At 43.3% G+C, this 57,671-nt stretch carries 58 protein-coding genes and 1 tRNA gene (1 of these 59 running past the window's edge); 33 read left to right on the top strand and 26 right to left on the bottom strand.

Annotation, left to right across the window (positions count from 1 at the left end):
* Window positions 1-627: the end of a M16 family metallopeptidase gene (locus tag AC04MM_RS04915; RefSeq protein WP_475379211.1), read on the top strand. The gene continues 1,986 nt to the left of window position 1, outside the view; only the last 627 of its 2,613 coding nucleotides appear in the window; its start codon lies off the left edge, out of view; it ends in the stop codon at window positions 625-627.
* On the opposite strand, the gene AC04MM_RS04910 is transcribed toward AC04MM_RS04915, so the two are convergent.
* Entirely contained in the window at window positions 624-1,670 is a 1,047-nt protein-coding gene (locus AC04MM_RS04910; protein ID WP_475379210.1) for a CpaF family protein, read from the bottom strand. The two genes, AC04MM_RS04915 and AC04MM_RS04910, sit on opposite strands and share 4 nt — an antisense overlap.
* A gap of 142 nt (window positions 1,671-1,812) precedes the next feature.
* On the opposite strand from AC04MM_RS04910, the gene AC04MM_RS04905 reads away from it, so the two are divergent.
* The 4 genes from AC04MM_RS04905 to AC04MM_RS04890 are packed head-to-tail and all read left to right on the top strand — an operon-like array spanning window position 1,813 to window position 4,132.
* Entirely contained in the window at window positions 1,813-2,427 is a 615-nt protein-coding gene (locus AC04MM_RS04905; protein WP_475379209.1) for a hypothetical protein, read from the top strand.
* A 15-nt stretch (window positions 2,428-2,442) separates the two neighbouring features.
* Window positions 2,443-2,748, top strand: a complete 306-nt coding sequence (locus AC04MM_RS04900) for a Sec-independent protein translocase subunit TatA/TatB (protein ID WP_475379208.1) — start codon at window positions 2,443-2,445, stop codon at window positions 2,746-2,748.
* A complete protein-coding gene (gene tatC / locus AC04MM_RS04895) occupies window positions 2,708-3,496 on the top strand; it encodes a twin-arginine translocase subunit TatC (RefSeq protein WP_475379207.1) in 789 nt (262 codons plus the stop codon). The genes AC04MM_RS04900 and tatC overlap by 41 nt, the downstream gene beginning before the upstream one ends.
* A 36-nt stretch (window positions 3,497-3,532) precedes the next feature.
* The gene (locus tag AC04MM_RS04890) at window positions 3,533-4,132 is read left to right on the top strand and encodes an RDD family protein (protein WP_475379206.1); all 600 of its coding nucleotides are present in this window, start codon (window positions 3,533-3,535) and stop codon (window positions 4,130-4,132) included.
* Here the strand turns inward: AC04MM_RS04890 and AC04MM_RS04885 are convergent.
* Window positions 4,129-7,395 carry an ATP-binding protein gene (locus AC04MM_RS04885; protein ID WP_475379205.1) on the bottom strand — a complete coding sequence of 1,089 codons (3,267 nt, stop codon included), beginning with the start codon at window positions 7,393-7,395 and terminating at the stop codon, window positions 4,129-4,131. The two genes, AC04MM_RS04890 and AC04MM_RS04885, sit on opposite strands and share 4 nt — an antisense overlap.
* A gap of 155 nt (window positions 7,396-7,550) precedes the next feature.
* Here AC04MM_RS04885 and AC04MM_RS04880 point away from each other — a divergent pair, with 155 nt between their 5' ends.
* The gene (locus AC04MM_RS04880; RefSeq protein WP_475379204.1) at window positions 7,551-8,321 is read left to right on the top strand and encodes a hypothetical protein; all 771 of its coding nucleotides are present in this window, start codon (window positions 7,551-7,553) and stop codon (window positions 8,319-8,321) included.
* Window positions 8,322-8,429: 108 nt separating this feature from the next.
* Here AC04MM_RS04880 and AC04MM_RS04875 read toward each other — a convergent pair whose 3' ends face one another.
* The 4 genes from AC04MM_RS04875 to AC04MM_RS04860 form a co-directional block, all read right to left on the bottom strand.
* Window positions 8,430-8,960 (bottom strand): acyl-CoA carboxylase biotin carboxyl carrier protein subunit, encoded by a 531-nt coding sequence (locus AC04MM_RS04875; protein WP_475379203.1) that lies wholly within the window; start codon window positions 8,958-8,960, stop codon window positions 8,430-8,432.
* A 12-nt stretch (window positions 8,961-8,972) separates the two neighbouring features.
* Complete coding sequence (accC, locus tag AC04MM_RS04870; RefSeq protein ID WP_475379202.1) at window positions 8,973-10,505, bottom strand: acetyl-CoA carboxylase biotin carboxylase subunit; 1,533 nt, start codon at window positions 10,503-10,505, stop codon at window positions 8,973-8,975.
* Between the two features lie 8 nt (window positions 10,506-10,513).
* Window positions 10,514-12,073 (bottom strand): acyl-CoA carboxylase subunit beta, encoded by a 1,560-nt coding sequence (locus AC04MM_RS04865; RefSeq protein ID WP_475379201.1) that lies wholly within the window; start codon window positions 12,071-12,073, stop codon window positions 10,514-10,516.
* A 78-nt stretch (window positions 12,074-12,151) separates the two neighbouring features.
* Window positions 12,152-15,163, bottom strand: a complete 3,012-nt coding sequence (locus AC04MM_RS04860; protein WP_475379200.1) for an outer membrane lipoprotein-sorting protein — start codon at window positions 15,161-15,163, stop codon at window positions 12,152-12,154.
* Between the two features lie 85 nt (window positions 15,164-15,248).
* Between AC04MM_RS04860 and AC04MM_RS04855 the strand changes: the two genes are divergently transcribed.
* Complete coding sequence (locus tag AC04MM_RS04855; RefSeq protein ID WP_475379199.1) at window positions 15,249-16,727, top strand: hypothetical protein; 1,479 nt, start codon at window positions 15,249-15,251, stop codon at window positions 16,725-16,727.
* Here AC04MM_RS04855 and AC04MM_RS04850 read toward each other — a convergent pair.
* Window positions 16,724-18,007, bottom strand: a complete 1,284-nt coding sequence (locus tag AC04MM_RS04850) for a hypothetical protein (protein WP_475379198.1) — start codon at window positions 18,005-18,007, stop codon at window positions 16,724-16,726. The genes AC04MM_RS04855 and AC04MM_RS04850 overlap by 4 nt on opposite strands.
* Entirely contained in the window at window positions 18,007-19,182 is a 1,176-nt protein-coding gene (locus AC04MM_RS04845) for a S8 family peptidase (protein ID WP_475379197.1), read from the bottom strand. Before AC04MM_RS04845 ends, AC04MM_RS04850 begins: the two co-directional genes overlap by 1 nt.
* 278 nt (window positions 19,183-19,460) lie before the next feature.
* On the opposite strand from AC04MM_RS04845, the gene asnS reads away from it, so the two are divergent.
* A complete protein-coding gene (asnS, locus tag AC04MM_RS04840; protein WP_475379196.1) occupies window positions 19,461-20,849 on the top strand; it encodes an asparagine--tRNA ligase in 1,389 nt (462 codons plus the stop codon).
* On the opposite strand, the gene AC04MM_RS04835 is transcribed toward asnS, so the two are convergent.
* The 4 genes from AC04MM_RS04835 to AC04MM_RS04820 are packed head-to-tail and all read right to left on the bottom strand — an operon-like array spanning window position 20,846 to window position 24,782.
* Window positions 20,846-21,673, bottom strand: a complete 828-nt coding sequence (locus AC04MM_RS04835; protein ID WP_475379195.1) for a purine-nucleoside phosphorylase — start codon at window positions 21,671-21,673, stop codon at window positions 20,846-20,848. The genes asnS and AC04MM_RS04835 overlap by 4 nt on opposite strands.
* Entirely contained in the window at window positions 21,670-22,983 is a 1,314-nt protein-coding gene (locus AC04MM_RS04830) for a thymidine phosphorylase (protein ID WP_475379194.1), read from the bottom strand. The genes AC04MM_RS04835 and AC04MM_RS04830 overlap by 4 nt, the downstream gene beginning before the upstream one ends.
* Window positions 22,983-23,675 (bottom strand): deoxyribose-phosphate aldolase, encoded by a 693-nt coding sequence (gene deoC, locus AC04MM_RS04825; RefSeq protein ID WP_475379193.1) that lies wholly within the window; start codon window positions 23,673-23,675, stop codon window positions 22,983-22,985. Before deoC ends, AC04MM_RS04830 begins: the two co-directional genes overlap by 1 nt.
* A 27-nt stretch (window positions 23,676-23,702) precedes the next feature.
* Window positions 23,703-24,782 carry a type IV pilus twitching motility protein PilT gene (locus AC04MM_RS04820; RefSeq protein WP_475379192.1) on the bottom strand — a complete coding sequence of 360 codons (1,080 nt, stop codon included), beginning with the start codon at window positions 24,780-24,782 and terminating at the stop codon, window positions 23,703-23,705.
* A gap of 85 nt (window positions 24,783-24,867) precedes the next feature.
* On the opposite strand from AC04MM_RS04820, the gene AC04MM_RS04815 reads away from it, so the two are divergent.
* The 3 genes from AC04MM_RS04815 to AC04MM_RS04805 are packed head-to-tail and all read left to right on the top strand — an operon-like array spanning window position 24,868 to window position 27,476.
* Window positions 24,868-26,388: an Rne/Rng family ribonuclease gene (locus AC04MM_RS04815; RefSeq protein ID WP_475379191.1), complete on the top strand. Its 1,521-nt coding sequence runs from the start codon at window positions 24,868-24,870 to the stop codon at window positions 26,386-26,388.
* Between the two features lie 40 nt (window positions 26,389-26,428).
* On the top strand, window positions 26,429-26,950 hold the full coding sequence (locus tag AC04MM_RS04810) for a phospholipase A2 (RefSeq protein ID WP_475379190.1): 522 nt from the start codon (window positions 26,429-26,431) through the stop codon (window positions 26,948-26,950).
* Between the two features lie 10 nt (window positions 26,951-26,960).
* Complete coding sequence (locus AC04MM_RS04805; RefSeq protein WP_475379189.1) at window positions 26,961-27,476, top strand: hypothetical protein; 516 nt, start codon at window positions 26,961-26,963, stop codon at window positions 27,474-27,476.
* Here AC04MM_RS04805 and AC04MM_RS04800 read toward each other — a convergent pair.
* A complete protein-coding gene (locus AC04MM_RS04800) occupies window positions 27,473-28,531 on the bottom strand; it encodes an ATP-binding protein (RefSeq protein WP_475379188.1) in 1,059 nt (352 codons plus the stop codon). The two genes, AC04MM_RS04805 and AC04MM_RS04800, sit on opposite strands and share 4 nt — an antisense overlap.
* A 285-nt stretch (window positions 28,532-28,816) precedes the next feature.
* Here AC04MM_RS04800 and rplU point away from each other — a divergent pair, with 285 nt between their 5' ends.
* From rplU to rimO, 8 genes are all read left to right on the top strand, one after another.
* Window positions 28,817-29,416 (top strand): 50S ribosomal protein L21, encoded by a 600-nt coding sequence (gene rplU, locus AC04MM_RS04795; protein WP_475379187.1) that lies wholly within the window; start codon window positions 28,817-28,819, stop codon window positions 29,414-29,416.
* Window positions 29,417-29,440: 24 nt separating this feature from the next.
* The gene (gene rpmA / locus AC04MM_RS04790) at window positions 29,441-29,701 is read left to right on the top strand and encodes a 50S ribosomal protein L27 (protein WP_475379186.1); all 261 of its coding nucleotides are present in this window, start codon (window positions 29,441-29,443) and stop codon (window positions 29,699-29,701) included.
* 105 nt (window positions 29,702-29,806) lie between these two features.
* Entirely contained in the window at window positions 29,807-30,850 is a 1,044-nt protein-coding gene (gene obgE / locus AC04MM_RS04785) for a GTPase ObgE (RefSeq protein WP_475379185.1), read from the top strand.
* Window positions 30,851-30,860: 10 nt separating this feature from the next.
* On the top strand, window positions 30,861-31,880 hold the full coding sequence (nadD, locus tag AC04MM_RS04780) for a nicotinate (nicotinamide) nucleotide adenylyltransferase (protein ID WP_475379184.1): 1,020 nt from the start codon (window positions 30,861-30,863) through the stop codon (window positions 31,878-31,880).
* Between the two features lie 2 nt (window positions 31,881-31,882).
* Entirely contained in the window at window positions 31,883-32,353 is a 471-nt protein-coding gene (locus tag AC04MM_RS04775) for a 23S rRNA (pseudouridine(1915)-N(3))-methyltransferase RlmH (RefSeq protein ID WP_475379183.1), read from the top strand.
* A 38-nt stretch (window positions 32,354-32,391) separates the two neighbouring features.
* Window positions 32,392-33,063 carry a ComF family protein gene (locus tag AC04MM_RS04770; protein ID WP_475379182.1) on the top strand — a complete coding sequence of 224 codons (672 nt, stop codon included), beginning with the start codon at window positions 32,392-32,394 and terminating at the stop codon, window positions 33,061-33,063.
* Entirely contained in the window at window positions 33,056-33,802 is a 747-nt protein-coding gene (locus AC04MM_RS04765) for a LolA family protein (RefSeq protein ID WP_475379181.1), read from the top strand. The genes AC04MM_RS04770 and AC04MM_RS04765 overlap by 8 nt, the downstream gene beginning before the upstream one ends.
* Complete coding sequence (gene rimO / locus AC04MM_RS04760; protein WP_475379180.1) at window positions 33,799-35,172, top strand: 30S ribosomal protein S12 methylthiotransferase RimO; 1,374 nt, start codon at window positions 33,799-33,801, stop codon at window positions 35,170-35,172. The genes AC04MM_RS04765 and rimO overlap by 4 nt, the downstream gene beginning before the upstream one ends.
* A 5-nt stretch (window positions 35,173-35,177) precedes the next feature.
* On the opposite strand, the gene AC04MM_RS04755 is transcribed toward rimO, so the two are convergent.
* Window positions 35,178-36,317, bottom strand: coding sequence for a tetratricopeptide repeat protein (locus tag AC04MM_RS04755; protein WP_475379179.1), 1,140 nt, complete (start codon window positions 36,315-36,317; stop codon window positions 35,178-35,180).
* 40 nt (window positions 36,318-36,357) lie between these two features.
* Between AC04MM_RS04755 and AC04MM_RS04750 the strand changes: the two genes are divergently transcribed.
* The 3 genes from AC04MM_RS04750 to AC04MM_RS04740 all read left to right on the top strand — a co-directional run bounded on the left by AC04MM_RS04750 (window position 36,358) and on the right by AC04MM_RS04740 (window position 39,488).
* On the top strand, window positions 36,358-37,347 hold the full coding sequence (locus AC04MM_RS04750) for a hypothetical protein (protein ID WP_475379178.1): 990 nt from the start codon (window positions 36,358-36,360) through the stop codon (window positions 37,345-37,347).
* Between the two features lie 151 nt (window positions 37,348-37,498).
* Window positions 37,499-37,894 carry a DUF2203 domain-containing protein gene (locus AC04MM_RS04745; RefSeq protein WP_475379177.1) on the top strand — a complete coding sequence of 132 codons (396 nt, stop codon included), beginning with the start codon at window positions 37,499-37,501 and terminating at the stop codon, window positions 37,892-37,894.
* On the top strand, window positions 37,869-39,488 hold the full coding sequence (locus tag AC04MM_RS04740) for an NAD+ synthase (protein ID WP_475379176.1): 1,620 nt from the start codon (window positions 37,869-37,871) through the stop codon (window positions 39,486-39,488). The genes AC04MM_RS04745 and AC04MM_RS04740 overlap by 26 nt, the downstream gene beginning before the upstream one ends.
* Window positions 39,489-39,571: 83 nt before the next feature.
* On the opposite strand, the gene AC04MM_RS04735 is transcribed toward AC04MM_RS04740, so the two are convergent.
* On the bottom strand, window positions 39,572-40,183 hold the full coding sequence (locus AC04MM_RS04735) for a 3'-5' exonuclease (protein WP_475379175.1): 612 nt from the start codon (window positions 40,181-40,183) through the stop codon (window positions 39,572-39,574).
* Between the two features lie 45 nt (window positions 40,184-40,228).
* Between AC04MM_RS04735 and AC04MM_RS04730 the strand changes: the two genes are divergently transcribed.
* The gene (locus AC04MM_RS04730) at window positions 40,229-40,570 is read left to right on the top strand and encodes a 2Fe-2S iron-sulfur cluster-binding protein (protein WP_475379174.1); all 342 of its coding nucleotides are present in this window, start codon (window positions 40,229-40,231) and stop codon (window positions 40,568-40,570) included.
* Here AC04MM_RS04730 and AC04MM_RS04725 read toward each other — a convergent pair.
* The 9 genes from AC04MM_RS04725 to mdh form a co-directional block, all read right to left on the bottom strand.
* A complete protein-coding gene (locus AC04MM_RS04725; protein WP_475379173.1) occupies window positions 40,557-41,705 on the bottom strand; it encodes a hypothetical protein in 1,149 nt (382 codons plus the stop codon). The two genes, AC04MM_RS04730 and AC04MM_RS04725, sit on opposite strands and share 14 nt — an antisense overlap.
* Window positions 41,706-41,730: 25 nt before the next feature.
* The gene (locus AC04MM_RS04720; protein WP_475379172.1) at window positions 41,731-43,065 is read right to left on the bottom strand and encodes an ArnT family glycosyltransferase; all 1,335 of its coding nucleotides are present in this window, start codon (window positions 43,063-43,065) and stop codon (window positions 41,731-41,733) included.
* A 4-nt stretch (window positions 43,066-43,069) separates the two neighbouring features.
* The gene (locus AC04MM_RS04715) at window positions 43,070-44,044 is read right to left on the bottom strand and encodes a helix-turn-helix domain-containing protein (RefSeq protein ID WP_475379171.1); all 975 of its coding nucleotides are present in this window, start codon (window positions 44,042-44,044) and stop codon (window positions 43,070-43,072) included.
* The gene (locus AC04MM_RS04710) at window positions 44,041-44,799 is read right to left on the bottom strand and encodes a tetratricopeptide repeat protein (RefSeq protein ID WP_475379170.1); all 759 of its coding nucleotides are present in this window, start codon (window positions 44,797-44,799) and stop codon (window positions 44,041-44,043) included. Before AC04MM_RS04710 ends, AC04MM_RS04715 begins: the two co-directional genes overlap by 4 nt.
* A 49-nt stretch (window positions 44,800-44,848) precedes the next feature.
* The gene (locus AC04MM_RS04705; RefSeq protein WP_475379169.1) at window positions 44,849-45,988 is read right to left on the bottom strand and encodes a class I SAM-dependent RNA methyltransferase; all 1,140 of its coding nucleotides are present in this window, start codon (window positions 45,986-45,988) and stop codon (window positions 44,849-44,851) included.
* A 71-nt stretch (window positions 45,989-46,059) separates the two neighbouring features.
* Window positions 46,060-46,485, bottom strand: a complete 426-nt coding sequence (ndk, locus tag AC04MM_RS04700) for a nucleoside-diphosphate kinase (protein WP_475379168.1) — start codon at window positions 46,483-46,485, stop codon at window positions 46,060-46,062.
* Between the two features lie 125 nt (window positions 46,486-46,610).
* Window positions 46,611-47,480, bottom strand: coding sequence for a succinate--CoA ligase subunit alpha (sucD, locus tag AC04MM_RS04695; protein WP_475379167.1), 870 nt, complete (start codon window positions 47,478-47,480; stop codon window positions 46,611-46,613).
* Between the two features lie 7 nt (window positions 47,481-47,487).
* Window positions 47,488-48,648, bottom strand: a complete 1,161-nt coding sequence (gene sucC / locus AC04MM_RS04690) for an ADP-forming succinate--CoA ligase subunit beta (protein WP_475379166.1) — start codon at window positions 48,646-48,648, stop codon at window positions 47,488-47,490.
* On the bottom strand, window positions 48,648-49,601 hold the full coding sequence (gene mdh / locus AC04MM_RS04685) for a malate dehydrogenase (RefSeq protein WP_475379165.1): 954 nt from the start codon (window positions 49,599-49,601) through the stop codon (window positions 48,648-48,650). Before mdh ends, sucC begins: the two co-directional genes overlap by 1 nt.
* A gap of 156 nt (window positions 49,602-49,757) precedes the next feature.
* On the opposite strand from mdh, the gene AC04MM_RS04680 reads away from it, so the two are divergent.
* From AC04MM_RS04680 to AC04MM_RS04665, 4 genes are read left to right on the top strand one after another with little or no spacing between them, the layout of a single operon-like run.
* A complete protein-coding gene (locus AC04MM_RS04680; RefSeq protein ID WP_475379164.1) occupies window positions 49,758-50,165 on the top strand; it encodes a ketosteroid isomerase-related protein in 408 nt (135 codons plus the stop codon).
* Window positions 50,165-50,770: a GNAT family N-acetyltransferase gene (locus tag AC04MM_RS04675; protein ID WP_475379163.1), complete on the top strand. Its 606-nt coding sequence runs from the start codon at window positions 50,165-50,167 to the stop codon at window positions 50,768-50,770. Before AC04MM_RS04680 ends, AC04MM_RS04675 begins: the two co-directional genes overlap by 1 nt.
* Entirely contained in the window at window positions 50,758-51,663 is a 906-nt protein-coding gene (locus AC04MM_RS04670) for a carbon-nitrogen hydrolase family protein (RefSeq protein ID WP_475379162.1), read from the top strand. The genes AC04MM_RS04675 and AC04MM_RS04670 overlap by 13 nt, the downstream gene beginning before the upstream one ends.
* A 17-nt stretch (window positions 51,664-51,680) precedes the next feature.
* Complete coding sequence (locus AC04MM_RS04665; RefSeq protein ID WP_475379161.1) at window positions 51,681-52,292, top strand: hypothetical protein; 612 nt, start codon at window positions 51,681-51,683, stop codon at window positions 52,290-52,292.
* A gap of 205 nt (window positions 52,293-52,497) precedes the next feature.
* Here AC04MM_RS04665 and AC04MM_RS04660 read toward each other — a convergent pair whose 3' ends face one another.
* A complete protein-coding gene (locus AC04MM_RS04660) occupies window positions 52,498-52,668 on the bottom strand; it encodes a hypothetical protein (protein WP_475379160.1) in 171 nt (56 codons plus the stop codon).
* A 307-nt stretch (window positions 52,669-52,975) separates the two neighbouring features.
* On the opposite strand from AC04MM_RS04660, the gene AC04MM_RS04655 reads away from it, so the two are divergent.
* From AC04MM_RS04655 to AC04MM_RS04635, 5 genes are read left to right on the top strand one after another with little or no spacing between them, the layout of a single operon-like run.
* Window positions 52,976-53,491: a hypothetical protein gene (locus AC04MM_RS04655; RefSeq protein ID WP_475379159.1), complete on the top strand. Its 516-nt coding sequence runs from the start codon at window positions 52,976-52,978 to the stop codon at window positions 53,489-53,491.
* Window positions 53,479-53,916 (top strand): hypothetical protein, encoded by a 438-nt coding sequence (locus AC04MM_RS04650; protein ID WP_475379158.1) that lies wholly within the window; start codon window positions 53,479-53,481, stop codon window positions 53,914-53,916. The genes AC04MM_RS04655 and AC04MM_RS04650 overlap by 13 nt, the downstream gene beginning before the upstream one ends.
* A 51-nt stretch (window positions 53,917-53,967) precedes the next feature.
* On the top strand, window positions 53,968-54,183 hold the full coding sequence (locus AC04MM_RS04645; protein ID WP_475379157.1) for a hypothetical protein: 216 nt from the start codon (window positions 53,968-53,970) through the stop codon (window positions 54,181-54,183).
* Entirely contained in the window at window positions 54,167-55,213 is a 1,047-nt protein-coding gene (locus AC04MM_RS04640) for a PLP-dependent cysteine synthase family protein (RefSeq protein WP_475379156.1), read from the top strand. Before AC04MM_RS04645 ends, AC04MM_RS04640 begins: the two co-directional genes overlap by 17 nt.
* An 11-nt stretch (window positions 55,214-55,224) precedes the next feature.
* Window positions 55,225-56,394 carry a cystathionine gamma-synthase gene (locus AC04MM_RS04635; protein ID WP_475379155.1) on the top strand — a complete coding sequence of 390 codons (1,170 nt, stop codon included), beginning with the start codon at window positions 55,225-55,227 and terminating at the stop codon, window positions 56,392-56,394.
* Window positions 56,395-56,399: 5 nt separating this feature from the next.
* On the opposite strand, the gene AC04MM_RS04630 is transcribed toward AC04MM_RS04635, so the two are convergent.
* Window positions 56,400-57,167, bottom strand: coding sequence for an outer membrane beta-barrel protein (locus AC04MM_RS04630; RefSeq protein WP_475379154.1), 768 nt, complete (start codon window positions 57,165-57,167; stop codon window positions 56,400-56,402).
* Between the two features lie 356 nt (window positions 57,168-57,523).
* Here AC04MM_RS04630 and AC04MM_RS04625 point away from each other — a divergent pair.
* A tRNA-Phe gene (locus tag AC04MM_RS04625) sits at window positions 57,524-57,599 on the top strand.
* The last annotated feature ends 72 nt before the right edge of the window (window positions 57,600-57,671 follow it).

Raw genomic sequence — 57,671 nt, 5'->3', positions numbered from 1 at the left:
ATCGAGCGCCTGGAAAAATATTTCGCCCGGACGCCGCGTTTATTGAATAAAGTCGATTACAAGACAATTGAAAAAAATCAGACTTATTTTACCGAAAAAAACAAAGAACAATCGCATGTGATTGTTGGCTGGCAGGGTATTGATATTACCGACCACGACCGGTATGTGCTGCATGTGATTCAGGCCATAATGGCCGGTCAGGGTGGGCGTCTGTTCGTTGAACTGCGTGATAAAAATTCGTTGGCGTATTCTGTATCACCGATCCGTATGGAAAGTCTGGAGTGCGGTTACTTCGGCGGCTATATCGCCTGCTCTCCGGATAAAGTGAATAAAGCCATTCAGATGTTTCATCAGGAATTTGAAAAGATACGCAGCACCAGTGTGCCTCAGGCTGAACTTGAACGCGCGCAACGATATTTAATCGGGCAGAATGATATCGGTTTACAGAGAAAATCAGCGCTATGCAATACCATCGCATTTGATGATTTCTACGGAAATGATTTTAACGAGTCATTGCATATTGATAAAGTCTACAACAGCATTACTTCAGAAGATGTTAAACGTGTAGCGGACAGGCTTTTTAGTAAGCCTCACATAACCAGTATCGTCGGAAAAAAGACGGCCTAGCTTGATTTTTTTAGCTGGGTATTAGGATCAAAAAATTGCGGTGATATTTTTTTTGCCGAGTAATTCATCCGTTGAATTACATCCGGAACGTAGCCGGTAACATCAAGTTTTCCGGCTTTGTTGCGGGTAAAAACAGGCGAACGGGTAATGATATCGACTTCCATACCGGTCAGCTCAATAATTTCTGAAATCTGGCGTTTACCGTCAGGCAATCGTTTTAATTGCACCACAATGTCGACCGCTTCAGAGATTTGGTTGCGCACCATCTTTAGCGGCATGTCCGGATTGGCCACATTAATTAAAGTTTCTAAACGGGCCAGGCAATCATTGGCCGAATTTGCGTGAATTGAAGTCATCGAACCCTCATGTCCGGTGTTCATCGCCTGGAGCATATCAAAGGCTTCAACGCCGCGGCACTCACCAACTACAATACGATCAGGGCGCATGCGCAGGGCATTGAATACACAGTCGCGGGCGGTCACATGACCTTTTTCGCCCTTGATGGTTTTGAGGTAGACCCAGTTAACGTGGTTAGGACGCAGTTCTTGCGTATCTTCAATAGAAACAACTCTTTGTTCTTCGGGGATCAGGCCCGCCAGAGTGTTTAAAAAAGATGTTTTACCCGTGCCAGTTCCGCCCGAAACCACAATGTTTAACCGCGCTTCTACAGCCAGTTTTAAAAAACGTGCGGTCTTGTCTGATAAAAAATCTGAAGCGATCATCTGATCGAGAGAGAAATTCTTTTCTAAAAATTTTCGGATGGTAAGAGTCGGACCCTTTGGGCTTAAAGGTGGAAGCGTGATGTTGTAACGATGCCCTTCGGGTAGAATGCCATCAAAAGAATAAGTTTTGTTATAGTCTTGCTTGTCGTTTAATAGAATTGCAAAAATTAAATCCTGGAATTCGCGGGCATCAACAAACCGTGCGGCGGTTCTGACCAGGCAACCCTGATGTTCTACGAAAATATGGTCCCACGAATTGACCATGACTTCACTCATGTCATCTGAAAGCAATAATGATTTTAACGGGCCATAATTCAGCATGAATTCTTATCGGATTATTTTGAAACAGGATTTAGCATAAATTAACCGGACTTTGGCCGGGAATTGAAGCTGGGCGCCATTTTCACGTTAAGGCCGACTGGATGAAGGCCGATAAGTATATTAAGATGAGACGGTATAGCCTATGAGTGGATTTTTATTTATTTCTCCGGAACAGCATTTTTCCGAAGCTTTAAAAGAAGCGTTGGAGCAAAGAAAAGTAAAATCGTTTCCTCACCTGGAAACCTATCTTGTGCATTTGCTTAAACACTATCTCGACTCACGCAATTTGTTTGCACCTCACAGTACCCACGGTGATCAGACTGAAAATCCGCCGGAAACTCTGGCTGAAATGTACCTGATCGCGATGAATTCTGAAAACGTGCGCCGTAAAGAAATTATGAAGACACTGGCTGACCGTTCATTATACTTAGCTGGATTTTTTGGCGACTCGCTTCAAAAAAAGCTGGTTGATATCGACTACTATTCAGAAATGGGGTCGGCGGCCTATTTTAACCTTGCGGCCTGGACTAAAGAAGATCACTTAAGCGAGGTTTATAAAACCTTTTCTCAGCGTTTTCTCGAGTTCGTAGAGGTTCTGAGCTATATGAGTGAAAAGTCGTCGGTGCAGGCTGACCAGAACGTTTTAAGGCTATATGACATGTACATTAAAACCGGATCAGAAGTGGCGCGCGAAAAACTGAATCAAATGGGTATTGTGACCCTGCCAAAAGAACAATTGAAAGTTAATAAAGCCTAAGATAAAACTTAATACATGAGTTTTAGTCATTTGGTTATTCTTGCAATAATTCTGATTATCGTAATTCCGCCAGAGAAGCTGCCGGAAGTTATGCGTAATATCGGCCGCATGTTCAATGATTTACGCCGCAGCACTTCGGGTGTTTTTGATGAACTGAAAAAAGAAGCTGAATTCAGGCCTTCGGATATGCTAAAACCGCAACCACCGCATCAACCAGCTCAGCCGCCACAACAGGCGCAGCAGCAAGCGCCGACGCAATCTGCACCGGTGAACAACTTAGATGAAACTGGTACAGAAAAATCCGATGAATCCAAATCTTAATAATGAAGAAGAAAAAAACATGTCTTTGATTGAGCACATCGGCGAACTGCGTTTTCGTCTGGTGCGGGCTGCTTGGTCGATTTTTTTAGGAATGTGTCTATGCTGGGGTTTCAGCGATATTCTTTTTGATGTTATCCGTATGCCGATTCAGCCTTATTTACCGAGCGGCGGATTGGTTTATACCGGGCCGATTGATAAATTCATGGCGCACATTAAAATCGCCTTCGTGGCGGGCTTGATTGTTTCAGCACCGCTTTGGCTATATCAGCTGTGGAAATTTATTTCGCCGGCTCTTTACCGAAACGAAAAAAAGATGGCGACCGGATTTATCTTTTTCGGCACGTTCCAGTTTGTATTGGGTGTGCTGTTTAGCTACTTTGTTGTATTACCGATGGCGTTTAAATTTTTAATGACTTTCGGCGGTGATATCGACAAACCGATGATTACGATTGACCATTATTTGGGTTTTTTCACGCAAACAGCAGTGGTGTTCGGCCTAACTTTTGAAATGCCGGTTGTGATTGTGTTTTTGGGCATGATGGGCCTGGTGTCACAGAGATTTTTAAAAGAAAAAAAGAAATACGCCGTAGTAACGATCACTGCGGTGTCGGCCGTCGTTGCTCCACCGGATGCCTTAAGTATGATTTTGCTTATGGTACCGCTTTGGGTGATGTACGAAATTTCTATTGTAATCGTTGGCTTCTTTGAAAGAAGAAAATCGTCATTAGCTGAAAGTTTTGAAAATTAAGTTTAGTCGTGCCTGCTGCCACGAGAGGGAATTGATATGGTATATTCTGGTTTTTGGAGAAGATTTGTAGCGTCGTTTTTAGATGGTTTAATTATGCTCATTCCGGCTTGGTTGTTGGGGATATTACTTCCGTATGTCGGTGGTATTCTTCTGGGTTTAATTTATAAACCGGTATTCGAAGCTTCGGCATTAAAAGGAACTCCGGGTAAAGCAATGATGGGCATGATCGTGGTCTCAGAAACCGGACAGCGTTTAACGCTTAAACAAGCTTACATCAGATACTTCTGCAGTATTCTTTCGGGTATAGTTTTATGTATCGGTTACTTAATGAATCTGTTTACGGCAAAACGCCAGACCCTGCATGACATGATTGCTGAATGTGTAGTGATTAACCAAGAACCACCGGATTTAAACTACTTCCAGGCGTGGAAAGCCGAAATGAAAGAGCTATATAACAGACTGGCCGGCGACACTCCGGCTGTTTCAAACGCGGCCAGCTCGGCGACCTCATCGCTTGCAGCCAATTCGGCGGATGTTTCAAAAGCGATCGAAGATCTACATAAATTGTATCAGTCGGGTGCGATTTCCCAGGCTGAATACGATGCCAAAAAGCAGGAACTACTTAATAAGATCTAATGTTTTGTAAACTGTAAAATCGTAGAAATCATTTTTTCTAAATTAACGGGCTTTGATAAATAAAAATCAAAGCCCGCTTTTTTTATCTGGCTCAGTTCTTTATCCTGACTATGCGCCGTGAGTGCAATGACCGGTATCGATTTGCTTTTGCTGTCCGGTGAGTGGCGCAGCTGATCGAGTAAGTCATAGCCTGTTTGTTCCGGCATTTCGATATCAGTAAACAGAATATTCGGCATAGAAAATTTGATGTTAGAAAGTGCTGACTTAACACTTTCGGCAACCGTCACTTCTGCACCTAGGCTTTCGAGTAAGTGTTTAATCAAAAACAAGGTGTCGGGCGAATCGTCGACGACCAGAATTTTTTCGCCCTTGAGTACCGGCTTTGAGAGATCAATGAGTTGGCTTTGTTTATCCGCCAAATTGGCATTCACTCCGGGGCTTTGCAAAGCTTCGGTGCTCTTAGGAAGTGTAAAATATAATGTTGTACCGGATCCGACTTTGCTTTCAGCCCAGATTTTTCCGCCGTGAGCCACCACGATTCCTTTGGCGATTGCCAATCCAAGACCGCTACCTTTTTGTTTTGCTTCTTCGGCCTGCCAAAAGCGATCAAAGATTTTGCTAAGGTTTTCTGGCGGGATTCCGGGGCCGGTGTCGCTCACCGAAACTACCACATGCGCCGGCCGGGCCTGCGCGCTGACGCGGATTGTGCCGTGTTCAGGTGTAAATTTAAGAGCGTTGCTTATTAGATTTGATAATACTTGGATAATACGGGGACGGTCGATATTTACGTTTGGTAAATCGATAGCTACTTCACACAGCAAGGATTGTTTTTTGGCATCCGCCTGAATCTGAAGTGGTTCGATAGTTTCGCGTACCGCATCCATCAGTCTTTCGTTTTTCTGATTTACCGCAAAAGTTCCGCTTTCGATTTTGGCAAAATCCAGCAGATCATCGATCAATACCTGCATCTGACGGGCAGAATTTTCTATTTTGTTGGCCAGGCGCGAACAGATGGCTTTATCTGGATTTTCCAATAGCTGCAGCGTTTGTCCGATAAGTTTGATCGTCGTCAGCGGATTTTTTAAGTCATGCGAAACCACGGCCAAGATATCTTCACGAATAGCGATGGCATTCTGTGCTTTATGGTATAGGTTCGAATTTACTATTGAAAGCGCCGCGCGCGCTGCAAGTTCTTCAGCTAAGCGCAAGTCACTATCACGATACTGCTGCTGAAAAGTTGAAGACAGCATGACCAAGGTGCCGATAAATTTATTATGCGCCACCATCGGAACTGACAAAAGTGATGTTAAATGAAAGCTTTTTAAGGTTTGCAGTTGCTCTTCATTTGCCGAGAGCAACGCCAGATGTTCATCAGTAATGTTTTCAATCAGCAGTGGCTGGTGGGTTTTTAGAATTACCTGCGCAAAGGCACTCGGAGATGATTTAATAAGTGCAGTCATGCGCTCACATTCAGAACACAACGCTCCATCTACTCTTGTGCGGCTAACCACTTTTAGCAGATGTGATTCTTGCTCTGCATTGGCGATGTCTAAGATGCAGAAAGTGGCTAGGTTTTTCACTACAAGTTCAGCTAAACGCTGCAGAGTGCTTTCTAAGATCAACCCTTCTGAAAGTGCGGCGCTAACATCGGCTAAGAACTGTTGATTGTTATCGCGGCGTACCCGCTCGGTAACATCACGCAACGTGACGGTCATGACCAGGTTTCCGCCGACATCAATTTTTGAAATGGCCGCCTCTGCCGGAAACTCTTCGCCGTTTTTACGTAAACCGTAAATAATGACTCCGCGCTCGCCCATGCGTCGGCTTGTGTTAGGCCCAGTGGAAAAATGGCCGACATGCTGCTGATGTCTGGTTCGAAACCGCTCAGGGATCAGCAGGTTCAAATGTTTGCCCTGGATTTCATTTTTTTTGTAGCCGAAAATGGTTTCTGCGCCCTCATTAAACAAGATGATATTCTGGTCTTTGTCGATTGAGATAATCGCGTCTGCCGAGATCGAGATAATCCCTGAAGATTTGGCTTCGGAAAGACGCAGTTCATCTTCAAGCGCCTTACGGTAAGTCATGTCGCGGGTAATAGTGCCGGTGCCAAGTATTTTTTTTGTTTCCTGATCGCGAATCTGGAAATACGAATGCCATACTGGAATAGGTTGATTACTTATCCAGTGACGAAATTGTGTTTCGCCCTGCCAGCGGCCATTTTCAGTCACTGAGCGCAAGACCACATCGTGTGCAAATGCGACATCTTCCGGGGCATAATAATCGGCCGTATTGGTCGATTCGATCGGAAAATCCAGCGGCATTCCGATCATCTTTTTGCCGGCCGGATTTAAGTATATAATGTGTTGTTGGGCATCGGTGATGCCGACAAAATCCAAAGAATTCTCGACGAATGCCGCCAACATCTGTTTTTCTTCTAAGGCTTTTTCGGCACGCAGCTCTTCGGCTTCGGACTGCTTTGCAGATTGCCAGGTTACGCGAATGATAACCGAAATAAAAATGATAACAAATAAAGCGTTATGTACACGCTCACGATATAAGCCAAAGAACATACCGGTATGAGTAAGAGCACCGATGATCAGTGGGCCAAAAATAATCGTTAAAAATAATTTTCTCGCAATTGTGCTGCTGGCTGAGCTATCGCGAAAGAGCATTTTAGTGAAACCGACAGCGGGCTCAGCACATATCAGCGCCACGGACGCTAAAATAAAGCTGACTGCAGTGGGCACGGCCATGCCGATATTAGAGTTGTTATTGAGAAAGCCGTAAAAAACATCGACACCGAAGATATGGCCGGCAAATGCGATTTCTGAATTAATTCCAGCTACGATGATTAGCACCTGAGCCTGACGTATAAAGCGCCCAAAAAAATTATAGATGAGCAGGCTTAAACCCAAGAGCAAAAAATTAAGTGCAGATTGTGGAGAAGTGGGACTTCCCGGAAAGGGCAATAAGTTACCGGTTAAGGTAAAACTACCCAGAACTACACAGAAAAGTGCGGTTAAAAAAATGATCAAACGATAATGTCTGTTTAATGTTGTTAAAAAAATGCCAAGAGACAGACAAAGCAGGCCAGCCGCCGGTCTCGGTCGCATAGTCGGCAAATCCGCAATTGCCCCGGTCAAAACCGGAATAGCAAAGTAATGGCCGAGCAAAGACAACAGCGGAAATAAAAGAACGATAAAAGTTAGCCAGCGCGACAGATTTTTACTCAGCTCTGTTAAATTGTTGTTATGCAGTTGCACATTCACATTCCCTCTGTAAAACCGCTATAACAGCATTGGGCATGCCAGAAGTGACAAACTTTTGTACGTTCATATTAACTTTACAAAGCTGCCCAAAATCATTGCTAAACCAACACAGCCTTCATATGTTGCAGCCACATCCATAGGGGGAATGTATGAAGTTTTTAACGATTATGGTTCTCGCAAGTTTAACTTTGCCAATATTAGCCAACGCGCAATCAATCGATGATCGCGAAATTACGGCAGACATGGTTAACCAACTGACTACACTTAACGTGGAAGTCCAAGATGTCACAGAAAAATACCAACAAAAAAATAAATGGCAGCTTATGCTTGAGCAGGCAAAGTTTGAGAAAGAAAGTATCGAAGTGCCGACCAATTTCGATATCTTAAGCCAGGATCCGTTAGATCAGGCCATCGGTAAATTAGATAAAGTTGAAGTGATTGTTGATAAAATCATTAATATCGGTACAAAAATCTGGAACGTTCTTGAAAAAGGAAAGCCGGTGGCAAATTATCAGCAACAAAAAGCCACTGCAGTTCCACAAAATATCACAGCCTGGCAACAGTTAGAGGGTTGGTCTAATCCAAAATCGAAGTTCTATGAAATCACATACAAGAATTTGTATGGCATAACGGTAGCCAGACTGGTGTATAAGATTATCTTCTTAAGCGGCGGTAGCTACAAAGGCCAAGGTAAGTACATCGGTTATGCGTCTGTTGAACCACAAGAGTTTTCAACAGCTTACTTATACACATTCAATGTTCAGGCAAAGGTTGAATCGGTTTATAACAAAAACACTACGGAAAATCCAATTGCCGGTATGATTTTAAATATCAACTGGACAGTTTCAACTATTCTTAAAAAAGAAACTCAGAGCCATTCATTTCACATCGATGGTTTAGGAAACTTCCAGGCTTTATAATAAAAGCTTAATATTAAAATTTAATACTTTATCAAAATTAGATTTTGAAAATAAAAAAACCCAAGCTGATGAGGCCTGGGTTTTTTGTTTTTAAATGGAATAAAAACCTTATGATGGTTTTTCGAATTTAATTAAGACAGCCCCATTTTCGACTGAGTCGCCTTGTTTTACGCACACCTGTTTGATTTTGACATCGCTTGCGGCGCGCATTTCGTTTTCCATCTTCATGGCTTCCATAATTAATAAAGGCTTGCCGGCCTTAACTACTTCACCCTCTTTAGCGAAGATTTCGATAATTTTACCTGGCATACCGGCCTTCAGTTCAACGTTAGAACCAGCGCCACCACCTTTTTTCAATGATTCATGTAATAACATCTCGTCATTAAATATTTTAATCGTACGAAATGAGTTACGTGTAAAAACCGTGTATTCTGTGTCCTGCCCGAGAGCATCGATTAAGTAAGACTTACCTTCAAAAAGAAAGCTTACATATTCTTCAGCGTGCTGGAAGTCAGTTTTTGAAATGTCATAATGTTTCCATTCCTGACCTTCAAGCTGTAAAGACACCTTCCAAGAGTGACGTTCTTCGTGGACATCGACTTTATATTTTTTACCTTTTAGTTCTGCTTCAAAATACATATTCTCTATCCTCTACGTTCTTAGGGCGATCTTACGGCTAAGTGAGCGCCAGTTCGAGCGCACATTAAATCTACGTACATCTTTTGATTTGCGGTCTTCAAAAGCGGTAATTGCAGCAGCAATTAAGAAAACCGGGTCATTTACGTCACGGAACATTTGCGGTTCTAACACCTCAAAGTTCTTTTCGATGAACTGGGTCGTATAAGAACCATCTAAGAACTTTTCATGTCCTAAGATTGTTCTGTGTAAAACGATATTTGTTTTAATACCTGTTAACACGAATTCAGCTAATGCGCGTTGCATACGATCGATCGCCTCTTCACGGGTATCACCCCAAGTGATCACTTTACAGATCATTGGATCGTAGTAGATCGGCACTTCATAACCAGGGTAGGCGTATGAATCGATACGTAAAAACGGACCCTGCGGATGGCGGCAAGCGCGGATCTGGCCAGGTGATGGTTTATAAGTCGACGGATCTTCAGCACAGATACGCGCTTCAATCGCATGACCTTTTTGTTTGATGTCTTCTTGCTTGAAGCTCAGCTTGTGGCCTTTAGCCACAAAGATCTGCTCTTTAACCAAGTCAACACCGATAACAAGTTCAGTGATCGGATGTTCTACCTGAAGACGTGTATTCATCTCCATGAAGAAGAATTCTTTAGTCTGGTTATCGAAGATAAACTCAATCGTACCCGCACCGATATAGCCGATAGATTTAGCTGCGCGAACGGCAGCTTCACCCATTTTCAGTTTTACATCCATAGGCACACTTGGTGACGGAGATTCTTCGATAATCTTTTGGTGGCGACGCTGAACCGAACATTCGCGTTCGAATAAGTGCACTACGTTTCCGTGCGTATCGCCGAACACCTGAATCTCGATATGTTTCGGATCGTTGATAAATCTTTCGATGTAAACTGTAGGGTTGGCAAAGTAGTTCTGACCTTCAGAACGGCAAGCGCGGAACGCACTTTCAATTTCTGATTCCTGGCGAACAACGCGCATACCTTTACCACCGCCACCAGCAGTGGCTTTGATGATAATCGGTAAGCCGATTTTTTTAACTACCGCTAAAGCCTCTTCAACGGTTTCTACACCGCCGTCAGAGCCCGGAACCAACGGAACACCGGCTTTTTTCATTAATGCTTTAGCCGATAATTTATCGCCCATCGCTTCCATGTTTTCAGGTGTGGGGCCGATAAAAGTAATCCCGGCTTCTTTGCAGGCTCTTACAAAAATCGGATTTTCTGATAAGAACCCGTAGCCCGGATGGATCGCGTCGACGCCGGCAGCCTTAGCCACTTCGATAATTTTTTTGTAGTTTAAGTAGCTCTCTTTAGATGGGCTTGGACCGATATGGTAAGCCTCGTCAGCCAAGAATACGTGTAAACTTTCGCGGTCAGCATCACTAAATACTGCTACGGTGGCGATTCCCAACTCACGGCAGGCGCGAGTAACACGAATGGCAATCTCGCCGCGGTTAGCGATTAAGATTTTTTTAAACGGGGCATTCTGTGGGGTTGAAATTTCATGTGAATGCATAATTTCTCCTACAGAGGAATGTTACCGTGTTTTTTCGGAGGATTGGTGTCGCGTTTATTGCGTAACATTTCCAACGAGTCGATAATACGTTTACGGGTTAATGCAGGCTCGATCACTTCATCAGTGTAACCAAGATCTGCCGACACATAAGGATTAGAGAACATTTGTTCGTACTCAGCCGTCAATTTGGCGCGCTCTGCCGCAGGGTCTGCAGCCTTCGCGATTTTTTCACGGTGAATAATATTTACGGCACCCTCAGCACCCATTACCGCGATTTCGGCAGACGGGTAAGCTAGGTTCACATCCGCACGTAACAATTTAGAACCCATAACGATATAAGCACCGCCGTAAGCTTTACGTGTGATCACAGTTACCTTAGGAACAGTAGCTTCAGCATAAGCGTAAAGTAATTTAGCACCGTGAGTGATAATTCCGTTCCACTCTTGATCGCGGCCCGGTAAGAAACCCGGAACGTCAACGAAAGAAACGATTGGAATATTAAAAGCATCACAAAAGCGGATGAAGCGCGCGGCTTTTCTTGAGGCGTCGATATTTAAACAGCCCGCTAAGATTTGTGGTTGGTTAGCAACAATACCTACCGGGCGGCCGTTCATGCGGGCGTAACCAACGATAATGTTTTGTGCGAAATTTTTATGTACTTCCAGAAAATAGCCCTCATCCACAACTTCAGAAATGACCTGAAGCATGTCGTAAGGTTTTTTCGGGTTATCAGGAATTAATGTATTCAAAGTTTCTACGATACGGTCCGGAGAATCTTTAGTACCTAAGGTCGGAGAATCATCCAGGTTGTTAGAAGGGATAAAGTTCATTAATTCGCGGATTAATAATAAACAGTGCTTATCGTCGTTCGCCGTAAAGTGGCACACGCCAGATTTTTGTGAGTGTGTGGCCGCGCCACCTAACTCTTCTTTGGTTACATCTTCATGAGTTACCGTTTTGATAACATCTGGGCCGGTTACGAACATGTATGATGTATTTTCAACCATAAAGACGAAGTCCGTGATTGATGGCGAGTAAACCGCACCACCGGCGCACGGGCCCATAATCGCCGTGATCTGCGGGATAACACCCGAAGAAGTAACATTACGAGTGAAGATGTCTGCGTAACCGCCAAGAGATTCGATACCTTCCTGGATACGCGCACCACCAGAGTCGTTGATCGAAATAAAAGGGGCGCCGTTTTTAAGGGCTAAATCCATGACCTTGCAAATTTTGTTCGCCTGGGTGCGCGACATCGAGCCGCCGTTAACGGTGAAATCCTGTGAAGATAGATAAACTAATTTTCCGTTGATACGGCCGTAACCGGTGATGATGCCGTCACCTGGAACTTTATTTTTTTCCATTCCGAAGTTAGTACAACGATGAGTCATGAAACGGTCGGTTTCAACGAAGCTACCCGGATCAAGTAAAACCTCAACGCGCTCACGTGCAGTTAGTCGTCCGTTTTGTTTGTGTTTGGCAATTTTATCCGCACCGCCGCCAGCAAAGGCGCGGTCGTTTCTTTTTTCTAGATCTTGAATCTTTTGCAGCATGATATTTTCTGACATAGCAATTCAATGTCCTCTCTGTTTTAAGACAAAGAATTTACCACGCTTCAATCGAGAGAAACAAACTTTTTAGTGCTTTTACTCTCGTGATAATGCGCGCTGTGAAAACTCGTCTTCCGACAGGCCAGAGTTGGATTTAATGTTTGTCAGAATCAAATCGGTGCCTCTTTTATTGACTAAATTGCGCACTTTTATTGACTGAGCGCGATATGCTCCGCCAACTTGCACATAGCTTTCAAAATCGACGCGTTTTACGGCTTTGTTTTGTTTGTCATAGTACTCTAAACGGGCAGGCAGCTGTGTTTTTACAGAAATCAAAACCAAAGCTTTTGAGTAGCCAGTGGTGTTTGAGTTCGATTTAATTTCAACCAGAGCAAAATCCTGGTTATTCACTTTCATCTCTTTAAGCAAGGTTGCCTTTGAACCCTTTACCGTCGTGATATCTAAATCCTCAGGTGTAAGCTCAGAGCCTAAAACGCCGGCTTTTTTATTCTGGTTTCCCATGATCCGACGAACCTGCTTAGTCGAAGGCAGATACAACCACTGATTTTCTTCGCCGGCTTCGATGACGTTAAGTAAGGCAGTGCCCTTGAGATCAGCTGGTGCTTTCATACGCACCAACGTCATGTGTTTTTGGCCGAATTTACGTTTGATCTGCATTTGTCGCTCTTTAACGGAGCCGTCTTTTTCAATAATTTTCATTGTGACATCAGCAATGTCGTCTTTGCTGGCAATCAGAGATTGCGATTTTTTTAATAAAGCATTCACATCGATACCCGCTGAAAATGATTTTTGTGCAAAGACCAGAACAAAAACAAAAGAAGCGGCTGTCGCGGTAATCGCTTTCGGCGGAAGCATGGCTTGGTTTTTTAACAGAAAATTCGGATAACGTTTAATAAACGATGGTAAGAAAAGTAAATCAGCAAAAGCACCAGCGATAATCGACAGAATCATATACACCCCAAAAATTTTATTCATTTCAAAATATGAAAACGTAAATACAATAAATCCCGAAGCAACCAATACAGTGGCCAGCAAGCAGGGTATCATCTCAGAAACCAGCATCGACTTTACAGGCAGATACTCCACGAGATTTTTTTCTTTGATTACTTTTTTGAGTTTACCCAGTAAATACACCGTATTCGAAAAAGCCAGGCCGATTGCAATTGAAAAGATAATGGCAACACTTGGCTTAATCGGCGTGCGTGATGCAGCCAAAATTGCAATTAACGCCAGCGGCGGTACTAAATTTGGCAGGCACGCCACCAAGGCCCATTTGTAAGAGCGAAAAACGAAAACTAAAATGCATCCGATAACGACAATGGCATGCCAGAAGCTAAAGATAAGTTCTTTCGACATTTCTGAATTTAACTGGTGGGCACTGACACCCATGCCTGAGATATTGTAACGAATGCCTGGAAAGTGTTTTTGAATTAAATACTTAGATTGTTCCAAATCTTTTTGCTGAATATAATATGGCGTATCTTTAAGGCGCAGTTCTAATCGGGTTAAGTGATGCAACTGGTTTAAATAGGAAGCTGTCGGGTCGGTTTCGGCCATTGAAAATAAGAATAATGATTCTGAAGCTTCGGCTGCTGTAGCCGGCAGACGAGAACCTTTAGGTGAGGCCTTTTTTAATAAATCTGCCGTAGTGATCACAGACCCGACAGAGGCCAATTTTTTTAAGTCTTGAGATAAAAGATCTAAGTTTTTCATAGCCTTTGGGTCAACCCATGTTTTTTCTTCACCGAATAAAACAATGGATACAGGAATTGTTCCGCCGAAAGCTGTATCAATTTTTTCAGTGTTAATACGGGTAGCGCTATCTTTTGGCAGGTCGTCAAATAAACGGGTATTCCAGTTTAAAAAATTAAATCCAATGATACCAAAAAATAACAGACTGTAAGTCATAGCAATCACCGGGCGGCCGTGGTTTAAAAACCGCAAACTCCAGTAAGCTTTACGTGACGACCATGAGCGCAGCTCTACTTTAGGTAAAAACACTAAAGCCGGAATCATAAATAGCTGCGATAAAAACCAGCTTAAAACAATTACGGTCGAAACCGATTGGCCGTATTTGTAGATAATGCCGATATCAGAAGTCATTAACATTAAAAATCCGATTGCGGGCATGAGCGTAGCTAAAAAGTACTCTAAAAAATGTGAACGCAAATTTTCGATAATTCCTAAAAACTTTATTTTTACGTTTAGACTGCCGTATTCAGAAACTTTGGCTACACGTAACAAAATATGTACGGTTAATGAAATCGTCATCAGACTGACTAAAACCGGAAGGGTTGATAACAACACATCCAGCTTAATGCCAAAAAGCACTAACAGAGCGAGACTGATTACATTTACAAAAACCAAGTTAGCAACAGATAGCGCCAAACCTGACCAGCCCGCAAAAATGGTCATTAAGACACCGATAAAAACCAAGACACCAAAAAAAACAGACCGGATAAGCTCAACCTTTAATAATTTGGCGACATCATTTTGCAACAGGGGAACGCCGGCATACTGGGCCGTGATTGTCTTATATTTTGTATTAAATAAGTTATCCGCATAAGCCAAAAAGCTCTGCAGTTTTTCCGGAGTGTTATCGCTCAGCTCAACAACAAACAAAGTTTGCTTGTTGTTTTTTGATAGTAAATTTGGTTTTGCAATTGGGTGTGACGTGATCATTTTATTCCAGTATTTCGCGGGAACCTGGTCAAACAGGTCTCCGACATATAAATCCTGGTTTACTTCAAAGGTGCCCTGAATCTTGCCTAAACTGTATAGGGCTTTTACAGAATCCTGCGCTTCTAGATCTGAGGCAAGACGGCGCAGCTGATGAATATGGTTTTTATTTATCCAGGAGTCTTGATTCTTATTTTCGAGAATCATCACCAGACTGGATTTTTCCTGTAACTTAAAGTGCGCCACGACGCGACGTTCATGCTCAAGCAGTGCATGCTTCTTGGGAAAAAACTGCTTGATGTTATATTCGGATGAAAGATGTTTTAAACTGTAAAAACTTAGACAGAAAACCACAACTAAAGAAAATGCAAAAAATCTGATAAAAGTTTTCACACTTTTTTCAGACATTCGATTCAAATAATCTATAAATCTTTTCTGAATGCTCTTCATAAAAATTTCTTTCTACCGAATAGTTTATCCACGAGGGACTTATATGTTAAAAAACACGGAGCGTTTGATTTCATCGGATAAAATTAAAAAAACATGTAGAGGCATTTCAATAATTTTTGTTTTTTTGTTTTCTGCAAACGCAACTGCACAAAAGCTTTCCGGAAATTTATTAATTTCAACAACAAAGCTTAAGCAGACGCTGGAAGGTTTGATAACTGGGAAAAAACCGATAAGCGGCGTGTATGAAACTGCGATCTCGTTTCCGTCGGTGTTTCCGATTTCTGTAAACAACTTTCAATACAATCTGGATTGGCAGCAGGTGGAATTTAATCCGATAGTCAACCACAACATCCATTTTGCGCTGCTGCAGCCAGAGCTGGATATCCTGGTGCCTAAGCTGGAGATCGATACATATTTGGTGCAGGAAGTAAACGGTGCGGTTATCAAAGTACGTATTCAGACAGTATGTGAAAATATTAAGGTGGTTACTTCTACAGACGCTATTTCTGTGCTTGCCGCCATCTCCGGTGCGGCAAAATCGGATCATGTCGATTTGTCGGCAAATGTCACAGATATCAATCTTGGGGCGCCAAAATTGGTTGTGCAAAATTTTAAATGCAGCAACATCACCGGCTTTGAAGATATTATCGGCGACGAAATCCTGCAGCAGTTTTCACGCATCGATCTGTTTAAGCCATTATTATTGGGTAAAGTGAATGCTCTTTTAAAAGAACAGCTGCAAAAGCACGCCCTTAAAGCCGAACAGGTCATCAGAGATCAGATGCTGGGCGCAGAGGGCTTGTCGGCGCCAGTGTTCAGTCTGCTGCAGGTCAACGATCAATATATTGATATCGGCTTTGCTTTGAATGATGTTGCGGCCGTCTTAAAGCCCGTGACGGCGTATACGCTAAAGTCTGAAGCTGTTATGGTTGTCGATAAAGCTGAGCTGCAGTCCTACCTTAAGCAAAGTATGTCTGTAAAATTAGCCAAGCTTTCATACTCTTCAAAGAACATTACTGAGCTGGATAAATTAACCCGATCGCGCTTTAAGCAATTTTTTGTGTGGCCGGGTTTAATGAAATTACCCAAAGGACAAGAATTGATTCTGCGCCCGATGCTAGAGAATCTGGAGATTTCGCTAAAGCCAGACAGCTATGTAACTCATTTAAATATGACCGTCACTGCAGGAGTCTGGGTGCTAGCGTGCCAGGAGCCCATGATTTACTTACGTACGTACCTGCAAGCGGCTTCAAATATCGCAAACACCGCGCAGGTGAAAACCACCGTGCAGGCGCTATCCTCAAGCGCTGTTTATGATCAGGGCTTTCTTAACAAGTACAGTCCTTCTAAACGCATTTCGACAAACCTGGTGGATAAGACAGCTAAAAGTTTTTTTAACGACAACTGGGCGACAGCCAACTTAAGCGTGCTTAAGCTCACAGATACGGTGTCGGCATCGTTAAAAAAGATTTTTTACAGTAAAGAGAACAAGCTGTATTTCGAAATAGCCCTGAATAACTAAAAGCTGGTGCCGATTTTGAGTGATGCAGAATCGGCCTTATCGAAGTAAGACAAAAGCGATTCTTTTTTTCCACCTACAACCACCAGTTGCAATTCAGTAAAGGCATTTTGGGTGAAAAAATATTTGGGACGCAAGGTGGCCACGTAAGAGCCTTTGGCGCTGTCGTATAGCCCGCCGGCGAGCAAACTGAATTTATCGTTGGCGGCATAACGCAGCCCCAGAGCCTGCGCATTTTCATAAAGATTTGTCATTGTCGACAGATTGCTGTTGTCGACGCGACTGCTGATCTGCTGAGTGGTGGCTTCAAGTATAGCTATAAAGTTGCCGATTGTTTTTTCTAACGCAAGCGTGGTCATCAGCGTTTTTTGCGCTTCAGTTACTTCTTGATTGCTGTAGATTTTTATAATTAATCCCATCGACTCGAGCGGAATGTTAAAGCCGCCGCCATAGTTTTTAACTTTTTTCCAGCGCACATCCAGGTGAATCGGGTTATCCAGCTTGATGGCAAAAACCGGCGTTGCCGAAATCAGGGTTCCGGTCAAAGTCGGCGATATATCAGGTGAACTCGAGAGTGTTTCGGCCACCTGTAAAACGATATCCGTGTAGGAGGTAGTAATTTTTGTTTTAAAAACATAGTTGTTCTTTAAATCATTTGTTGAACGCTCTTCATTGTTAATGCGGTAATTGGGGTTATCGGGAAGTGTAATAAGATAACCATCTGATTCTGTCGGCAACACGCCTTCGCGGGGATACCAGGCGCTGCTTGCCTGCGGGATGACCGGGATTCTATTCAGCGGGGTAAATCCGAGCTCGAAGGCTAAGTAGTTATTTACGGCGAGCTCTGCTTTAAGGCCAAGAAGAGCCAGCTTGCCGGAGTGTAGCGGGTCTAAGTAATTTTTTGGCTGTTGATAATCGAGTGGGTCTAAAATATCGGGACCTTCTTTTTTCATCTGAAAAAAACCCAGCGTCCAACTTAGCTTCGAGCCGAAATATTTAAGTCCGGCTTCTTTTGCTTCCAAGAGCGCTTTATCCTGACCTTCGATTTTTAAATTATCGAGATAGTAGAGTTCAGGCGAAAGGGCAAATTCCCACTTTGAATTAAAGATAATTTTATTTTCGCTTGATAAAAAATAGAGGGCCTGATTTTTTTCGGCATACTCAGAATCTACCGAATAACTGTTGCCGGCGACATAGACTTCGGTTTTTGTGTCAAATTCCAAAGCCCATGCATCTTGTGTAATAAAAAACAGAAAAGAAAAAGCTAATAATGATACTTGCATTAAGGCGATGATAACATCGCACGTAACGCATCTAAAGCTTTTTTCACATTAACACGGCCACGCGTGCTGACTTGATATTCTGGATACACATCGACAGATGAATATAATGCCTGTTTGATCTGTTGTGCGGTGGCTGTAGGTACTGCACTCCACAATAACGCTGCAGCGCCAGAGACCATTGGTGCGGCCATGCTGGTGCCATCCATGTCATCGATGCGGTTAAGTGGGATCGTCGAATAAATCGAAACACCAGGGGCTGCGATATTTACCGTATGGTAGCCACGGTTTGAAAACGATATAAATCGATCATCAATTGTTGTGGCGGCCACATTGATCTGATTGGCAAAACGGAATGATGCCGGATAGTCCGGGTAATAATCTGAATTCACGCCTTCATTGCCGGCTGCCGTGACTACTAAAATGCCGCGATCAGAAAGTGATTTAACGGCATCTTTTAGAGATGTCACACAACCAGCGCCGCCCCAAGACATATTAATGATCTTAGCCCCTTTGTTGGCGACAGAGTTCATGGCTAAAATGGCTTCGCCTAACGAACCACCACCGGTGTTACTGATAAACTGAGCTCCTAAAATTTTTGCCGACGGCGCAACGCCAACCACCGGACCTAAATTTCCGTCAGCGGCAATGATACCGGCCACATGGGTTCCGTGAATATTTGTGTTTGGATCATTAATCTCGTTGTTGAATTGCTCGTTAGAAACAACGGCGGTCTGTAACTGCACGTGGGTGCTGTCAATCATACCATCGACAACGCCGACTTTAACGCCCTGGCCGCGGTAACCCTGCGCCCAGACCTGATCAGCGCCGATTCTTTCAGGGCCCCAGCTTAAGCTTGAAGCGTTAACCTGCACGTCCGAACTTTTAGCCATCGGGCGTAAACGGATCTGGTAATCGCGGTCGACATGTTTAATAAGAGCTAAATTGTCTTTGACGAAAGTTTCTCTGAATTCGTCGTCGGTTGTGCCCGCGGGTGTTGTTTCAACTGTGATTGAACCATCTTCCCACTGTACGACGTAGCGGTTAGAAAGAGTGTTTGTTTCGCAATAAGCTTGTGCGTTTTCTGAGAATACAGATTCTTTCGTTTTGCCTGAACTACAGCCGGTTAAAGCTACTAGACCTAGGACCATCATGGCGATCTGTAAATTATTTCTCATTGTTCTCATTTCTGCACCAGCAAGTACATTCCCGTTATTACTTGTGATGAACTTTTGAGAACTGATCGGTTAGTTCTGATACATAACCTAGTCCTGACTGAATCGTTTTAAGAAAATCTGGACCCAGAAAATCATGGCTATAAAAACTTGTTTTAAGAGGTATTAGGATGGCTGAGCCGGCCCTTTAGGATAAGGTCTGGCCGAGGCAGATCAACACAGGAAGTAAGGCTCTAGCCTTACGGTTGCCTCCGCCGCGCAAATCGGCTAGTCTGGCTTTCATGAAAAAAACAGTACGTAATCTATTTAAAGAGAGTGATAAATTAATCGGCCAACAAGTTCAGTTATCCGGCTGGGTCAGAAAGATTCGTGACCAGAAGAGCTTTGGTTTTATCGAGCTTAATGACGGCAGCTTTTTTAACGGTGTACAAATTGTTTTTGATGATAAGCTTTCTAACTTTGAAGAAGTCGCAAAATTATCAATCGCCAGTTCGATTGAAGTTGTCGGCACGGTTGTTAAATCTGAAGGTGCTGGTCAGGCATTTGAAGTTAAAGCTTCAGGCGTTAAAGTGTTTCAGAAAGCTGACGCGGATTACCCATTACAGAACAAGCGTCACAGCATGGAGTTCTTACGCGAGATTGCGCATTTACGTCCGCGCTCAAATACGTTTTCGGCGGTATTTCGCGTACGTTCAGTTCTTGCATATGCAATCAATAAATTTTTTCAGGAAAAAAATTTCGTTCTTGTGCACACGCCGATTATCACTGGCTCTGATGCAGAAGGTGCCGGCGAGATGTTTCGTGTGACCACGCTTAACTTAGATAAACTACCACGCACCAAAGATGGTCATATAGATATGACTCAGGATTTCTTCGGTAAAACAACAAGCTTAACGGTGAGCGGCCAGTTAAACGGCGAAACTTTTGCGGCAGCTTTTGGTAACATTTATACCTTCGGTCCGACTTTCCGCGCTGAAAACTCGAATACTTCGCGCCACGCGGCTGAGTTCTGGATGATCGAACCGGAAATGGCGTTTGCCGATTTATCAGCGAACATGGATATCGCTGAAGAGATGGTTAAATACATTATCCGCTATGTGATGGAGCAGTGTCCGGAAGAAATGAACTTCTTTAACCAGTTCATTGAAAAAGGTTTATTCGACAAGCTGAACAACGTTTTAAATAACGAATTCGGCAGACTTTCCTACACAGAAGGTATCGAGATCTTAAAAAAATCAGGTAAAAAATTCGAATACCCGGTTGAATGGGGCACGGATTTACAATCTGAACACGAGAGATATTTGGCTGAAGAACACTTTAAAAAACCGGTATTCTTAACGGATTATCCGAAAGAGATTAAAGCGTTTTATATGAAACAAAATCCGGACGGAAAAACCGTGCGTGCGATGGATCTGTTGGTTCCAGGCATTGGCGAGATGATCGGTGGTTCACAACGTGAAGATAACTTAGAAATCTTAGAGGCGCAGATGAAACGCATCGGTTTAGAGCCAAAAGATTACACGTTTTATACAGATTTGCGCCGCTTCGGCAGTTTTCCGCACTCGGGCTACGGCTTAGGTTTTGAACGTATGCTTATGTATGTCACTGGAATGGGTAACATCCGTGATGTCATCCCATTCCCGCGTACCCCAAAGAATGCGTTGTTTTAAATCTTAGAGATAAATTCTTTTAAGAAGTCACAGAAACTTTTTTCTACGCGCTTAGCGGTTACCGTAACTTCATCGTGCGTTAACTTGTGAGCGCTGATGCCGGCCGCTAAGTTCGTGATACAGCTAATCGCCGCGACTCTTAAACCCATGTGGTTGGCAGCGATCACTTCCGGAACGGTCGACATCCCTACGGCTTTACCGCCCATTGATTTGAACATGCGGATCTCAGATGGTGTTTCGTAAGTTGGACCGGTTACGCCGATATAAGTTCCTTTATGAAAAAACACTTTCTGGGCGCGAAATATTTTTTCGGCCATTTCAGTTAATTCTTTATCATAAGCTTGGGTCATGTCCGGAAAACGCGGACCAAGCTCTTTAATGTTCGGTCCCATCAGCGGGTTAGTGCCCATCATGTTGATGTGATCTTCGATAATCATAAAATCACCGGCATTCATGCCATCGCCGTAGCCGCCGGCCGAGTTGGTCACGATTAAGATTTCAATGCCAAGAGCTGCCATGACCCTTGTCGGAAACACAACCGTGTTCATGTCGTGGCCTTCGTAGTAGTGCAGACGCCCCTGCAGGACGGCTAATTGTACGCCGTTGATATCGCCTAAGATTAAATTACCTGAGTGGCCTTCAACGGTTGTCGGGATAAAGTTTGGAATCGCATTGAACGGAAATGTGGTTTCCACATTCATGTGTTGTACGAAATGGCCAAGGCCCGAACCTAAGATTACACCGATACGCGGTTTAACTTTAGATTGGCTTTTAATATAGGTTACGGCGTCAGTGATATTCTGTACGACATTGTTGTTCATCATAGTAGGACCTCTTTAATCAATTTGTGTGGTAACGGCTTCTGCGCAGAAACCGTTACGGATTCAGTTAAAAATGATTTTGTTTCAGCAACTAAGGCTTCGTTATCGCAGTGAATGGTAAATATCACATCACCGGCACGAACTTGGTCGCCGATTTTTTTATGAAATTCGATGCCGGTCAGGGGATCGATCAAATCTTCAGTGATGCGGCGTCCGGCTTTTAAGACAATACCGGCGATTCCCACCTTTTCCACATTAAAGCCAGAGATGTAACCACTAGCGGTAGCAGTCACCTGAAATTGCTTTTTGGCAAAATTAAGTTGGGATAGATTTCCACCTTGTTTTCCACACATCTTTTCAAAGATTTCCAGAGCCCGCCCAGATTCTAAAGCGTCTACCGCTAGGGCATAGGCCTCTTCGACCGACTTGGTTTTTCCGGATAAGTGAATCATATGGGCAGAAAGTTGCAATGATAATTCTCGCGTATCTTCATACATATCGTAGCCATCGGCACTGACATGCTTTTTATTTTTCATGATCTCGACACATTCAAAAACTTCAAAGGCGTTACCGGCGTAACGGCCAAGCGGCTGATCCATAGAAGTAATGAGCGAGACCACCTTTTTGCCGTAACCGTGACCAATCGCCATAAGTTGGCGCGCCAACTCATGCGCGTTTTCAGCGGTCTTCATGAACGCACCAGATCCGAATTTTACATCAAGCACGAGCCCGTCAATTCCTTCGGCAATTTTTTTCGACATAATGCTGGCACAGATCAACGGGTAGCTTTCAACCGTTGCGGTGACATCACGTAAAGCATAGATCTTTTTATCGGCAGGGCAGATATCTTTTGTCTGCCCGATAAAACAAGTGCCGATTTCTTTGGTGATGCGGATAAAGTCTTCCAGGCTTTGCTGGGTATTAAAGCCGGGGATGGATTCTAACTTATCTAAAGTTCCGCCGGTGTGACCAAGGCCGCGGCCAGAAATCATCGGAACAAACACACCACAGGCGGCAACCACCGGGCCAAGAATAAGACTGGTTTTATCACCAACGCCACCGGTAGAGTGTTTATCAACTTTAAAGCCGGGGATGGAAGATGTGTCTACGACAATACCTGAATGCAGCATAGTTTTGGTCAATGCCAGAGTTTCAGGTGTGGTCATGCCTTTAAAATAGATGGCCATTAGTAACGCTGACATTTGGTAATCAGGAACCGTGCCGCGCGTGTAACCTAAAATAAAATCTTCGATTTCTTTTTCAGAAAGTTCAAAGCCGTTTCTTTTCTTTTTAATAATTTCTGCCGGTAACATTAGTAACCTGTTTTTCCAGCTTGGTTAGTTACAATAGCAACACCTGAACTTGTACCGATGCGGGTAGCGCCGGCCTGAATCATTTTCACAGCGGCCTCGAAGTCACGAACGCCGCCAGAGGCTTTAACCTGTGCTTTGTTCTGCACAATAGATTTCATTAACGTGACATCTTCAACGGTTGCCCCGCCGCCACTGAATCCGGTAGCGGTTTTTACGAACTGAGCTCCCGCATGCAGACTGATTTCACAGATTTTACGTTTTTCATCGTCGGTTAACATATGGGTTTCTAAAATAACTTTAACGGGGTGGCCTTGTGCGGCCATGACAACTTCTTTAATATCTTTTTCAACATACGACCAATCCTGCGATTTGACTGCGCCAAGATGCACGACCATATCGATCTCGGTTGCACCCAAGTTTAACGCACGGGTGGTTTCAAAAACTTTTGTTGATGTATCGCAGACGCCTAACGGAAAGCCGATCACCGAGGCAATTTTAACAGAGCTGTTTTTAAGAATGTCTTTACAAACAGAGATCATTGATGAGTTTACACATACGGCATAAAATTTATGTGTCATTGCCTCTTCACAAAGTTTTTGGATCTGAGCACGCGTAGCTTCAGGTTTTAATAAAGTGTGATCAATGTATTGGGCAATATCTTCGGGAGCTAATTTTTTTAAATCGGATGTCATTGTTCAATTTGACATCCGATCGTTGTCTTAAGCAACTTTTTTTCCAGTAGGAGTGATGCCACCTGAGCCCGGTGCCGCTTCTTTGCCTAAGAAAGAGCGCGCATCGGCATCAAGGATAAGACCTTTTTTAACAAGATCATCGAGGTACTTTTCAAAAAGAACCATACCTTGGCTTGCACTGGTTTGAATAATCGACGGAATTTGATGGTTTTTACCTTCGCGAATCAAGTTAGCTACGGCACGAGTACCCTTCATGACTTCAAATGCGGCAACGCGACCCATTTTATCTGCACGCGTGAAAAGCGTTTGTGCCACAACACCGCGTAATGATTCAGCCAACATGGCGCGGATCTGCGCTTGTTGTCCCGACGGGAAAACGTCAATGATACGATCGATCGTTTTTACCGCTGAGTTGGTGTGAAGTGTTCCAAAAACCAAGTGACCGGTTTCGGCGGCAGTTAATGCCAAAGAAATCGTTTCTAAGTCACGAAGCTCACCCACCAGAATGATATCCGGATCTTCACGTAAGCTGGCTTTTAAAGCGTTTGAGAAGGATTTTGTATGTGCGCCAACCTCACGCTGGTTCACTAATGATTTTAAATTTGGATGTACGAACTCGATTGGGTCTTCAACGGTAATGATATGCGCTTCACGAGTGGCGTTGATATGTTGAATCATCGCAGCAAGTGTTGTTGATTTACCCGAACCGGTTGGGCCAGTGACAAGAACAAGGCCACGATCGTTTTCAACCAGGTCAACAATTGTCTGTGGTAAATTTAATTCGGTCGCTGATTTAATTTTTTCAGGAATTGTACGGAATACAGCGCCTAAGCCTTTGCGCTGCATGAAGATGTTACAGCGAAAACGCCCCACACCTTCTAAAACGTAGGCGAAATCAAGCTCCCATTTTTCCACGAAAGCTTTCTTTTGTTTTTCATTTAAGATTTCGAAGATCAAGCCTTGTACGTCTTGGCTTGTCAATTGGCGGTAATTCAGTGGCGACATTATACCGTGAACACGAAGATAGGGAGGTGCGCCGCTTGTCACGTGCAAATCCGAAGCTTTCTGCTCAACCATTAATCGAAATAGATCATCAATTGTAGCCATGACTTTAACCTCACATTGCTTAACAAAATAATATTCGGTAAAATTGTCTTCGAAGTTAACAGGCGCATAGTCTAGGAGTCCCTTTATGGCAGCAGAAATTCTGATAAATGTTCGACCGCTGGAAACACGCGTGGCCTACGTCGAGTCGGGGATTCTGATGGATTTAAAGGTCGAGCGTAAGTCATCACCGACCTGGGTCGGCACAATCCACCGTGGGATCGTAACCAGAGTACTTCCAGGCATGCAGGCGGCCTTTGTCGACATTGGTCTGGAGAAGGCGGCGTTTTTATACGTCGGTGATATTTTAACTGAAGAAGGCAAAGAATTTTTTGCAGATGATGACGATCATGAGCACAAATCAGGTGACGATAACCAGGATTACCGCGGAAATCGTGATATCAAAACGCCGATTCAGGATTTGATCAAAGAAGGCCAGCATCTGATGGTGCAGGTCGCAAAAGATCCGCTGGGTACGAAAGGTGCGCGTATTACCACGCATATTTCATTACCGGGCCGTGGTGTGGTGTATATGCCATATGTAAAACACATCGGTATCTCGCGCAAAATCGAAGAAGAAAGCGAAAAAGAACGCCTAAAAAAGTTAGTGCAAAAAATCAATCCATCAGGAGGGGTGATTGTCAGAACCGCTGCTGAGGGTGCTACCGAAGAATCACTTAAATCAGATATCGAGTATCTTGACCGTTTAGGAAAAGAAATTCAGAAAAATTATGAAAAGAAAAAAACCGCTGGCTTGGTTCATGCCGAGATCGACGTTGAGCTGCGTGCCTTACGTGATTTAATGAACGAAGAAGTCACAACGGTTTGGGTCGATGACGAAGAAGTCTATAAAAAAGTTTCTAAGTTTGTGACCCAATTAATGCCGAAATACAAACAGAACATCATTTTCTACAACGAAAAAAAGCCGCTCTTTGATCTTTACGATGTTGATCTGGAAATTTCACGTGCGACCGAGAGAAAAGTCTGGCTTAAATCCGGCGGTTACATCGTAGTCGATGAGGCTGAAGCGCTGGTTGTGGTCGATGTAAATACCGGAAGTTATGTCGGTAAAAAAGATTTAGAAGATACAATCTTAAAAACCAACTTAGAAGCGGTTAAAGAAATCGCCCATCAATTACGTGTACGCAATGTCGGCGGTATCATTATTATTGATTTTATCGATATGGAAAAAGAAACCCATCGTGAGCAAGTGTTACAGGCACTGCAAGAAGAGCTTAAGAAAGACCGCGTGCGCACCAATGTGACCTCAATGTCTGAACTTGGTTTGGTCGAAATGACCCGTAAACGTATCCGTCCAAGCCTGGTTAAAACCCTTTGTGAGCCTTGTTCTTACTGTGATGGTAAGGGCTATATTAAACGCAAGGCCACTATTGCTAACGAGATCTTCCGCGAAATTGAGCGCGAAGTGGGTTTAACCGAATCCACCAAGAAAAATTTGATCATCCACTGCCATGCTGAAATTGTAGACTGGATTTATGAGGTCGAAAACGAAACCCTGGAGCACTTAGAAAAGCGCTTTGGTCACTCTATTGCCTTTAAAATCGAAACCACCTACCACTTAGAGCAATACGAGATTTTCGATAACTAACTAGTTTACTTACTCTAGTTTTTAACATAGATTCCGCGCCATGAAAAAGATCAGGGAATTATCGTTAGCTATTATGGCTATTCTAGGCTTTGCTATGTCAGAAGCGCAAGCCAGACACCATAATCAGTATTTACAGAATTATTGTGAAAAAAACGGCGGCAAATTCATCAGCCAGCTCACTTGTGAAGAGTCAGGGCGCGTCCGTAAAGAGGAATTTTGCCACTACCAGAACGCTGATCAGCAGTCGCTGTATTTTAACGGCTGTAACAGCGATAATCAGGATGGTTACCGCATATATTTCTTTAAAGCCTGCCTTATCCATGATTTCTGCTACCACAATGAGCCGCGAGTGAGCGGTAAAACCCGCAAAGACTGCGATAAAGAGTTTAAAGAAAACATGTTAGACATTTGTAAAACCGATGCGCGCAATGGTAATAAACATTTTATGTGTAAAACCATGGCCAATGCATACTATCGTGCGGTACGCCTTGGCGGAGAAGAGTCTTGGCGCTGTATGAAAAGTAGCTTTCGGTACCCGACTAACATGGATGACCTTCCGTAAGGAGTATGAAATGAAAAAATTGTTCACTTTCACAGTTGCGAGCTTGCTGGTGACTTCTTCTGCCTGGGCAGATCGGATCTTAAGAGATTATTGCTTACAAACCGGTGGTGAAGTCGTGCAAGAGTGGACCTGTCCTGCCACGGGCTCCCTTAAAACCGGCGAAGCCTGCAAACAAAGAAATGCCGATGGCGGCGTGATGTACTTTAACGGCTGTTCAGCTCCGGAAGGTAAGTATAAAGATTTATTCTTTAGAGCCTGTATTATTCACGATCTTTGTTACCACCACGAACCGCAAACCAATGGTAAATCAAAAATCGACTGCGACGACGACTTTTTAAAAAACATGAAAAAAATCTGCAAAAAGACCAATCCTTTAAGTCTTGAGTGCGGTATTGCGGCGCAGACTTTCTATGCGGCGGTGGCTAGCGCCGGAGACACGGCGTTTCGCTGCTCAAAAGAAAATGTTCAGTACCCAACCGATATGGATCAGCTCCCGCTGCCATCACCGGTACCGTTTTTATTCTAGATTATTTTTCCCCGCCACAGATCTTTAAGAAAGGCTTCAACGTCTAAGCTCTGTGGATCGCGGCTGATCAGATAAGATTTTTTTACCGGAAACTTTGCCGTGAATTTTTTAAGCCTGCGCATATGCTGGTTGTTGATCGACCTAGTGCCTCGGACTTCGATAGCCGTTTCATTATTTATTAAAAAATCAATTTCGTTACCCTGGTAATCACACCAGAATTCAATCTTGGTGTTCGGAGCACGGTAGTTTTTATAAGCCATCAGCTCGAGCAAAATAAAATGCTTTAAAGCGCTTTCGGATTTTTCGAAATCCTGCTCGAGATTAAAATCATTTTTTAGAGCGTTGGCGACACCGACGTCGAAGAAATAAAATTTAGAGCGTTTAGCGCCTTTACGCGATGTCGTACATTGGATCTCATAACCAAGGTGCATCTTCTTAAGCAATTCAAAGTACTCGCGTACTGTGCGTGCCGGCGCTTCGCAAATTTTTGCAATCTCTTCAAAATGTAAAAACTGGCCGTTGTAGTCTGCGGCCACGTTCAGAAAGCGCGAAAAGTTTTCGATCTTTCTGATTTTTCCGGTCTGAATCAGGTCCGCCTGAAACAAAAGACCGACATAATCATTTAAAAGCACATCCTTGTGCTCATGACTGTATACCGAAGGTAAAGAACCATAACTTAAAACCTGATCCAGTATAAAATCGCCTTGCAGTTCTTCATAGCAAAACGGCAAAAGCGACAGCGTCTCAGTTTTTTCCGCATTTAGAGCGGGGTGGTTCTTCATCTGTTGTGAAGCCGATAAAATAAAATGCACATTCTGCGTTTTATTTAAGTGCTCCACTTGATCCAGTAACGATGGCAAACGGTTCACGTTATCCAGCGCCACTGTCTTCATCTCTGGTGTAAGCAATTTCTCGATGATGTTCTTCTGAAATGAAAGTTTTCTGAATGTATCCGCTTCCTGCAGGTTTAAATACAAATCGACCGAAGAGAGGCTCTTCAGGTACGAGCTTTTTCCCGTCTGACGGGGAGAAAGCAACAGCAGGTTCTTCTTCAAAGGGGCCTTTAAGGGAGGGGCGATCCTTCTTTTATGGATAACATCCATGTGCCCATACCATCACGGACTTTAAATAATGGCAATAGTAATTCGTAAAATTAATTAAATAAGTATTAATACTGCGGAAATTAGATGTAATAACGAATATAATGTATACCCAAGGGCAGGGGTGCAGCATGAAAATCTAGACTGAAATTCGTTCAAATGGCTTTGACAGGGTAGCCACTCAGATGATTTAAAGGTCATTCTTAATTACGCAAGTTAAATCCATTCAAGGAGAAGGTAATGTACGCAATTATTAAAACAGGCGGCAAACAATATAAAGTTCAAGCCGGCGATGTTTTACAAGTTGAAAAGCTTGAAAAAGATCTTGGTTCAGAATTCAAAATCGACGAAGTACTTTTAGTTGGTGGCGATAAAACTCACGTTGGTTCTCCAACTGTGAAAAATGCTTCAGTAACAGTAGTAGTTACTAAGCAAGCTCGCACTCGCAAAGTTATCGTTTTCAAAAAACGTCGTCGTCACTCTTACAGAAAATTCGGTACTCACAAACAACACTTCACAGAGTTATTTGTTAAATCGATCACTTCTCCAGACGGACAAACTTCTAAAACTGATGCGACTCCTGTTGTTAAAGACATGGCGGCATTACGTGCAGAACGCATCCAAACTAAAATTGAAGATTCACGCGCTCGCGCTGAAGCAGGTATCGGTTTAGGCCGCGCTGCTGCTCACGGTGTAACTAAAGCTGCTCCAGCTAAAAAAGCTGCTGCGCCTAAGAAGAAAGCTGCGAAAAAAGCTGCTCCTAAAAAAGCTGCTTCTAAACGCTCAGTGAAAACAGCTGCTAAAAAAGCTGCTAAAAAAACAACTAAAAAGTCTAAATAATTAACAAGGATACAGAGGTAAACAATGGCAAGTAAAAAAGCTGGTGGTAGTACCAAGAACGGTCGCGATTCACAGTCGAAGAGATTAGGCGTAAAACGTTTCGGCGGCCAATTAGTAAAATCAGGAACAATCATCGTTCGCCAACGTGGAACTCAATTCCACTTAGGTAATAACGTGAAAATGGGACGCGATCACACGATCTATTCAATCATTGAAGGTCTTGTGAAATTTGAAAGATTTTCGAAAGAAAAATTTAAAGTTAGCGTTTATCCTAAAACTGCGTAATAAGTAGTTTAATTACAAACATTCGCATAAAGAGGGAGCCCTTCCAGGCTCCTTTTTTATTTGCCTTATGCTGTGGCAATAAAGACAGCAGAGTTTGAGTCGGTTATGAAATTTGTTGATGAAGTTAAAATCACAGTGGCTTCTGGTCGTGGCGGTCCAGGTGCGGTTACTTTCCGTCGTGAGTCGTATGCTCCCCGCGGTGGCCCAGATGGCGGCGATGGCGGTAAAGGCGGCGACGTTATCTTTAAAACTTCTAAACATATCAACTCGCTGGTTGATTTTAAAACATACAAAAAGTACGCGGCTGACAACGGGCAACCGGGTGCGGCTTCAAACTGTTCAGGGCATAACGGTGCCGACATGATTATGATCGTGCCTGAAGGCACAATCATCCGTGATGCTGAAACTCACGAAGTGCTTTACGACTTAACGGATATTCATGAAATCAACTTCTTGCAGGGCGGACGTGGCGGCAAAGGTAATGCATTTTTTAAAACCAGCGTTAACCAGGCCCCTGAGTACGCTCAGCCGGGTGAAGACAGTACAAGCCGTGAAATCATCCTAGAACTTAAACTTATTGCTGACGTAGGTATTATCGGTTTTCCTAATGCAGGCAAATCGACCTTAATCTCTCGTATCTCGGCAGCTAAACCAAAGATTGCAGATTATCCGTTTACAACCTTAACGCCAAATTTAGGCGTTGTTAAAGTTGGCGACTATTCAAACTTTGTCGTGGCGGATATTCCGGGTCTTATCAAGGGTGCCCATTTAGGTGTAGGCCTTGGTATTCAATTCTTAAAACATATCGAACGCACGAGCTTATTTGTTCATATCGTGGACGTATCAGGAATGTCTGGCCGTGATCCGGTACAGGATTATGAAGATATCAACCTTGAAATCGAAAAGTACGATGAAATGAACAAAGATAAAGACGGGTTTTTTCCGCTGTCTGCGCGCGAACAAATCCTGGTATTTAATAAAATCGATTTATTGTCTGCAGACCAAATCGAAAAAATTAAACAGACATTTAAAAAGAAATTTAACGTTACGGGTTACGCGATCTCCGGCGTTACTGGAAAAAACATCAACGAATTACTTCAGGCTATTGCAGAAAAAGTACTGGCTTCGAAGACTGGCGATAAAGAATAAGGGTAGCAGAATGAAAATCGGTATCTTCGGCGGAAGTTTTAATCCTCCACACAATGGTCACGTTAACAGCTTAACGACAGTTCAAAAGAAAATGGGTTTTGATAAAATCCATATTATTCCGAACAGCCAGAACCCGTTAAAAGTTCCAACAGAAAAAATTGGCGATGAGCACCGTTTGGCAATGGCTAAACTGGCGTTTGCGACTTACGGCGATGCATTTGTTATCGATGATATTGAATTAAAACGCGGTGGCAAAAGCTATACGATTGATACCATTAAAGAACTGCGCAAAACTTATGAATCTAAAGACCTCTATCTCATCATCGGTGCGGATAACTTCGAGACATTCTCTGAGTGGAAAGACTTTAAAAAAATCCTGTCTGAGGTAAATCTTGTGGTAACGACCCGTCCTGGTTACCAAATCCCTGAAACTGAATCTGAATTTCCGAATTATTTATCTGGTTTAATCGCAGAGAGCGATTTCGGTGCGGTCGAACTAACGACCGGCCGTTCAATCGAGTTTTTAACGCTGCAAGATCTGGATATTTCTTCGTCTGAACTTCGTAAAAAACTGCGTGTCGGGCGCCCTGTAGATAAATTTTTACCGTTGGCGGTAGAAAGCTATATCAAAGAACACAAACTATACCGCCAGGCGAATCAAAAAATCAGCGACTACGAAAAATTCACTGAATTCTGCGCGCAGGTTTTATTTGATAAAAAGGCTATTGCTGTTCGTGGTTACGATATCCGTAATATCTCTTCGACAACTGATTTTACTTTGATCGCTTCGGGTACAAGTACCCGTCATGCCGCTTCGATGGCAGAAAATCTGGTTCAGGCCGTTAAAGAAGAATTCAACGTTTACCCACAGGGTGTTGAAGGTGTAGATGAAGGCCGTTGGGTTGTTGTCGACTATGGTCCATTAATTGTTCACCTGTTCTACGATTTCGTTCGTCAAGAATACCGCATGGAAGAACTGTGGAAAGAAGGTAAGGAATTTAAACTTACCGATAAAACCGGACAGAAATAATTATGAAAGCCGTTCTTTTTGACTTTAAAACAGCCAAAGAAGAATGGTTTGATATTGCGGTTGCGACTTACACCAAAAAAATAAATCCGTTCATTCCGTTTGAGGTAATTTCGCTGAAATCATCAAAGACGGACCGTGACGATGCCCAGGCCAAGAAAAAACAAGAATCCGAAGACCTGTTAAAAAAGATCACCAGCGATGATTACGTCATCTTATTTGACGAAAAAGGTAAAGACCTGGATTCACTGCAGTTTTCTAAACAGATTGAAGCCGCGCAGATGTCGGGAAAAAAACGTCTGGTGTTTATTATCGGCGGCGCTTTTGGTGTGTCGGACGAAATTAAAAATCGGGCGCAGTTAAAAGTTTCACTGTCGAAAATGGTGATGAATCATCTGGTTGCTGAGACTGTGGCCCTTGAACAGATCTATCGCGCCTATACGATCATTAAACGAATCCCGTATCACAATATTTAAAAAATAAGTCCGGCTACTGATTTGCATTTGCCGCATGCATGCTGCAAAAACTGCGTTTCTATTTTTACCGCTTATTTATAGTTGATTGTGTTGGCTGTGGTTCGCTGGTGGTGCACCCCCGTGGATTATGTCTTCAGTGTGAATACGAGGTGATTGATAATTATTCTGTGTCACCGTCGGACGTTTCGGTAACCGGATCGGGCCTGTGTTTCCGGTTTTTATTTCGCTGGATGCCCGGCAAAAGTAAAACACTCTCGCGCTATGTCCATCTGCTGAAATCACCATTGGCTGAACCGATTTGGTGGGAGCTTGCGCGCTATTTTTCCCACTGCATTTCTGATCACCGCGAAATCGTGTTTGTGCCGATTCCCAGTCGCAAAAACCGCAGACATTCGCTGTTTTTTGCACAGGCGCTGGCGCAGATATTTGCTGGCAAAGTCGTGCCGGCATTAAACATTTCTGCCAACGACACCCTGGAACAAAAGCGTAAGAATAAAGAACAACGTCGTCTGATTAGGTTTACCCTGAATGAAGAATTTACAGAGCCTCTGCGCCTGGCCCGGACGATCGTGCTGGTGGATGATGTCATTACCACCGGATCATCCTATGAAGGCGCATATAATGTTTTAAAAATGTACGGGGTGTGTCCCAAAAACATCGAACTGTGGACAGCATTTTACCGGGAAAATCTGAGCGCCGAGCTTGAGTAAATACGTTGTTGAAATTGGCGGCATCTGGTATACCAGAGAAATGCAATTTCATTCGCAATTTCGTCTAAATTTTGTTTTGTTAGCGGCGCTGTTTTTCTTACCGTTTACAACGATCGCCTTTGCTAAAACAAAGCCGAGCAAGGCCGCTACTTCGCAGGCCGCCGCCGAAAAAATTCTAAAAAATTATAATCAAAAATCCGGCGTGCAAATTAAATTAGAACTTTTAACCGAGAAAAAAGTTTTAGGAACGAAGACTACAGAGCAGGGTGTAATGACTCATCAAGGTGGTAAATTAAATTTATCGCTTCAGGGAGCAGATAAAAAATCAGAAATGATCTTTGACGGAAAAAAAGCGTATTTGATTTCTTACCCTGATCTGGAGCTTGATCCGGACGGCAATAGAAAAGTGATCCTGCTTAAGGTCAGCGATAAAAACCAACTAGGAATTTTATCAAACCTTTTTGGTAACCCGAAAAAATTCTTTTCAAATTTTAACATCACGACTCTCAATAACGATAAGCAGTCGCTGACCTTAAAGCTTGAAGATAAAGCTAAATCATTAAAACCGATGACACTTGTCTTTTCAAAGGCCGACAGTGAGTTGAAACAGCTTTCGTACGCCGATGATGTGGGTTCTGAAATCCAGATCAACTTTGCAAAGCCGAACTTCACCACTGAAATTTCAAATAATTTATTTAAATACAATGCTCTTAAATCTGACGAGGTCGTAAGCCAATGAGTCAAAAACAAACTACCGAAGCAAATCCAAAAAAAGTTCACTTTATCAGCTTAGGCTGTCCAAAAAACCTAGTTGATAGTGAAATCATGGCCGGAACACTGATGAAAGACGGCTACCAGGTTGTAGCTGACGCAGAAGACGCTGACACCGTGGTGGTAAACACTTGCGGCTTTATCGAAGAATCAAAAAAAGAATCAATCCAGAGAATTCTTGATATGACGTCGTTAAAAGAGCAGGGCCAGATCAAAAAAGTTGTGGTCGCCGGCTGCCTGACCCAACGTTATAAAGATGAATTAGTTGAAGGCCTTCCGGAGGCTGATTTATTCGTCGGTAGCGGCGAATTCCAGAATATCGCAAAGATCTTAAAAAACCATGACGCTGGCGAAAAGAAAAAAACTTTCTTTAATCTTCCGACTTACTTACAGGAAGAAGCTACTCCGCGTGTAAACTCGCAGCCAAAACACAGAGCTTATTTAAAAATCTCTGAAGGCTGTATGAAGCGTTGTGCGTTCTGCGCGATTCCGTTAATCCGTGGTAATTTACAATCGCGTACAATTGCTAACATCGTAAACGAAGCTAAGCTTCTGGCAGCCGGTGGTGTTAAAGAGTTAATTATTATTTCTCACGACTTTACTGATTACGGCTGGGATTTACGCCGTAAAGACCCGAATGCCAAAGAGTCTCCGGTTGAGCTGTTAAAAGCTTTGGCTGAAGTTGATGGTATCCAGTGGATCCGCATGTTGTACTTATATCCAGACGGAATTTCGCAGGAATTAATCGACTTAATGAAGTCTAACAAAAAATTCGTTAAGTATTTTGATATGCCTTTACAGCACATCAATAACGATGTGCTTAAGAAGATGAACCGTAAAATGACCCGCGAAGAAATCGAAGCCGCGTTAAAGCGTATTCGCACTGAAATCCCGGATGCAGTTATTCGCACTCAATTTATCGTCGGCTTTCCGGGCGAAACTAACGAGCAATTCGAAGAGTTACTAAAATTCGTGGCCGAACAGCAGTTTGACCGTGTTGGTTGTTTTAAATATTCACCGGAAGAAAATACTCCGGGCGGAAAAATGACCGATCAGATCGAAGACCATATCAAAGATTTTCGCCATGATGCCTTGATGTCGATACAACAGGGTATTTCTAAGGCCAAACACGAAGCCTTTATCGGTAAGACAGTAGAAGTGCTGGTAGAAGGCTATAGCGAAGAGACTGAATTGCTATTGCAGGGCCGTACATCACAACAAGCGCCGGACATTGACGGTGTTGTTCTGATTAACGACGGTGAGGCTAAGATCGGTGATATCGTACAAGTAGAAATCACTGAAAGTATGGAATACGACCTAATCGGCGGTATTGTTTAAACGCTCTATTGGCGGAGTCCGCCGCACTGCTGGATTCCGTTATAGTAAGCCGTAGACACCTTCATTTTCGCGGCTTCCAGGGGCTGGTGGGCTTCACGAAAACGGGTCGCTGACGACTTATCAAGCTGGCAGGCTTTAATGAAATACGGTAAAGCCTCTTCATAACGTAATAACTGAAATAGCGACTGGGCAGCGCCTAACTGGGCGCGGCCGGATTTCGGCTCAACCTCGGTGGCTGCCTTAAAAGCCTCGATAGCCTTACCATAGTTCTTCTGTAAATAAAAAGTTTCTCCTAAGCAAGAATAGGCAAATTCATTTTTTTCGATCTGGGCCGAGCGTTCAAAGTGCTTCTGCGCATCTTTGTAATTAAGACGTTCGCGCTGTGAAATACCGAGATAGACCAGCGCCACGTAATCTTTGGGAAAAGCTTTTATCACCCGCGGACAAATCTGATCGACTTCGCCGTGATTAGAGTCTTCAGTTTCAAGAATGCAAAGATCGAGCAAATAACGGGTAGTGTTTTTTTTATCGATCTTCATGGCGTCTTGCAGGGCACTTTTGGCTTCGAACAAATTGCCGATTTTACGGTAGGCGCGCGAATACTCGATAAGAACAATGATTTGATTTTTTTCTTCATCAGGCACAGAGGCGAGTGTGTTAATAGAATCGCGATATCTTTTTTCGGCGGTTAAAACCCGTGCTTGCAGGGCCTTATCTTGGGCGTTTGTCAGAAGTGACTTGTTTTCGGTAATTAAGTTGCGCGCTTCTTTGGTGCGCCCTTCAGAAATTAAAAAATCAATCATCGGTTCAAAATTTGCAAAAGTTTTTTTGCTGTTGAATGTGGTTTTAAACGGTTCAATGGCCATTGCAAATTCAGCATCAGAAAGTGGATTTTTAAATTCCAGCGGCTGGCGGCAGTACGATTGGTATTCGTAGTATTTTCCCGATGTCGGAGCGGTGGCGGCATTCCCACTGCTGCCATTACCAACCGGCTGACCGACACCTTGCGGGTTACCCGGGTTGAAAGTTGGTACGGTAACCTGGGTTGGCGGGGTGGCCTGCGGGGCCTGTGGCGTCTGGGCTTGTGCCAGATTGATACAAATTAAACAAAACCCAATCGAAAAAACCAATAAAAATCGTCTCATATTTTTCACCAATCACTCTTATCTTCCGATAAGTTAATAGGTGAAACAAGATCTAGACACAAAAACAAGACGTTCAATTTTGCGGGCCCGCAAAATCGGCTTACTTTTGCGTGGTCGTAACAGCGGTCAGGCCGTCGTCGAATATATTCTGATTGTGTCAGTCGCGATCGGAATTATCTTCATGCTAAAACCTCTGTTTGGCGGCATGGAAAAATACGTACAGAATTATGTCGGCGATTATATTGAATGTTTAATGACCCACGGCGAATTACCTGCACTTGGTGTTACCGACAGTGAACTGAAAAAACATTTAGATTCAAGCTACACCTGTAATATGGGTTACCAGCCATTCACTTTAGCTGAAGGGCGTCCGCCGGTCGGTGGCAATACTTCTGATCCGGCAAGTCGTGTTGCCGGGGGCAAATCAGATGCCCAGGGTGGCAGCGACAGCTCATCATCATCGCGTAGTTCACGCGGTGGTTCGAAAGACTCAAGTGATAAAGATAGCGAGGCCTCTGGTGGCGGCCGAGGCGGCAGCGGATCAGGTGGCAATCCCTATGCGAATGGCAGCATCAGACGTGGTGGCCGGACTACCGCTGACGGTATTGCCGGTGGTGGCAGCGATCGTCAGAGGCTTATTGATGAAGAGGGTGAAGGCGATGAGCTTGGCGGTAGCGGCCGCAAACGCAAACCCCGCCAATCACGTATTATTTACAGAGAAAGACCGCGTTATAAAGCAATCTTAGGTAATGAGGCCGAGCAAGTGGTCAACAAATCAGAACGCAGCACCGTAAAGCGCAAACCCTCATCGCGTCCGGTGGCTAAATCCGAGGGCTTAACGTTCTCTGGGCCGCGTACCGGCTTTGCCAAACAACCGCCGGATAAACCGCCTGTCGTCGAAGAAACCAAAGACGGCGGCTGGGGATTTGGTAAACTTTTAAAATGGTTGCTGATCATTGGAATGATCGTGGCTTTGCTTATCTTCTTCGGGGGACAGCTACTCAATTACTCGAACTCCGACAGCAGCTAGTTTTTTGGTCATTTTGCCGCAGGCAATAGCTAATACTGCCACAGGCAAATACGCCATTTTATATAATATACAAACGCTGATTTCTTCATTGAAACTTTATCTAAGTTGGCAAATAAAGAGTCCATAAATTTTCGTGAGCAGGGGACTTAAATTGATCGAGATTTTCAACGTTCAAAAGAATAGAATTTTCACTTATGCGGAAGCAGAAGAGATCTTGCCCCTTGTTTACCGCATCACGGATGAGGCCAGCAAAGAAGTTAAATATCTTATGGGCTGCGTAGAAGCCTTACAAGATAAACACAATGAAGCCTCTCGCGACCTGCAAACCCGAATCAACCAAATCATTGAAAAATGGCAGAACAAATTAGAGCGTTTAGGCCTACGTCCTAAAGGCTTATGGTTAGCTGATTTTGATAACGGTTCGGGCTATTATTGCTGGAAGTTTCCAGAAACTAAAATTTTGTTCCAACATGGCTACCAAGATGGCTTTACTGGGCGTATTATGATCGCTGAGGATCAAAATGCGCATAGCCCTAGCCCAAATTAATTCAACCCTAGCTGATTTCGACGCTAACGCCGAAAAAATAATTTCACACCTTAAAACTCTTGCCGAGAAAAAGGCCGAGTTGATCATTTTTCCGGAAGCCGCGCTTTTTGGGTATCATCCGTTTGACTTGTTAGAACGTGAAGCCCTGATTGAGCAGCAGAACAAAGCTTTAAGCAGGATTTTAAAAACTATTCCACAGGGTGTGCATATTCTGGTCGGTGGTTTTGAGAAAAATAAAAATAAAAAAGGCCGTCCGTACTTCAACAGTGCTTTTTTGTGTAAGAAAAATAAAATCGTTAAATCTTTTAGAAAACAATTATTACCGACCGGCGATGTGTTTGATGAAGCTCGCTTCATTGAGCCGGGAGACATCAGGCAGAACTATTTTCAGATCGGTAAGAAAAAATTCTTTCTGACGATTTGTGAAGATATGTGGGCGTGGCCGACCAAAGAAGGTTCTGAGTACGCAGAAAATCCAATACTCAAAGTCGCAAAGAAAAAGATTGATCTGGTTATTAATATGTCGGCCTCGCCATTTTTTACCGGCAAGTTTAAAAAGCGCCAGTTTATGGCCGCGCAGACAGCAAAGTACTTCAAGGCCCCGCTTCTGTATGTCAATCTGGTCGGTGCGCAGGATGAAATTATCTATGACGGTCAGAGCTTTTTAGTTTCACCACAGAATAAACTTCTTTTTAAAGCGCAGTCATTTTCCGAAGACACTAACGTCATAGACCTTAATACCTTTGAAACCTGGAGTCCGAGCAACAAGTTCGAATCACCAACCGAAGAGCTGCGCAAAGCTTTAGTGCTTGGATTAAAAGATTACGGGCAAAAAATTGGCGTATCAAAAGTTCACTTAGGTCTATCGGGAGGTATTGATTCGGCTTTAGTGGCGGCACTGGCCGTTGATGCATTTGGATCAAATAACGTAAAACTTTTTGCACTACCGACCGAGTTTAACATTGACCTGAGCATGACTTATGCCCGCCAGTTGGCGGCAAACCTGGGTTCTGAATTTAAAGTTATGTCGATTCAGTCGACTTTTGAATTTATTAAAACGATTCTAGATGCTGAATTTAATGTCGAAAAATTCGGTTTAATGCATGAAAATCTACAGTCGCGAATTCGCGGTTTATTTATGATGGCTTATTCAAATTTTACCGGAAGTTTGCTGTTAACAACTGGCAATAAATCAGAATATGCCACTGGTTACGCTACTCTGTATGGCGATATGTGTGGTGGTCTTGCACCGCTTGGGGATTTAACAAAAAAACAAATCGTCGAACTGTGTGAGCACTACAACAAAGAAATCGAAATTATTCCGGAGTTTATCATCCGCCGTCCGCCAAGTGCAGAGCTGCGTCCGAACCAAAAAGATCAGGACAGTCTGCCGCCTTATGAACTTTTAGATAAGGCCGTGCAAAATGTCGTCGAAAAGAAAAAAACCGCCAAATCAGAAACCGAAAAATGGTTATTAAATCAGTTGATGAAAACCGAATTTAAACGTTGGCAGGCGCCACCGATTTTAAAAGTGACGGAGCATTCGTTTGGCCGCGGGCGCAGATACCCGATCGCGCACAAGGCAAAAGCTTAAGTATTAAAGTGAATTCACTCTGACGGCACGATGCCGTCAGAAAGGCTGTCCCAGCAAGGCGACAATCAGCGCAGCGGTGTTAATTAGAACAAGAAACCCATTTGTTTGGGCTGGCGTTCGATTTGCGGAAACTTAAATTCAGTTTTACCGGTTAATTGCACTAGGTTTTCAATTTGTGGGGCACGGCCACCTACCGATAAACGCTTAACCATTTCAAAGAACACCATTCCGCAATAGGTCGCATCTTCTTCAGCTCTGTGGAACTCAGTCGATGGAATTTTAAAATGCTGCACGAGGGTGCCTAACTTGTAGTTAGCTAAACCCGGAATAAGTTTGCGGGCCATTGGCAGAGTATCGATGACTACCCCTTTTGGGGCTTCAGATTCAAATTTTTTGATATCGGCAATTAAGAACTGGCAGTCAAACGGGGCGTTGTGCGCAACCATCACGTCAGAGCCGCAGAACTCAGCAAATGAATTTAATACGTCTTCAATTAACGGTTTACCCGCAACCATTTCATTAGAAATACCATTGACTGCTGAGGCACCCGGTGGAATCGGAATTTGTGGGTTGATAAGCGTTGAAAATACCGCGTCGACCACGCCATTATCAATGCGTACGGCACCGATCTCTACGATACGGTCGACGCCAGGAACTGTTCCAGTTGTTTCTAAGTCAAAAGCAATAAATCTCATATTATATAGTTCACCTTCGGTATAACTATTTGTTACATATAAGTGGTGGGTCTTTCAACAAAAACACTGACAGTTTTAAAATATAACGATGCGAAATTAGAGTTCGTTTCGGAAATTCAGCTTAAACAAACAGGTAACTTATTAGACCTGCTGAACGCCCACAAAATTGGCATCAGCCAATCCTGTGGCGGTTTTGCCAGTTGCACGACCTGCCGCATTTTTGTGACAAAGGGGCTGGCATATTTAAAGCCGCGTGAAGAGCTTGAAGCCGAACGCGCGCAAGAACGTGGTTTCAGCGACCAGGAAAGATTAGCCTGCCAAGTAGAGCTTCCTGTTGATGCGCCTACCGATTTCGAGATTATTATTGCCAATCCTAGCGGGGATTAACGTAAAAATTATTAGTGTACACCCAGGTAATCCACTTGGTGGCATCCGGTAGTGGAAAAGTCGGACTTAAGCGCACTTGAATTCTATAAACACCGGGAGCATCGATTGCAAATAATCCTTCAAATGTATTTAAGTGATCAACGCGCTGACCGTTTTTATAAAGTACCACTTCATAAAACGGGATGGGCTCGGCCGGCAATTTATAATACAAGCGCAAATTACCGGTAAAAGTAGCGTCTTCACCGGTAAAAACTTTTTTGCGGCCTTCAGTGATATAGGCTTCAAAGCCTGAGGCATCACCTAGGGCATCAAAGGCCACATAAGAATGACCGCGCTTAAGGGCGGTTAAGATTTTTTTGCTGTCGGCGGCGATGTCGCCGGTCAGCTCTGATGTTAAAAACACGTGTTGGCTGGCAATATTAAAACTCATCTCATAACTCGGAAATTTAACCAGCCAGTCGGCAAAGGGAATGGCGCGCGCTGTGGCTTCAGCACCGACAAAAAAGTTAACTTTTTTTAGCTGTGAAAGCTGGTCAAAAATAGCTATTTCGGCCGACGGCTCTTTGTATAAACGGGTCAAGGCTAAACGTGGATTGAATGGGTAGTAGAGAATACTCCAGATCGTTGACAGGCGGGATTCTTTCCAGGATTTCTGTGCAATACTTTTAAAGTTTAAGACTTCCAGTCCGTCAAAGTTAAGTGTGCTTAAACGTGTTAACTCGTACGGTTCGTTGATTTGATGTGATTCGATAATCAGGGCCTCGCTGTCCTGCGAGAAAGATTTTGGTTCTTTTTTAAAGAAGTTTTTATTCAGCGGAGAATAATAAATGAACTGGCGGTTTTCATCGACAACTTTTGCCCCAGAAAGCATACCGACACCTGACAGATATTTATCCGTATCCAGATCGTAGTAGCTGTTGGTGTCAGAGATTAAAACAAAATTAAGACGGGCTTTTCTGGCTTCTTCGGCAATAGATAAGGCATTACCCGAGCCCGAAGATAAATGTGAATACACATCTAACACAATTTTGTAATCATATAATAATTTAGCCTGATCTTCTACCTTGGTTACCGGCGGAATAACCCGGATTTCAAACTGCGAGATATAAAATCCATAGACAGCAAATGAAATCATCAGAAAAGTGAGGGTCAGAAAGATTCTATTCATAACTAAGCTCAAATACCTCAAGGCTGTATTTTGGAAATTCGGCTACTTTATTTTTCTGATATAACTGGTAGTGGATTGGCCATGCTGTGGTGGCATATTTAAGAACAAAAAAAGTTTTTTCAGCCGGTTTTGCCGCCGGCAAGGTATCGAAAAAATCGTAGCGTGACAATCCGTAGAGTTTGTAAACCGGAGTATCGGTTAATAACGACAATAACGCCGACATCTGGTATGTCGGGCCATAGAGAGGCTTAAAATTCTGAAGCTCCGGGGCAATATCTCTGACAGTTACACTGGTCGGTAACTGGGAGAATTTTTTCTGACCGAAATCAGTAAAAAACAAGCCGCCAACAATCAGCCAGATCGCTGCGAAGTAAATGAGAGCATAACGGACCAATTTTTTATTTTCAAAACAAAGATCAATGAGGCCGGCACCGTGCGAGGTCATTGGCCAGTTGGCCTCAACTTTTGCTTTGAAAGAGCTGTAGAGAAAAAACAACCACTGGCCAAGTGCGCTGATTTTAAACAGGGATTTTTTGTCTTTGCAGAAGAATAAATAGAGCAGTAGCGGATTAAAAATTAAAATCTGGCCCAGTAAATATGAAGTAGTCCACCAGACTTGGTAAGGCTGAGGAGCCTGAAAACCGTGGTTAAGCTGGAATTTAAAAGACGCGAAGTCATTTTGATAATTCCAGATTAAGACCGGGGCACAAAAAACCAGACCGGTAACAATTGTTAAAAATATTTTTTGACTGAAAAAAACTTTTAGCCGCTTTTCAAAGGCCAAAGCGATGAGTGTAACCAGGGGAAACAGCACGATATGATATTTCGAACAAAATCCCAAACCAAGGCTTGCACCCAGTAAGACGTAATCTTTGCTCTTTTGCCCTTCGAGAATCTTTAACACGAAATATGAGCTTAATCCCCAGAACAATAACAGCGGGGCATCCGGCGTAATTAAGATGCTGCCGATTCCTAAAAACGGATTTAAAGTAAAAAAGGCCGCAAAAATATTAAGTTCATTCTTTACATTACCGCCGGTAATGTTTTGGCGGCGGCGTAAAAAAACCTTAATCCAAATAAAAAATGTAACGGTGCTTAGAACAACAAAAATAACCCGGGTGGCGGCCCATTTGGGAAGTACCGGCACAAATTCGCTTAAACTTGAAATCCAGGCCACCATGCCGGGGTGGTCAAAGTAGCTTAATTGCAGATTCTGTCCCCAGAACCAGTAATAAGCCTCATCGCCCACAAGCGGAAAGGTTAGAGCTACAACCAGCTTGATAAAAAAAGTAAGGGCAATAAGGTTTAAAATTTGTTTGCGCGGCACAAGTTTAGAAAGTCATTTCAACAAATTTGTTAGCCGGAGCCATTTGGCCTTTGCTTACACCGTTTACAGTAATGCTTACAGCGCTGCCATCCGCGGCACGCAAGTGTAATCCTGCCTGTGATTTTAAAATCTGGTAGGTGTTGGCTTTTAGAGTTAAGCGTTTAAATTCAGAAGTGTTACCTTTGGCATAATCGATGTAAGAATCTTTTTTTGCTTCGATTAAAACTTCTACCGGCTGTCCTTTTGATTTTTCGGCGGCCGCAGTTTTTTCTGGTCCTGACTGGGCCGGTGCAGTCGTTGCCGCGGCTGAAGCCGGCTGTGCAGCTGCTGTTGCAGCCGGAGAAGCGGTCGATGAAATTTCAATACCACCCATTAGCGTACTTGATGTTGAAAGGGCGCTGGCGATATCGGTCGGAACAGTCTCAGCGGCTACGACCGCCGGAGATGACGCCACAGCAGCTTCAGTGTTTACCGGCACTCCCTCGGCCGAAGCATCAGTAATCTGCGGAATTTCGTTTTGATAGTGATTAGCGATTTTATTAATCACGGCAATCACGATAACTAAAGATGTAACCACGGCGAAATAAATAATGTTTTTGCGGGTCAGACCGCCTTCCATCTTACTGCCATTGATTGATTCAACACTCTGTCTGAAAGCTACTTTTGAACTTGTTGGCGCGGGCGCATCTGCAGAAACGGCAGCGTTAACCTGCGGAGTAGCTATTGTTTTCGGAACCGGGTGAGTTGACCCCATTTCTTCCTGAAATTGTTTTAATACCGCGTCGCTGTCGATTTTTAGATAGTCAGCATAGCTCTTCACAAAACCACGGACGAAAGTTTTCGCCGGAAGTTCATCGGTGTCACCGTTTTCGATCGCCGTAATAATACGTACACTTAGTTTTAAAGCGTAAGCAACGTCCTGGATCGATAAATCTTTTTTGATTCTTTCTGACTTCAGCAACTCTCCGGTGATTTTCATAGTGTTCCCTTTTCGATGATGTCGATCATTTTTTTTGATTGTTCTCTATATTTGGCCTGAGGAAATAAATCTAATAATTCTTGAAAGCGAACCAGTGATTGCTCTTTTTCGCCGGTGCGATACAGAGCAATTGCCGAAAAATAATGGGCATCATCAATGCCTACGATTTTGCAGAACGCGGTGGCTTTTTCTAATTGATCAACAGCCTGGGTATTTTCTTTTAATTCTAAAAATGAGCGACCCAGAAAAACCTGGGCAAAACAATCTTCACGATCCTGGGCAAGTACCTTTTTAAAGTGCTTTTTAGCCTCTTTAAAACGACTGCGGTAAAATTCTAGCAATCCGTAGTTCATATCAGCTTTAATCTGGTACTGGTAAGTTAAATCAGCGGATACCTCTTCTAACAGGCGCTGGGCAATGGTGAACTGCTTTAATTCGATGTACACGCGGGCCAGATTGTTTTTCGCATCGGTAAACTTGTTATCTAATTCGTAGGCGCGGGCAAAGTGCTTAACCGACAGTTCTAATTTATCGCGCACGAAATACAATAAACCCAAATTATTTTGAATCTGCGGATTTTTCGGGTCCAACTCTTCTGCTGCCAATAACTCTTTCAGGGCCAACGGATAATTGCCCTGTTGTAAGTACGATACCCCTAATTGCAGGCGCAACTGGGCACGCTCTTCCGAACGATCGTTAAACGATTTACACGATGCAAACAAAAAGATGACGATACACAGGCGAAGTAAAAACATACTCCTATAATTAAGCCTTTTAAGGCTTAGGTGAGTCAACCTTTTCGAGCTAAGCTAATTCAAGTAGGCAAAGGGTTTCGAAATGATCAGTTTGCGGGAACATATCAAAAATCTGCAGGTGGCGCATATCAAAGCGGTAGCCGTTTTGCTGCAGCACTTGTAGATCGCGCACCAATGATACCGGATGACAGCTGATATAGAGCAAAAACTTCGGTTTGGTCTCGGCGATTTTTACTAAAAGCGACTTTTCACACCCTTGGCGGGGTGGATCTAACATGATCAGGTTATCGGACATGGTATTGCGCAGAGGAAACAACTCAGATTTTGTTGTGTAAAATCGAATTTGTTTGTGAAGTTTTTGGGCTTTTAGAGCTTCAACCGCCTGTGCGGTCAGGTCCGGATTGAGTTCGATTGCGTCAATCTGTAAATCCTTCGAAATCTGGCTCAAGGGAAAAGTAAAGTTACCACTGCCGGCATAAAATTCAGTGAGCGAGCGGGGAGCAGTGCTCTTTGCCAGGTCGACAACAGCTGTCACGAGCTGGGCATTAACGAAACGGTTGACCTGTGAAAACGATAATCCCTCACTATGGCCGCCGATCGGGTAAAATTCTACTTTATTTGCAGCATTGATTTTTAATTCGTGCTTTCTGAGCTTGTCACTCGGGCGGATTTTGCTTTTATTGGCCTTTAACCAGTCACGTAAGGGTTTTTCAGCGATCATACAGTCGTCGATATCGACAAGATCGTGTGACTCAGGTTTAAAGTAACCTAGCTTTGTGCCCATTTGTTTAAGCTGGATGCGATTGCGGTATTCGAAATTCTGCGGACTAACTACAGTCGGAAGTAAAGTGTAGTTCAGATCAGGCAGAAATTTTTTAAACAGGTCTTTCAGAATAAGTTCTTTTTGGGCAATTTGATGTTGTTCATCAATGTGCTGCCACGAGCAACCACCACAGTCGTTAAAGTAAGGACACGGCGCTTCACGGCGAAACGGACTCGGTTTGATAACCGATACTATTTCAGCATTTAAAAAGTTTTTTTCAACTTGGGTAATGCGTACGCGAACCTGGTCTTCAGGAGCAGATTTAGGTACGAAGACCACTAATTTTTTGTCTTGAAAATCAATACGACCAATTCCGGAGCCGCCGACCGCTAATTTTTCAATAGTGATCGTATGCTCAGAATGCAAAAGGGACTCTAATACAGAGTCCCTTTTATGAGATTTAGGATTTTTGTGATCCTGCTGTCTCTTCATGTAAATTACATGTTTACTAGTTCGTGTTTGTCGAAAAAGATCGCTAATTCGCGCTCAGCAGAAGCTACTGAATCAGAACCGTGAACAGCGTTTTCGCCTACTGAATCACCGTGTTTAGCGCGGATTGTGCCAGCGTCAGCTTTTTTAGGATCAGTAGCGCCCATGATTTCGCGGTTTTTTGCAACTGCGTTTTCGCCAACTAGGCACATCATTACAACTGGGCCAGAAGTCATGAAAGAAACTAATTCACCGAAAAATGGACGCTCTTTGTGTTCAGCGTAGAATAATTCGCATTTTTCACGAGATAACATTCCTAATTTAGCGCCGCCGATGCGTAAGCCTTTAGATTCGAAAGTAGCGATGATATCGCCAATTACGTTCTTTTTAACAGCGTTAGGTTTGATGATTGAAAATGTTCTTTCCATTGCCATGTAGGGCTCCTTGTTTATTAGGTTTTTAGGTTACGGATTAGGTGTAAACCGGGGGTCTAAAACGGTCAATAAAAAAGGCCCTGTATCGCTACAGAGCCTTTCAAATTAAGCATATATTGTCTTAATTACTTTAACATCGATTTAAGAGTTGTTCCCATGTCCGCTGGCGAACGAGAGATTTTGCAACCTGCAGCCTCTAAAGCTGCAAATTTTGCCTCGGCTGTGCCTTTGCCGCCGCTGATAATAGCGCCGGCGTGGCCCATGCGTTTACCCGGAGGCGCTGAAGCCCCTGCGATGAATACCGCAACTGGTTTTTTAAATTCTTTTTTGATGTATTCAGCAGCTTCTTCTTCTGCTGTTCCACCGATTTCGCCGATCATGATGACTGCATCAGTATCTGGGTCTGCGTTGAATAATTTTAACATGTCGATGAAGTTTGTACCATTTACCGGGTCACCACCGATACCAACACAAGTCGATTGGCCTAAACCTAGAGCTGATAATTGACCAACAGCTTCGTAAGTTAAAGTACCAGAGCGCGATAAAACGCCGATACGGCCAGCTTTGTGGATGTGTCCTGGCATAATACCGATTTTGCATTGTTCAGGCGTGATTACGCCAGGGCAGTTCGGACCAATTAAACGGGTGCGTTTGCCTTGCATGTATTTTTTAACTCTAACCATGTCTAATACCGGAATACCTTCAGTGATGCAGATCACTAAATCTAAATCAGCATCAACCGCTTCTAGGATAGAATCAGCAGCAAATGGAGGCGGAACGAAAACCATAGATACCGTAGCGCCGGTTTTTTCTTTGGCTTCTTTTACCGTGTTAAAGACCGGAATACCTTCATGAACAGTGCCGCCCTTACCCGGGGTAACACCGGCAACCATTTGGGTGCCGTATTGTTTACATTGTAACGAGTGAAATGAACCCTGAGATCCGGTAAGACCTTGGCACATTACTTTTGTATCTTTATTAATTAAAATAGCCATTTAAAACCTACTTAATCGCTGCAGTAATTTTTTTAGCAGCATCTGTTAAATCATTTGCTGGGATGATGTTTAAACCGCTCTCAGCCAAGATTTTTTTACCAAGTTCTACGTTAGTACCTTCTAAACGAACAACTAAAGGAACTTTTAAGCCGACTTCTTTAGAAGCCGCGATAACACCCTCAGCGATCACGTCACATTTCATGATACCACCAAAGATATTTACTAAAATTCCTTTAACGTTTTTGTCTTTAAGGATGATTTTAAACGCGTTAGTTACTTTTTCTTTATTGGCGCCGCCGCCAACATCTAAAAAGTTCGCCGGTGTCGCGCCGTGAAGTTTAATGATATCTAACGTTGCCATCGCCAGACCTGCACCGTTAACCAAACAACCGATGTTACCATCTAATTTGATGAACGCTAAATCGTACTTAGAAGCTTCGATTTCAGTTGGCTCTTCTTCAGTTAAATCGCGCATTTCTAAAATTTTTGGCTGACGGTATAATGAATTTGAATCGAAATTCATTTTTGCATCTAAGCAAATCACGTCATCTTCTTTAGTTACAACTAATGGATTGATTTCGGCGATCGAGCAGTCGTGTTTTACAAATGCTTCGTATAAGCCCATCATGAATTTTACAGCTTTGTTAACTGTAGATGGCGCCATACCGATAGCGAAAGCTAATTCGCGGGCCTGCCAAGCGCCAAGGCCTGTTACCGGATCGATATCAACTTTTTTGATGGCACTTGGGTTGTGTTCTGCAACTTCTTCGATATCCATGCCGCCCTCAGAAGAGGCCATCATGGCTACGCGACCAGTTTCACGGTCGATTAAACACGCTACGTAGTATTCTTTAGCGATGTTACAACCTTGCTCGATAAAAACTTTGTGAACTTTTTTACCTTCAGGGCCAGTTTGGTGAGTCACTAAAGTCATGCCTAAGATTTTTGTCGCGTAGTCGCGAACTTCATCTAAAGATTTTGCAACTTTAACGCCGCCACCTTTACCGCGGCCGCCGGCGTGAATCTGGGCCTTAACAACCCAAACTGATCCACCGATTTCTTTTGCAGCAGCAACTGCTTCATCAGGAGTTAACGCTAATTTACCTTTTAAAGTAGCTACTCCAAAATTTCTTAAAACTTCTTTTGCCTGATACTCATGAATATTCATTATTGAACCGTTTTTAACCCTTCACATAAAGTACGTACTGCGTTTACTGATTTTTCGAACTCTGCTTTTTCATCGGCGTTCATTTTGTAGTCGATGATTTTTTCTAAACCTTTACCGCCAATAACGCACATAACACCAACCATCATCTTATCGTTAACTCCGAATTCGCCGTTTAACTCAACAGCAACCGGTAATACACGTTTTTGGTCTTTTAAAATGGCTTCAGCCATTTCAACGGCACCGCGAGATGGGGCGTAGTAAGCTGAACCAGTTTTTAAGTGGCCACCGATTTCGGCGCCTGCAGATTTGGTACGTTGAACAATGGCAGCGATTTTATCAGCCGGTAACATATCGATTAAAGGAACTGAACCCACAGAAGCTGTGCGAACTAAAGGAACCATCGCATCACCGTGGTTACCGATAACAACACCGGTTACGTCTTTGTATGAAACACCGCACTCTTCAGCGATGAATGTACGGAAGCGGGCTGAATCTAAACAGCCGCCCATGCCTAACACGCGCTCTTTCGGAAAGCCTAATTGTTGTTTAGCATATAACGCCATAACATCCATAGGGTTACAAACTACGATAACGATTGAATCTGGAGCGTGTTGTTTGATACCAGCACAAACTTCTTTAACGATTTTAGCGTTGATTCCGATTAATTCGTCACGGCTCATGCCCGGTTTGCGTGGCATACCTGCAGTAATGATCACAACGTCTGAGTTGGCGATATCAGCGTAGTTAGAAGTTCCTTTGATTTTTGTGTCGAACATTTCCATGGTAGCTGCTTGGGCCAAATCCAGAGTTTTTCCGATCGCTGCGCCTTCGTTGATATCTAAAAGAACTACATCACCTAATTCTTTTTGCGCTGCCCAGTGAGCTGTTGTTGAACCAACAAAACCTGCGCCAATAACTGCGATTTTTTTTCTTGTGTGTGCTGTGAATGCCATGAAAACTCCTCCAGAAACATTTTAGAAACTTTGGCTTTGCCAAAAGTTTGTTTTTTTGATTTTGTAATTAAAAATTAAATACTTAACAGGTTTAATACTTATCGCCTTAAAGCTCAAGCTAAAGACTAAGTTTTGGCCTATTGCAGGAGTTAAAATTTGAATACAAATCAAAGTCTAGATATCGTGAAAAATTACTTCAAAGCCTTTAATGAAGGCAGAACCAAGGACATGCTGGCTTTACTTCATCCCGAAGTAGAACACGATATTAACCAAGGCAAGAAAGAAATTGGCCTGGAGGCGTTCATTAAGTTTATGGCTCACATGGATAATTGCTATAAAGAAGAGCTAAAAAACTTAACATATTTTACGAGTGAAAACAGTAACCGCATTGCCGCCGAGTTTGATGTGCACGGAACTTATTTAAAAACGGACGGGTCATTGCCTACAGCGCGGGGGCAAAAATATGTGGTTCCGGCGGGCTCATTTTTCGAAATAAAAGACGGCAAAATTAAACGCGTAACGACTTATTATAATCTTCCCCAGTGGATTGAAATGGTGAAATAGTGAGCATCAAAGTTCACGCTGTCAGTAAAGATTTTGCGCGTGAGCATCTGGCAGAGATCGCAGCGCTCAGGATTAGGATTTTTCGAGACTTTCCATATATTTACGACGGGTCAGTTGACTACGAAGTTAAGTATCTGGATCGCTATTTTAAAGCGGCAAATGGCACATTTATTTTGGCCATTGATGAAAATGCAGGCAAAAAAATTGTTGGGGTTGCTACCGCCCTTCCGCTGGCTGAAGAAGAAGATTTTATAAAAAAACCATTCATCGAAAACGGCAAAAAAATCGACGAATTTTTCTACTTCGGTGAAAGCGTTTTATTACCGGAATACCGCGGCCAGGGCATCGGACATGCTTTTTTTGATGCCCGCGAAAAAGTGGCATTAAGTTTTCCAGAAATAAAGGTCACCACTTTTTGTGCCGTGCAAAGATCGGCCGATCATCCGCTGAAACCCGCCAATTACCAGCCTTTAGACGGGTTTTGGCAAAAGCGGGGTTATCAAAAAGATAATCAATTAACTTCCGATTTCGAATGGCTTGATCTCGGGAATACACAAACAACCGCAAAAAAAATGGTGTATTGGACAAAACTATGGAACCGCTAAATGTAATCGTGGCCTCGGCACAGTATCCGTTGGATTTTTTTTCTAATCTTGACCAATGGAAAGAGAAAACCCGCACCTGGGTGGAAAAAGCGGTGGTTACAGGAGCTCAGCTTCTGCTTTTTCCTGAATATGGAGCGATGGAGCTAACTTCTTTACTTTCAGAATCTGAGCGCACAGATTTAAAAGCACAGGCGCAGAAACTTTCTCTATATATAGAAGAATTTAAAAAAACTTTTTCGGCTTTGGCCGGCAAACACCAGGTTTTTATTATCGCGCCGAGTATACCGTTTTATCACAACCCCCAGCTGACCACCAATCGGGTCTTTGTTTTTGCCCCGAACGGAGCCGTTGAGTTTCAGGATAAGTTCTTTATGACCCGCTTTGAGGATGAAGAGTGGCAGGTGCAGGCGGGTGAACCGACAATAAAAATTTTCGATACCGGTTTTGTGAAATTTGCCATTTCAACATGTTTTGATGTGGAATTTTCGTTTCCGGCACTTACAGCTTCACATGCCGGAGCGCAGATTATTCTGGCCCCGAGCTGTACCGAGACCGTCAAAGGGGCTCACCGCGTGCATTTGGGCGCCCGTGCCCGCGCCTTAGAAAATCAAAATTACGTCGTGGTTGCGCAGACGATCGGCGAAGCAAAATGGTCGCCGGCCGTTGATATCAATTACGGCTACGCCGGATTTTATGCCACACCTGATGTTGGGTTTCCCGATGATGGCGTTTTACAAACCGGTGAAGCGAATAATCCGGGGTGGATCACGCAGGCTCTACGCTTATCACATATTGATCGCGTTCGCTCGGCAGGCGCGGTTTTTAACTTTAAAAAGCATCAAGCCCTGCAGAATTCGTTTCCTATTCAGGCAAAAATGATTAAACTAGGCTAAAAAGAGAGGCCCACAACATGAAATCACTATTAATAGTATTAGCTTTTTTAACAACAACGGCAGCTTTCGCACAATCTTCTGAAACTGAAAGCGCTAACCAGTCTATCTTTTCAAAAAGTCAGAAGTTCGACCATGAAGGTGTTGAGCTGTATGATTCAAATTACGACCTTAAAAACTACAAAAAGATCGGGTTAGGTATCTCTACCGGCGGTTTAACCGGGGGATTTGGCTTTAATTTAGAGGTTAATATCAAACCGCAGGATGCTTTAGGCTTCGGAATCGGTATGGGCAAGGCTTACAATACATTTCATATTGCATGGAAACATAATTATGAATCGGCTTACTTATCTCCATATACTAAGGTCGGTTATGCCAACTGGTTTAATGCCAACGGATCACAGGCCGAAGCTTCGAGTTCTGATATCTTAAGAAGAGTCTTATCTGAACAACAAATGCGAGATAACAAGTTTTCCGCCAACTTTCTAGCGGGGGGCATGGGCTTAGAGTACAACCAGCTTGAAGGCGAATTATCGGGTGTAAATTTCTACGGTGAATTGATGGTGTTAGGTGAGCTGAATACTTCGGTTTACTTACCAACTGCGGGTGTTGGCTTAACTTATTTTTACTAGTGCGACCGCTGCGCTGGCTATCATCCATGACGGCCTTCTGACGACTTCCTGTCGTCAGATAAATTAGAAAAAATAGCTTTAAATGCAAAATAGGCCGTTTATACGGCCTATTTTTTTATATTTGAGACAACCTCTAAGAATTTTAGGCAAAAAAAAAGGACCAACTTACGTTAGCCCTTCCAAAGCTTCTGCTTTACAGAAGAATCTACTTTTTTTTCTTTTTTGTAGATTTTTTTGTAGTTTTTTTAGCAGCTTTTTTAGTAGCTTTTTTTGCTTTTTTCTTAGCCATGGTTGCTCCTTCCGGAGTGAACGTATTTCTACGCTCACGTTGTTGTTGTTGTGACTTTTCAGTCTCCCTTAATAAAATTGTCGACAAATTGATTTAATCCGTCAACAAAAAAAATTGTTGCATTTATCTTGCAATCAAACTTTCGCGTGAAAGCGAGGTTTGAATGCTGTTTTTCCTGATTTCGATATTCGGATTATTCATTTCGGATCGATTTGTGTATCGGCTTGAGATCTTTCACATCATTTTTCCGAAAATTCGGAAACTGATGTTCGTGGTTTTGAATATTCCGAGCCTTTATTTTCTGTTTTTCAAAGAACATTTCGTGTTGTTCACCAGTTATATCGGCGGAATTTTACTTAGCTTGATATTTTTAAACGTATATTTTGAATTTTTTTTGAAAAAAGCATTTTTCAGAGGGCAAATTAAGGTTCTTGAAGCGATTAATCTGCATATTAAGGGTGGTCAATCACCGTTGAAATCAACAAAACTTGTGTTTCAGACACTTACTCACGTTGAAAAAATTGTTTTTGAACCGCTGAACTACGTAGATGTCGATGATGAGCGGCCGAAAGCGGTGCCAATTTACGCCAAAAAGAAGTTTTCGGCCCATTTCTTTGAAGAAATTTATTTTATTTTGCGTTCTTCAACGCGAGTTTCTGATCAAATAGACCAATTTAAGCGGGGTTTGCGCATTCAAAATAGTTTGCGACATAGGTCGAGACTTTCGGCGCTGCAAGTGCGCGCCCAAGCGGTGGTGGCGGCCTTGATTTATGTGTTTTTACTTTGCTTTGCCATCGCTGAGTTGCAGTTAAGTAAGTATCCGGAAGTCATCATGGGCTCACTTTTGTTGATGAGCGCGGGTCTTACGGTCATTTTAAAGAAGGGAAACCGAATCCGATGGACGATATAAATCTGCCGAGTAGTTTGCTTTTGGTGTGGGATCTTAAGCGTACTGTCGAAAAAAACTTATCAGTTAACCAAGGTTTACAGAAATTTGTTCACCGTATGTCCAATTTACGCGGTTTTCAGGACGAATTTGCAAAAAATTTTATGCAATGGTGGCAAATTCGGCAATCCACACAAGTCAGCGACCTGAATATTTTTAACGCGCAACATAGAGCGGTCATCATGTTGGTAGAATCCGGCCTGCGCGGACAACCAATATATGAGCCGCTTAAGGCACTGGAAGCTGATCTGGTTGAGATGTGCGAAGCCGATATTCAAGAACATGCGGCCAAACTTCCGTTAATGTTGCAGATCCCCCTGGTTTTTCTGGTGTTTCCGGCCATCTGTATTTTGCTGCTGGTTCCGACACTGTGCCAGCTTGCTTTTTAAAAGGTTTTTCACCTTGTTTTGTAGGCGCCAAGACGATAATTTCTTCAGAGTATGACAAACAATGAATTATGCCTCGAACTGGTCTCTGAATTGACGAAAAAAAATGTCCAATCCAAAAAAGTGCAGCAGTTATGTCAGCGCCTGAAAATACCTTTTTCCGGCGACATGGTAGAACTGATGACCTACATGCTGGGCTCGGGAATGATCCAAAAGAACACAAAAACACCAAGCAAAACAAAGAAGATTAATCATGATATCAATATCTAATAATATCCTGGATACCATCGGCAATACGCCGTTAGTGCGTTTAAACAAAGTTACAGCCGGTTCAAAACACGAGTTTTTCGGCAAAGTAGAATATTTTAACCCCGGTGGATCGATTAAAGACCGTATCGCTAAATATATGGTAGAAGCCGCCGAAAAACGCGGCGAACTTAAACCGGGCGGCACAATTGTCGAAGCGACGGCCGGCAACACCGGTATGGGCCTGGCTTTGGCGGCTGCGGTTAAAGGATATAAATGTATTTTCGTTCTGCCCGAAAAAATGAGTGAAGAAAAACGTGCGATGTTACGTGCTTACGGCGCAAAAGTTGTCGTGACCCCGATAGGTTTAGAACCAGAACATCCGTTAAGCCACTATTCGGTCGCCAAAAAAATCGCTGAAAATACTCCAAATTGTTTCTATGCGAACCAATATCACAATATGGATAACATGGATTATCATTATAATGTGACCGGCCCTGAATTATGGGAGCAAACAAAGGGTCAAATCGACGTATTTGTTGGTGGCGTAGGCACCGGCGGAACAATTTCTGGTGTCGGTAAATTCTTAAAAGAGAAAAATCCTAACACAAAAGTTCTGGTGACGGATCCGGTGGGTTCAATCATTTACGACTTGTTTTATCACGGTAAAATTGTTGATCCCCCGGGTGCTTGGAAAGTTGAAGGCGTTGGTGAAGATATGCTTCCGAACAACTGCCAATTAAAAGTTTACGACGATTGCGTTAAAGTAACTGATAAAGAGGCTTTCGCGCTAACTCGTCGTTTAGTGATTGAAGAGGGTCTATGTGTAGGCCCTTCAAGCGGTTTAATTTTAGCGGGCGCGATTGAGTATTCAAAAAAGTTAGAAAAACCATCAAAAATCGTGGTTGTTATGCCTGATTCAGGCAAAGCGTACTTAAGTAAAGTATTTAACGATAAATGGATGGTTGATAACGGTTTAATGGATGCCAGTGCCATGAAATCAGCTTTCAATGTTGAAGTAAAAGCTGAAGAACACATGAAACAATACAACTAATCGAGATAAATATGAAAACAGACAGCTCAAAAATGAAATTTAACACCCGCGCCATTCACGCGGGCCAATCTCCGGATCCGACAACGGGCGCGATTATGACACCGGTGTACTTAACATCTACATATGTGCAGGAATCTCCGGGTGTACATAAAGGCTGGGAGTACTCACGTACCCACAATCCGACCCGCAGAGCCTACGAAGATTGCATTGCTTCTTTAGAGTCGGGCAAATACGGTTTTGCTTTTTCGAGTGGTTGTGCTGCAACAACGACGGTTTTACATCTATTAACCGCTGGCGACCATGTCGTCGCAATGGATGATATGTACGGCGGAACCTTTCGTTTATTTGATAAAGTTTTGCGCCATCACGGCTTAGAGTTCTCTTATACCGACTTAACCAATGTCGCAAATGTCGAAAAAGCGATTAAACCCAATACTAAAATGATCTGGGTTGAAACACCGACAAATCCAACGCTTAAATTAGCAGATATTAAGAAAATTTCAGCGATCGCCGCTGCTAAAGGTATTTTGGTGGTGGTTGATAACACATTTATGTCACCGTACTTTCAACGTCCGTTAGAGCTGGGTGCTAATATTGTGGTGCATTCGGCAACTAAATATATCGGCGGCCACTCCGATGTGGTTGGCGGTGTAGCTGTGACTTCAGATAAAGCCATCGCTGATCGTATTCAGTTTTTGACAAATTCAATGGGCGGAATTCAGGGCGCGTTTGATGCGTTCTTGGCCTTACGTTCTTTAAAAACTTTACCGTTACGCATGAAGGCCCACGCTGAAAATGCGATTAAAGTGGCGCAATTTCTAGAAAAACATCCACAGGTTGAACGGGTGATTTACCCAGGTTTGGCTTCGCATCCGCAACACGAGTTAGCAAAACAGCAAATGAGCGGTTTTGGCGGTATGATCACCTTCTTTATCAAAGGTGGCATGAATTCGGCGCGCAAGTTTTTAGAATCAGTCGAAGTTTTTGCATTAGCTGAATCACTGGGTGGTGTTGAATCCTTAATCGAACACCCGGCAATCATGACACATGCTTCGGTTCCGGCCGAGCAGCGCAAAGCACTGGGCATTGATGATTCGCTAATCCGTCTATCAGTCGGAGTAGAAGACATCGATGATCTTTTAGCTGATCTAGAACAAGCTTTTAAAGCGGCTACCGTTTAAATATTCTAGAATTTATATCCTAAACGCAGGTTGATCTGTTGCGTTTTGATATCGCCATCCGGGTAGAGAAAGTAATCCAGTTGTACCGGCAAATAAGTGGTATCCGAAAGACGGTAATCCGCACCGGTGCCAAGAATAAAAATCTGATTGGTCTTCATTGAATCTGTGTTGATGATTTCGCTCGAAGCTGAAGCTGAAAACAAAATACCGGCGCCGACACCGATCCAGAAGCGGCTGCCACCGGCAAACTTAGCGACATCATACTGGGCATAACCTTGCCCGCTGAGATAATTTAAATTCACTGAACAGGTGCCTGACGGGCAGGTGGTGGTGGATGCAGAGGCCTTAAATGATTCATAGCCGCCCATTCCACGAAAGGCAAAATCGGGTAACAAAGTGTAATCAAAAAATCCCATTAAGCCAAAACCGGTTCCCTGAAGTTTAAGTGTATTGGTCGAACTTAAATTGATGGTCATGGTATTCATCGAAATACCGCCGAAAAAACCGAACTTCAGATCATCTTTTTTCTTTTCGCCTGAAAGTGGGCGAAACACCATATTCGGACGGGCAGAACCGCGAACAACCTGGCCGATCGCGCGTGGGCCTTTAACCTGGATAATCTTAGCCTGAACAGTTTTGTCAGCAGAAATCACCAGCGTATTTATACTGATCGACTGCATTTCAACCTGGTCTAGTGAAAACAGAACGCGATTGCCTTTAACGACGATGGCCTGCAGGGCGTAAGCCCAGTTTGAGAACAACATTAAAGCCATGAATACAGAGAAGAAAAATTTATTTTGCGTCACTCATATGAGGTTAATTTTATTTATTCAGGCGAGCAATGTGTTCTCTTGGATCTTATCCTTTGGTCTATCTTAATTCAGGACGTTGAAAAGTATTTTTTTTGTGTGGTATCGGATATGTCCGCTCGATGGATTTCGGGCAAAAAGCAAATCACCATGGGGCTAAAATCTTAGGCAATCAGGAAATATGACCATTCTTTAATCAAACAGCTGAAAAAACTTAGGTTTTACAGTAAGTGATAGCCTGGATTTCGGCCGGAATAGGGCTAAATTGTTGACTTGATTAGGCCAAGTCGATAGTTTGCAAGTTCACTTTTAATCAGAATGGCCAGGTAGCTCAGTCGGTAGAGCAGAGGACTGAAAATCCTTGTGTCGGCGGTTCAATTCCGTCTCTGGCCACCATTTAATACCCAAACATTGGCTCTTCTCACTTAACAGTTTATCACACAGCGCAAGTCACTAAAAACAAGTAGT

Source organism: Bdellovibrio sp. SBM16 (assembly GCF_056175625.1).
The sequence above is the reverse complement of the archived record's forward strand: the minus strand, read 5'-3'. Positions and strand labels throughout refer to the sequence as shown.

Coding starts and splice junctions, on each gene's coding strand:
- mdh (WP_475379165.1), bottom strand. CDS start 49,601: ATGGCATTCACAGCACACACAAGAAAAAAAATCGCAGTTATTGGCGCA.
- AC04MM_RS04910 (WP_475379210.1), bottom strand. CDS start 1,670: ATGCTGAATTATGGCCCGTTAAAATCATTATTGCTTTCAGATGACATG.
- AC04MM_RS04890 (WP_475379206.1), top strand. CDS start 3,533: ATGGTATATTCTGGTTTTTGGAGAAGATTTGTAGCGTCGTTTTTAGAT.
- AC04MM_RS04775 (WP_475379183.1), top strand. CDS start 31,883: ATGAAAGCCGTTCTTTTTGACTTTAAAACAGCCAAAGAAGAATGGTTT.
- sucD (WP_475379167.1), bottom strand. CDS start 47,480: ATGGCTATTTTAATTAATAAAGATACAAAAGTAATGTGCCAAGGTCTT.
- AC04MM_RS04905 (WP_475379209.1), top strand. CDS start 1,813: ATGAGTGGATTTTTATTTATTTCTCCGGAACAGCATTTTTCCGAAGCT.
- sucC (WP_475379166.1), bottom strand. CDS start 48,648: ATGAATATTCATGAGTATCAGGCAAAAGAAGTTTTAAGAAATTTTGGA.
- AC04MM_RS04725 (WP_475379173.1), bottom strand. CDS start 41,705: ATGATTTCATTTGCTGTCTATGGATTTTATATCTCGCAGTTTGAAATC.
- AC04MM_RS04900 (WP_475379208.1), top strand. CDS start 2,443: ATGAGTTTTAGTCATTTGGTTATTCTTGCAATAATTCTGATTATCGTA.
- tatC (WP_475379207.1), top strand. CDS start 2,708: ATGAAACTGGTACAGAAAAATCCGATGAATCCAAATCTTAATAATGAA.
- nadD (WP_475379184.1), top strand. CDS start 30,861: ATGAAAATCGGTATCTTCGGCGGAAGTTTTAATCCTCCACACAATGGT.
- AC04MM_RS04650 (WP_475379158.1), top strand. CDS start 53,479: ATGGACGATATAAATCTGCCGAGTAGTTTGCTTTTGGTGTGGGATCTT.
- AC04MM_RS04670 (WP_475379162.1), top strand. CDS start 50,758: ATGGAACCGCTAAATGTAATCGTGGCCTCGGCACAGTATCCGTTGGAT.
- rimO (WP_475379180.1), top strand. CDS start 33,799: ATGAGTCAAAAACAAACTACCGAAGCAAATCCAAAAAAAGTTCACTTT.
- AC04MM_RS04815 (WP_475379191.1), top strand. CDS start 24,868: ATGGCAGCAGAAATTCTGATAAATGTTCGACCGCTGGAAACACGCGTG.
- deoC (WP_475379193.1), bottom strand. CDS start 23,675: ATGACATCCGATTTAAAAAAATTAGCTCCCGAAGATATTGCCCAATAC.
- AC04MM_RS04880 (WP_475379204.1), top strand. CDS start 7,551: ATGAAGTTTTTAACGATTATGGTTCTCGCAAGTTTAACTTTGCCAATA.
- AC04MM_RS04710 (WP_475379170.1), bottom strand. CDS start 44,799: ATGTTTTTACTTCGCCTGTGTATCGTCATCTTTTTGTTTGCATCGTGT.
- AC04MM_RS04810 (WP_475379190.1), top strand. CDS start 26,429: ATGAAAAAGATCAGGGAATTATCGTTAGCTATTATGGCTATTCTAGGC.
- AC04MM_RS04715 (WP_475379171.1), bottom strand. CDS start 44,044: ATGAAAATCACCGGAGAGTTGCTGAAGTCAGAAAGAATCAAAAAAGAT.
- ndk (WP_475379168.1), bottom strand. CDS start 46,485: ATGGCAATGGAAAGAACATTTTCAATCATCAAACCTAACGCTGTTAAA.
- rpmA (WP_475379186.1), top strand. CDS start 29,441: ATGGCAAGTAAAAAAGCTGGTGGTAGTACCAAGAACGGTCGCGATTCA.
- AC04MM_RS04770 (WP_475379182.1), top strand. CDS start 32,392: ATGCTGCAAAAACTGCGTTTCTATTTTTACCGCTTATTTATAGTTGAT.
- AC04MM_RS04865 (WP_475379201.1), bottom strand. CDS start 12,073: ATGTCAGAAAATATCATGCTGCAAAAGATTCAAGATCTAGAAAAAAGA.
- AC04MM_RS04820 (WP_475379192.1), bottom strand. CDS start 24,782: ATGGCTACAATTGATGATCTATTTCGATTAATGGTTGAGCAGAAAGCT.
- AC04MM_RS04735 (WP_475379175.1), bottom strand. CDS start 40,183: ATGAGATTTATTGCTTTTGACTTAGAAACAACTGGAACAGTTCCTGGC.
- AC04MM_RS04850 (WP_475379198.1), bottom strand. CDS start 18,007: ATGCAAGTATCATTATTAGCTTTTTCTTTTCTGTTTTTTATTACACAA.
- AC04MM_RS04635 (WP_475379155.1), top strand. CDS start 55,225: ATGAAAACAGACAGCTCAAAAATGAAATTTAACACCCGCGCCATTCAC.
- AC04MM_RS04755 (WP_475379179.1), bottom strand. CDS start 36,317: ATGAGACGATTTTTATTGGTTTTTTCGATTGGGTTTTGTTTAATTTGT.
- asnS (WP_475379196.1), top strand. CDS start 19,461: ATGAAAAAAACAGTACGTAATCTATTTAAAGAGAGTGATAAATTAATC.
- AC04MM_RS04665 (WP_475379161.1), top strand. CDS start 51,681: ATGAAATCACTATTAATAGTATTAGCTTTTTTAACAACAACGGCAGCT.
- accC (WP_475379202.1), bottom strand. CDS start 10,505: ATGCATTCACATGAAATTTCAACCCCACAGAATGCCCCGTTTAAAAAA.
- AC04MM_RS04740 (WP_475379176.1), top strand. CDS start 37,869: ATGCGCATAGCCCTAGCCCAAATTAATTCAACCCTAGCTGATTTCGAC.
- AC04MM_RS04845 (WP_475379197.1), bottom strand. CDS start 19,182: ATGAGAAATAATTTACAGATCGCCATGATGGTCCTAGGTCTAGTAGCT.
- AC04MM_RS04855 (WP_475379199.1), top strand. CDS start 15,249: ATGTTAAAAAACACGGAGCGTTTGATTTCATCGGATAAAATTAAAAAA.
- AC04MM_RS04645 (WP_475379157.1), top strand. CDS start 53,968: ATGACAAACAATGAATTATGCCTCGAACTGGTCTCTGAATTGACGAAA.
- AC04MM_RS04805 (WP_475379189.1), top strand. CDS start 26,961: ATGAAAAAATTGTTCACTTTCACAGTTGCGAGCTTGCTGGTGACTTCT.
- obgE (WP_475379185.1), top strand. CDS start 29,807: ATGAAATTTGTTGATGAAGTTAAAATCACAGTGGCTTCTGGTCGTGGC.
- AC04MM_RS04860 (WP_475379200.1), bottom strand. CDS start 15,163: ATGTCTGAAAAAAGTGTGAAAACTTTTATCAGATTTTTTGCATTTTCT.
- AC04MM_RS04830 (WP_475379194.1), bottom strand. CDS start 22,983: ATGTTACCGGCAGAAATTATTAAAAAGAAAAGAAACGGCTTTGAACTT.
- AC04MM_RS04835 (WP_475379195.1), bottom strand. CDS start 21,673: ATGATGAACAACAATGTCGTACAGAATATCACTGACGCCGTAACCTAT.
- rplU (WP_475379187.1), top strand. CDS start 28,817: ATGTACGCAATTATTAAAACAGGCGGCAAACAATATAAAGTTCAAGCC.
- AC04MM_RS04875 (WP_475379203.1), bottom strand. CDS start 8,960: ATGTATTTTGAAGCAGAACTAAAAGGTAAAAAATATAAAGTCGATGTC.
- AC04MM_RS04630 (WP_475379154.1), bottom strand. CDS start 57,167: ATGGCTTTAATGTTGTTCTCAAACTGGGCTTACGCCCTGCAGGCCATC.
- AC04MM_RS04640 (WP_475379156.1), top strand. CDS start 54,167: ATGATATCAATATCTAATAATATCCTGGATACCATCGGCAATACGCCG.